Source organism: Micromonospora sp. D93 (genome assembly GCF_018070365.1).
GTDB classification, from domain to species: Bacteria; Actinomycetota; Actinomycetes; order Mycobacteriales; family Micromonosporaceae; genus Micromonospora; species Micromonospora ureilytica.
In genome coordinates this window covers 1-56,615 of the sequence record NZ_JAGPXW010000035.1, presented here as the reverse complement: position 1 = coordinate 56,615, position 56,615 = coordinate 1, and the positions used below count along the sequence as shown (strand labels likewise).

The following is a 56,615-nucleotide window of genomic DNA, read 5'->3' as shown; positions in this document are numbered from 1 at the left end:
GCGCCGTCGGTGCCGGGTGCCCGGAGCCGGTAGAAGGTTCGGCCGTCGGTCGGAGCGGTCACCGCGGCTCACCCCCGTCGGTGTCCCGGTCGAGGATGTTCAGCAGCGAGTCGGGCAACAGTGGTCCGCGACGCTGCCGGGGCAGAGGCGGCCGGGCCGGTTCGGTGGCGGTTTCCCGGCCGACCTGGGCGAGGATGTCCGCCGCGTCGGCCGGGGCCGGATATTCGGCGGCCAGCTCCCGGATGTGGTCATCGGAGATGTAGGAGAAGCGGACCCGGGCCGGTTCCGGAGTGCCGTCGAGGATCACGTAGCCGACGCCCTTGGCCCAGCGCGGCATCTGGTCGGCGAGGGCACCCCGGTTGCGGGCACCGTCACCCAACACGAGGTCGACCTGAGCGGCCTCGGTCAGACCGAGAGCGATCCGGGTCGGGAACAGGTCCCGGAACGGCAGCACCTCCTTGCGGGGGTCCTGCAACGCGGCCACCACCAGCACGCCGACCCCGGCACCCTGCGACAGCAGCAACCCGAGCGACCCGGCGATGCGCTTGCGCAGGTCAACATCTTGGAGGTACGCGGTCAGTGCCGCCATCTCGTCGATGACGACCACGACCAGGGGGTCAGCCAGGGTCGGCGTGTGCACCCGCACCGCGCCGGCAAGGCGGGTCTGCCGCTCCCGCATCACCGTCACGGCCTCGTCGAGCAGGTCAGCCATGGCCTCGAACGACTTGCAGGCGAACCGGGCGAACAGCGGCCGACCCATCGCGAACTCCATGCCGCCCTTGGGATCAATCACCCAGAGCCGGACCAGCCCGGACGAGATCCCCCCGGCAAGGACCCGGACCAGGGACCACAGCACCGAGCCCTTACCCGAGCGGGTGGCGCCGCCGATGAGGACGTGCGTGGCGAGCAGGTGCAGGCACCAGTGCCGCAGATCTTCCCGCCGCGCCAGAGGCAGAGCGCTGAAGTCGGGTACCGACGGGACGTCGAACGGGTCGACCAGGGTGCGCAGCGCATCCGTGCGGACCACCACCAGGTAGACCACCGACGGTCGGTCCCGGAACCGCAGCCGGTCCATCGCGCCGAGGACCAGCGCCCAGTAGCCGGACCGGATCGGCGGGTCATCGGGACGCTCGGAGTAGACCCGGGCGTGCCGCCGGCCGAAGGCGTACGCCAGGTTTGCCGTTGCCTTCTGGATTTCCTCCGGTGTCTGGCCGCGGACCATGCGGATGGTCAGCACGTCGAGCGCCTGATCCGATCGGACCCGCAGCAGCTCCGGCAGGACCGTGCGGTGGTCGTACACCTTGGCCAGGCCGCAGAGGGTCATCGCCTCGCGCCAGGCCCGCCGGTAGACGAACAGCTGACGGAACCGGCCGAGGATCGGGCCTGCGCACCAGGTCCACCAGGACGACTCGTGCCGCCACCGCCACAACGCCGAAACGGCAGCGGCCAGGACCACGGGCACGATCACGCCGGTCCGGCCGAACTCGTGGTAGAGGCTCACCCCGGCCACGACCAGACCGACGGCGACCGGGTGGCGAAGGCACCACCACAGGCCCCGCCACAGCCACCGCAGCACCAGGCCGAGCGCGATCAGCCAGACCGGCAGCTCCAGCCGGCGCGGGCGGATCACCATCAGGTCCCCGGCGGTGGTCATCACGACCTCGCCACGCGGCCGGCGCATCATCGCGCACCCGCCACTGTGGGCCGCCGCAGGACGGCAGGCATACCCTTGGACATGTCACTACCTCTCTCGACAGAGCAGGGGAAAGAGACAGAGGGCGGGGCTGCCGTCCGCCAAGACCTGACAGCCCCGCCCCCACCAGATGCGGCTACTGCGCCGCCTTCGACGCCACGCCCGCCGGGGCACGCATCCCGGTCGCCCGCAGCGAATACGCCATCCGACCGTTGTTGCCCACGTACGGCGTGACGGTCATGCCGTCGAACTCCACCGCCTCGAACAGGCCACCCGTCGGCGGCACAGGCTGGTAGTCCGCCGAGATCTTCACCGTCGTCTCCCGCGACCGCTTCCCCAGCTCCGGATCCAGGTCCATAACCCGGACCTGCCACACCCGCTGGCCGGTCAGCTTGTCCTTCGCCGGACTACGCCGGCCGGTCTTCTCGTCGTAGTCCTCGACCTCGCCCAGAGACTCGGGCACCAACGCGCACCCCGCCGGGAACACGTCCTCACACCGCACCGCGAACCTCGTGCCGCCTCGCAGAGCCATCGCTCAACCTCCAGCTTGTTAACTTGTCTGCCAAGTTGCGTCCAAGGTAGACGGCACTTGGCAGACAAGTCAACAAGTCTGCCGTGGCAAGCCGAGAGCCCTGCTGTCGCCGGAGCCGCAGCCGTCTGCGCAAGCCGTCAAGTCGGGCGTGATAGGGAAGCGAAGCCCCTATGGCAAGTCTGCAAAGATGTTTGCGAACCAGCACTGCAGCTGATCCACCCGTGCGGCGTTCGTATCGGTGGTCCGCTACTGCAGATGCCGAAGCGAAGTAGCTACAACACGGATGACGTTGTAAGGTGTAGCAGCACTTCTAAATTACTTAGATTGAAAGTTGAGAAGCGTTGAACGTTCAACGCGTTAGGCACTCAACTGCAGACGTGTTGGTCAAGATTCGACGATCCTGCACCAACACGGGAAACGGACCGCCACCCGTGCCCCGGTCAGAGCGAAGGGTGACGGCCCGTGAGGAGGGTCGGCTCGCCTAATTGGCGGGCCGACCAACCTCCCCGCCTCTGAGCCAGTCCATGATCAACCAGGTCAAGGTAGGTGCGATGAGCTTGAAGTACCAGCTCAGGCGCTCCATCTCAGGCCGAGGATGCTAGGCACGGCTCTTCGGGGCCCCACCTCTCAGCTTGCGAGGCTTTGAGCCCTTTTTGGCGTTGGCCATACTTCACCTTCCTTATGCGGGCATGAGTTCGCCGCCCTCAACGCTGATAGTTGAAGGCGGGTCCCCGGTTCGTGCGCGCACGGTCGGTTGAGTTTGACCTCGCCGAGATCATAGGCATACCTCTAGGGCCAATTGCAAGCGAAGTTTGACAGATCCCGTGAACCAAAAATAATTGCAGGGATTCGCGCAATAAGGACCGCGTCCTTGCTTGACCTTGATTGCCATTCGATGTAGCGCCTCGACGGTCGAGCAGTTACTGATGCGGGAAGCGTCAAAGCTGACCAGCTGGGTATGAGCGCGCCATGACGCACAAGCAGGCGGGTCAGGCTGTCGATCAAGAGCACTCGCGCCCCGCGGGTGTGGACGACAAGACGGTCGAGGCTCTGGGTGAGTTGAGCAAGGCTCTCGAGACGATCCACCGGGTACGAGGCCACCTGTACTCGGCGCACCAACTAGTAGGCGGGGCAGATCTCACCCTTGACCGGGTGGTGAAGCTGCTTCGCGAGGCCGGCCACGACGAGATGGCCGACCGGGTCGCGCAGGAGCTGTTGGGGCGCAACGTGCTACCCGGTCGGTGGACGTTCCAGATCGTGGAGGAGTTCGACGACGGCTACTACGCCGCGTTCCAGGAGATCGAGCGGGACGCGCGGGAGAAGCTGGCCGGCGGTCGGCGGCACATCTTCGAGGCGGAAATGAAGGAGCGGCGGCGTACCCACGGCATGCCGGGGCACGAGGCTACGCCGTAGCGCTGGCGTCGAAGCCGTCCGGGATCATCGAGGCCAGGGCGTTGGCTCTGGCCTCGATGATTCTCATCCGTCCCTGGTACTCAGCCGGTTCCCGGTGTGCAGCCTGGCTGGTCACCTGGCCGGGCCACTTGCGGTAGAGCAGGCCGTATTCGCGGGTGAAGTAGCCCGCAGTGATCGCGTTGGCGGCGAGCAGGAGGCCGGTGTCCTCGGAGGCTGGCAGCGCCATCCAGCCGCCCAAGGCGAAGACGAGATCTCGCCGCAGGCACAGGGTCGCCGGGTGCACCGATGCCCGGTAGTCGTTGGCCTGCCAGAACGACAGGACAGAACCGCGGTCGATGACGCCGCCGGCCGGGTCCTTGTCCCATCCAGCGGTCGACCCGTCGGGCAGCAGGTCGAGTACCCGCGAGGCGGTCCAGCCGATCTGCGGGTGCGCGTCGAACGCAGCGATGTCCCGGGCGAGTGCGCCGGGGGTCAGCTGGTCGTCCGCGTCTAGCACCTTGATGAGTTGCCCGGAGACTCGGGAAAGCGCGAGGGTGCGGGCAACACCAGGCCCACCGGGACGGCCGGTGCCGAGACTGATCCGGGGATCGCCGGGCAGCGCGTCGACCAGGGCGCCGGTCTGCCCGTCCTCCTGGACGAGCCATTCCCAGTCCCAGCCGTCAGGCATCTCCTGCTTGGCCAACGACTCGTACGCGCCAGGCAGGTGCTCGATGCTGGGCGCGTGGACCGGGGTGATGACCGAGACGAGCTGCGTCAAGTTTTCCACCGCTGGAGTTTGTGGGAGTAGACAAGCTCGGTGCGGTCGCCCGGCATCACCACGTCGGCGACCTCGACGATTCGGCCGGTGGTGTCGGTCGAGGTCTTCCGTACGGTGAGCACGGAGACGCCCGGGTCGATGTCCAGCAACTCGGCCTCATCGGGCGACGGCGGGCGGGCGCGGATCTCGTCGTCGATCCGGTCCAACTCAATGCCGAGCGTGTGGAGCTGGTGTTGCGTCCCGCCCGGCCACGGCTCCTTGCCTGCGTCGAGCAGGTCCGGGTTCGCGGCCACCAGGTCATAAGGCAGGTAGGAGTACGACACGGTCAGCGGCGCGTTCTCATGCCGGGAGGACGTCCAGTAGACCCGACGCAGCAGCGGCGTACCCGGCTCGACCTGCAGGGCCGCCGCCATCTCCGTATCAGCCTCCACCCGCGAATACTCGGCGTGGAACTTCAGGTCATCGACGGTCAGTCCGGTGTCGTGCTCGGTGGCGCCAGTCTTCAGCCGCTCATCCTCGTCGAGCAGGACGCGATCCTTCTCCCACTGGTACCGCTCGGTGTTGCGACGCCGTACCCGTTGGCGGGGTGCCCGCACGTAGGTGCCGCGCCCCTGCTCCGCGCGGACCAGGCCCCATTCGCGGAGCTGCCGGATGGCGTTACGGACGCTCGTGCGCGACAGGCCCGAGGTGTCGGCCAGCTCGGTCTCGCTGGGCATGAGAGTGCCGGGGGCCAGTTCGCCGCTCACGATCTTTGCCCGCAACTCTTCGGCGAGTTGCAGGTAGCGAGGGCGCCAGTCCCGGCCTTGCACACCGGTCACCGTACCCCCTAGACGTTCCAACGTCTGCCAGGTGGTCCCGCCGGCGGGCCGCTCAGGAACCGCCGGTACGGCTACCGCTGTTCGCGGTGGCCGCGCAGGGCGCAGGCCAGGAGTACGAGGAACGGCTGATCCCCGACGGGTGTTGGCGTTCACCGCGTCTCTCCGGCACCCTCGCCGCCATCTCCCGGTGTCAGCATCTCCAGCTGCGCGTAGACCAACTCGTCAATGAGCCGGTCTACCTGCGCGGGCGACAGTAGTACGGTCTGCGTCGCGCCGTACCGGGTCGCGTCGAGCTTCACGGCCAGGTCCCGGCGGGCGAACCGGTCGACGACCAGTTGGACGGTGACCCAGCCGGTCCGCTCCCGTCCAATCGTGCTGAGAAGCCCGCGGTGCATCGGGTCATTCGGTCCACAGCCTCGACACCACACCGGGCACACGATCGGCGCGATCGACGACGGCGACGACCTCCCTGGGATGGCAGCACCCTCACTCATCGCCGGCCCCCTGCTGCCCGGCGGCCTGGGCCAGCGATCCGCTAAGTTGCTCAACCAGTTGGGCCGCCTGCGGCAAGGACAGCTCCGCCCAGGCGTTCCCGGCGCGGCACGTCACATGAACACCGACCATGGGACCGCCCAGAGCCTCACTGCTAATGAGGTACGTGACGACAAGGCCCCCCGCCCGACTGTCGCCGGCCCGCTGCATGGGGCCGCGATGACGGCGGGCCATATGCGTCATCACCGGCGGCACCAGGTAGCCGCAGCGATCCGGGGCGCACCAGTCCGGATGGCCGGTGACGGCAGCCGGCTTGTTCGTACGACTCATCGCCGCCACCGCCCGCCGTTGCCACGGTAGAGCTGGGCCCGCGTCATCAAGGGCGCACGCCGGAGCGAAGGCAATTTACGGGTGGCGCCCGTCGACCACCGCGGCGAGGAGGTCGTAGAAGCCGGGCGCGGACTCGACGGAACGTTGCTGCTGGCGCTCCGGGCAGATGGGCGTCTCCGAGACCACCAGGACGAGAGCCAATGGTGTCGACGATGGGAGCCGGACATCGCACCTCCACAGGTAGGCGGGGACCGGTGGCCAGCCGCGGGGGAATGCGGCCGGCCACCGGCCCGGATGAAGGCACGGCGCACCGTCCGACGCCGGACGGGTCGGGTATCGCCGAGCCAACTTGTACGCGCGGCTACCGCAACCGGTCCGACAGGACGCCGCGCATCAGGTGCGACCAGAGCCGGCGCGAGACCGCGCCTGACACGATTAGTCATCGCAGCCGCACACCAGGAAACGTATCTACAACTGAACGAGTTGTCTAGACGTCGAATTGGGTCACTTGGTTGGCAGTTGGTAAGACAAGTGCCAGGTACGGTGAGCAGGTGCCCACCCCGCACCACGGACAGCCCCGATATCGCGTCATCGCCGAAGATCTGAGACGGCAAATCGAGAGCGGAGCCATCGCGCCAGGCAGCCTCTTGCCGGCGGAGAGCGCGCTTACCGCCGAGTTTCGGGCAAGTCGCGGAACAATCCGCCAGGCCATCGCCGTCTTGCGGGATGAGCGCTTGGTCGCGACCGAGCACGGCCGCGGCACATACGCCAACCCATACCGCTACAAGGACGGGCCAGCCGACGGCCCCGATGTCGAGACAACCGAGCGCCAGGTAGCGGCCGATCCAGAGCTTGCGGCGCTCTTCGCTGTTGAGGTAGGTGCAGCCCTGATCGAACAACAGAACGTCACGCTGATGAATGGAGCCGTCGGAGCCGTGGTCAGGATCTATCGGCTACCTGGAGCGATGCATTAGGCCACTGCGCACCTTCGATACCCCTTCAAAGCGCTTGACGGGCCGCGTGCGCCGCCGTCTGGGGGCGCGACAGCCGCTGTCGCTAGGCGGCCATCACGCCTGATGCCCGTCGGCTGGCGGCTGGCGCGGATATGCGGGGGTCCCGGAGGGTCGCCGCAGAACGACCGTGACCTTGACCGATAGGGTGATGGACCGGCAGCCGGCCGGGCCGAGCGGCCATGAGCCCGTGCGGCGCAGGGGAGGGCAGGCCGGCCATCGACCAGGGCGAGCCGAGCAGAACACCGCCCGACCCACCAGCTTCCAAACGGACCCGTCAAGGTCCGGTTGGCGTCGCGGGCCGGGCGGCGGACCGCTCCCCAGGAGGGGGCCATGGCAGACATGATGGCGAGCGGTCCGGGGTGATCGATTTCAACTATCAGGCGAACGGGATCTTCAATATCTACTCTGACGTTGTTAGAGTTCCTATATGTCCAAAGAATCCGAGAGGGTGACCCGTACCGGGCGGATCGACCCTAGGATCGCGACCGCCGGTTGGTCGGTAATGCCAAGCGCCGGAGTCGACATCAGCCGTTCGACCGATCCGGCAGCCCTAACGGAGTTCAGGACATCGGACGGCACTGCGGATTATGCACTTTGCCATCTGGGCCAGGTGCGCGCCGTCGTTGAAGCCAAAAAGCTCACTGTTGGTCCTCACGGCGTACTTGCACAGGCCGAGCGCTATTCACGCGGCATCCGACAGATCCCAATGTACCAGAAAAGGTTTGGCGTACCCTTCCTCTATTCTACCAATGGTGAACAGGTCTGGTTCCACGACATACGCCACGAACTCAACCGATCGCGGCAAGTCGCTGGCTTCCATACACCCGGCGCCCTTGAAGAACTACTGGCGAGAGATGTCGAGGCCGAATCAGCATCGCTAACGGCGGCTCCGCAGAACGCTGTCTTGCGGCAGTATCAGCTGGAAGCGAACGTGGCTGTCGAACAAGCTATCCGCGAGCGCAAGCGTAAGATGCTGGTGACCATGGCGACCGGCACTGGCAAGACCCTAACTATGGTCAATCAAGCCTACCGCCTAATGAAGGCCGGCGTCGCGCGGCGAGTGCTATTTCTTGTAGACCGGCGGGTATTGGCCGCCCAAGCGGTCCGCGCCTTCTCTTCATTTGAGGCCGAGCCGGGGCTTAAGTTCGACAAGATCTACCCCGTGTATTCGCAGCGCTTCCAGCAAGCCGACTTGGACGAGGGCGGGACGTGGAGCCCAAACGTCATGCCAAACTCGCTACTTACCAATCCAAAGCTTGGCGATGCGTTCGTCTACATAAGCACTATCCAGCGCATGACCACAAACCTATTCGGTGCGGAACACGCCCTGAGGCAGGACGACGAGACGGCAGATGTCGATGCCGAGAAATTAAACGTCCCGATCCATGCCTTCGACCTCATAATTGCTGACGAATGCCACCGCGGCTACTCCGCGAAGGAGATGTCTGCCTGGCGCGCTACGCTCGACCACTTCGACGCAATCAAGGTTGGCCTGACGGCGACGCCGGCCGCTCACACCATGGCCTACTTCGAGAACCTCGTCTTCCGCTATGAATACGACCGCGCCGTGCACGAAGGGCATTTGGTCGACTATGACGTGGTCCGAGTGCGATCCAACGTGCGCATGAATGGCGTCTTTCTTCGACAAGGCGAGCAGGTCGACCAAGTAGACACTGAGTCCGGCACTCGACAGCTCGATTACTTGGAGGACGAACGCGCCTTCGACGCGCCAGAGGTGGAGCGAAAGATCACCGCGCCCGACGCGAACCGCAAGATCCTCCAGGAGCTAAGCCGCTACGCCCAGCAGCATGAACGTGAGCACGGCCGCTTCCCGAAGACGCTAATCTTCGCTGCAAATGATCTACCGCATACTTCCCACGCCGACCAGTTGGTAGGCATGGCCCGTGAGATCTTCGGCCGCGGAGAGTCTTTCGTAGCAAAGGTGACTGGCCGAGTCGACCAGCCCTTGCAGCGTATCCGGGAGTTCCGCAACCGGCCGAACCCCGGGATCGTCGTGACGGTGGACCTCCTGACGACGGGCGTTGACATACCAGATTTGGAATACCTCGTACTTTTGCGTCCGATGAAATCTCGCATCTTGTTCGAACAGGTACTCGGGAGAGGTACTCGGAAGGGTGACCGCTATCCAGACAAGTCGCACTTCACAGTGTTTGACTGTTTCGATGGCACTCTTATCGCATACTTCCAAGGCACTACCGGCATAACAGTCGATCCGCCCGAGGGTGACGGCAAGACCATCGCTGAAATAATTGAGGATATCTGGCAGAACAAGGACCGTGACTACAACGTGCGGCGCTTGGTTAAACGGCTGAACCGAATAAGCAAGAAGATGACAGGTGGAGCTTATGATCTCTTCGCGAGGTTCATCGAAGACGGTGACTTGTCAGCCTTCGCCGGTCGGCTGCCATCACTATTGCGCCGCTCGTTCAGCCACACGATGAAAATTCTGCGAGACGAAGAATTCCAGCGACTGCTACGTGAATTTCCCCGTGGGCAACGTACGTTTATTGTAGCTCCGGGTGTCGTCGACTACGTATCCAGCGAGTGGATGATTAAGGGTGGCACTGGCCAGAAGTACAAGCCAGCAGACTATTTACGCGCATTCGAGTCCTTCCTACGCGGCAAAGTAGACGAGATCCAAGCGCTCACTATCTTGTTGTCTCGTCCACAAGAGTGGGGTGCCGAACCCCTGACCGAGCTGCGGCAGGCATTGACCGGAGCACCCGAACACTTCACCGAGGCCAACCTTCAGCGAGCCTTCCAAGTCACTCACCACAAGGCACTCGTCGACATCATCTCCATGGTCAAGCGTGCTGTGCTGGAGGGGTCACCGCTGCTAACAGCCGAGGAGCGGGTTGATGCTACGGTTGCCCGCGTCATGGCTCGCACGACTCTGACCGATGAACAGCGCCGTTGGATGGACTACATCCGGCAGCACCTGATTCAGAATCTGTCTATTGAGAGTGATGACTTTGACGCAATCCCCGTGCTGTCCGACCGTGGCGGTTGGCGGCGTGCAAATCGGGTTTTTGGCGGGCGTTTAGCGGAGCTGCTCGCAGACCTTAATAAGGAGCTTGTTGCCGCGTGAGCATGGACGTTGTAGGCAAACTGTGGGGTTTCTGTCATACCATGAGGCATGACGGAATCGACTACGGCGACTATATTGAGCAGCTGACGTATCTGTTGTTCCTAAAGATGGCGGACGAGCGCGATATCGAGTTGCCGAGCTATAGCGAGATTGAAGAATCCTCCGGCTCGATTGTTGCAGTGCCTTGCGAGTGGCAATACCTCCGCAAACAATCAGGTACGCAACTCTTGGTTCACTACAGCAAAGCACTCACCGAGTTGGGCCGGCATCCAGGAATCCTTGGCAACATCTTCGCCGGTGCCCAAAGTAAGTTCACCAATCCCGTCAACCTTGCTCGCCTAGTTCAGTTGGTCGACGAGACCGACTGGACGGCTTTGGACACGGACATCAAGGCCGCCGCGTTCGAGGGCCTCCTAGAGAAAGCTGCGGCCGAGGGTAAGAAGGGTGCGGGTCAGTTCTTCACCCCGCGGGTGCTCATAGACTTGATGGTGCGCTGTATCAAGCCGGACCCCAGGGCGAAGCGAGACTTTTCAATCAGCGACCCCGCGTGTGGAACGGGGGGTTTCCTCGTCGCTGCCTACGAGTGGTTGAAGGGCGAGACGCAGGGCGCCTTGGACCGCAGTCTTGCTAAGCGAGTCCGGACAAGCACCTACTATGGTCAGGAACTCGTGCAACGTCCGCGTCGCTTGGCCCTTATGAACATGTACCTGCACCAGGTCGAGCCGCAAATCACGCTCGGCGACTCGATCTATGACGAGCCCACTAAGAAGCAGTTTGACGTTATCCTGACTAACCCACCCTTTGGCACGAAGGGTGCCAACCAGGCGCCCAGCCGTGACGACTTCGTGGTCCAGACTAGTAACAAGCAACTTAACTTTGTGCAGCACATCATGACGTTGCTTGCGCCGGGTGGACGTGCAGCCGTCGTTGTTCCGGATAACGTGCTTTTCGCTATTCAGGCAGGCGATGTGTTTGAGATCCTGATGGAAGACTGCGACTTGCACACTGTCTTGCGTTGCCCTCGTGGCACCTTTTCGCCATACACGGAGGGAACGCAGACTAATGTAATCTTTTTAACGAAAGGCCGGCCCACGGAAAGGGTCTGGATCTATGATGCGCGGGCGAACGTACCTAAAATCACCAAGAAAAGCAGGCCGCTTACGCCTTCGCATTTCGCAGAGTTTGAGCGCTGTTTCGGCGATGATCCCTTCGGAGCGAGCAGGCGCCGTGAGAGCGACTCGTCCGAAGGGCGCTGGCGATCGTTTACCCTAGACGAAATAAAGGAACGGCACTATAAGCTCGCCGGCTTCAGGTGGCTTCGAGACGAGGAGTTCGGTAACGTTGACGAGCTTCCCGAGCCGGAGGAGCTGATAACAGAAGCGATGGCCGAACTCCAGCTCGCGCTCGACGACTTGGCCGACATCCAGGCTCTCGTGGAAAACACTGGAAACGGGGGCATTGCGTGACGCCGGACCCTGACGAGCAAGCGCTTCCCGAAGGATGGGCGGAGGCGCGGCTTATGGATATCACAATTGACGTAGCTAGTGCTGATCCTGGGTCCGACCCGGACTTACCGTTGCTGTATGTTGACATTTCAGCAATTGATAACGAGAACCTTCGAATCCGCGATCCAAAACGACTTTTGGGCCGTGAAGCGCCGTCCCGAGCCCGCCGCCCCGTAAGGGACGGAGATGTTCTTTTCTCCAATGTGAGGACGTATCTAAAGAACATCGCAAGGGTGGAAGGGCTCGGCGAGCGTTCGTTCGCCTCGACGGGGTTCACGGTCTTGCGCCCCAGAGATGGAATTGACTCCTCGTACCTGTTCCGACTGGTGGCGTCCGATGCCTTCGTTGACGCGGTGACGCCCGAACAGACGGGAAGTCAGTATCCAGCGACATCAGATCGGGTAGTCAGGGGCCAGGTTGTACCAGTTGCGCCAGCCGCTGAGCAGTCGAGGATCGCGCAGAGGATAGATCAGATCGAGGCCAGGAAAGAGAGCACGGAGGGCCACCTCGACGCCGCAAGAACATCGTTGGACCGCTTTCGGAAATCTGTTCTCGCGTCTGCCTTCTCCGGCCGGCTCACTGCGGATTGGCGGGCTGAGTTCCCGAATCTTCGTCGTCCCTCTCTTCGCCGGACTGCTGAAGCGGAGAGCCGAGCATCGCGCCGTAAGGCTAAGGTGCATGGAGATGGCCCGGTTGATGTTTCGGGCTTGCCGGAGTTGCCCACCTCTTGGGGCTACGAACGGGCGGAAGAAATCGTCGAGCTCGGAACAGCAATTACCTATGGCATCGTCCTTCCGGGCCCAGAAATCGCGGATGGTGTGCCTTATGTAAGGCAGCAGGACGTTGCTAACGGAACCGTCCTCGTTGAACAGCTTCGGCGAACGTCCCACGAAATCGCTGACAAACATCATCGTTCTGCCTTGCTAGAAGGCGATGTTCTTCTATGCATAATCCGAAACCTTCGGGTTGCAATTGTGCCGCCGGGAATTGATGGGGCAAACATCACCCAAGGCATGGTCCGGCTTCGGCCAGCGGAAGTGGTGCACCCCCCGTATCTGGCCGCCTATCTCGAGAACCCTTACATCCAACAGTGGATGATGGCTCGATATGTCGGCTTGGCTATGCCTCGAATCAATGTTGCCGACGCTCGCGCCATTCCAGTCGCCTTGCCCTCCATAGAGGAGCAGCGGGAGATCGTGCGACGCGTCTCGGCGATGCTGTCCCTGGCTGAAGAAGTAGCAAAGCGAGTGGATTCTGCCAGCCGCTCCCTGCTGCGGTGTTCGCAGGCCGTTTCGGTTAAAGCGTTCCGCGGGCAACTTGTTCAGACGGAGGCCGAACTGGCTCACCATCAGGGCCGGGAATATGAATCAGCGATGGCCTTGCTAAAACGCGCATCTGCGGGTGCGCGGACTCGGGGGCCTGTGAGCCAAAGAGCTCATCGGAGCCGGGTGGTGTAGAAAGAGTTGTTGGAAACTGGACTACTTGTCGGGTGATGTATCGCGTGATCGGTGAGCATCAGCACCGGCCGAAGGGCGAGCAGCTAGATGCCCAGCCGAGCCAGCGATCGTTGGCGGGCGGTTGCGGACCGGGACACCAGGTTGGGCAAGAGGACCATGCGGTGGTCCAGGGCGAGGCGGGACGCCTGGCATCAGCCGGTGACGTCAACGGCGGCGACCGAGGCCTGGCCACTGTGGACTGGCCGGAGGGAGTCTAGTTGTTCCAGGTAGATCTTCAGGACAGCGTGAATCGGCTAGCCCGCTCGCTGGAAGTGCCCAAGCGGTTGGTCAGCCTGCATCCTCGCCAGCCGGGTAACGCAGGCAACTATTCGGCCTTGCCGCCAGCGGTGGTTCTTGGCGTGATATCGGCGTTTGAGGGCTTTGTTGAGGACTTCATGGCCACCGCTCTGTATCGCCGAGGTTATGGCATGGGCCAGATAGCCAGGCGCGTTTCTATGAATAATCCGACGCTATCTGAATTTCAGAAGCGCTCTGAGAGCGAATTTCCCGGGATTGTGCCGAGACTGATGAAGGTTCCTCCTTTGCAGGTATGGAACATCCCGTCCGTCAGTGGCCGCCCAGCCACCGAAACGATTAGCTGGAAAGAAATATGCAAGCGGGCCGATGGGTGGATGGAGGTCCGGCACTGCTTGACTCACGGCCTTGCATCCGGCTGGCGTAGCGAGGTATGGCCAGGCCCCCTAAAAGGAAGTATGACGGCCAGCAGCGTGCTTCGTGCGAAGTCGGGCGGCAAACACTCCATTGGGCTCATAGGTGCGATTTCGTGTGCTCGAATCTATCTCTACGGTGCAAAACGAATCGCTACCGAGGTGGCTACGGAACTAGGTGAGACGTTGGTGTGGGAGATCCCCGAGTTTCCCCTTAAGGCTGCAGCCCGGCAGAGACTTGATAGCTAGGGTCGGAGGCCTTAAGGGGATCTTTGATCGACCAGCGGATAGGTTCCTGCCCGCGATATCGGGAGCAAAGCGCGATCAAGACAAGACTGACGACGTGACGCGACCAAGATTCGTCAGGCAGAGCCAGCAGGGCGTCCGCGGAGAGGCTGCCGGCCGGCAATGACCCGTTGGAACCAGCGACACAGCCGCCGATGCGTGAGCCCGCTGGACGAAGCCTGGCGTACCGAGCGGGCCCTGGACCTGGTCGACAGCGGCGCCGTACGCGCCGTTGGTGCTGGCGGTTAGGGCAACCAGGTGCCCCGAGCGGGGCCCGGCTAGGGCCGGCGGCTGTCGACAGCAACCGCGCCGAACGGCGCAACCCCTGACGAGGGCTGGTATGGACGAGGTTTCGAGCGTGCGGCCGTTCCTGAACGTGCTCGGACGCTGTGCGCAGAGCTTGTAAGCGAGACGTCTCCGCTCCCGTCTCCCTCAGGTGCCTCCATCGCGTGCCTTACATTGCTGCCGATTTCCTCTGTTCTGGATCAAGGCGCCGCGCTCCGCGCGGCGCGGGCGGTGAGCCGGCCGGCGGCAAGCCGCCCCGGCCGCCTCCGGCGCCGGGGCGGGGAGCCACCGACTGCCGCCGGACCGCCGCCCCGAACTTCACTGATCCAGACGCAGCACGACCACGGCCAGGCGGCACGGAAGCCGGCAGGTCAACCTGAGCGCGGGCCAGGGCTTCCGACTGCCGCGCCAGTCCAACCCCGGGACTGGCTTGCCCCCGGCCTAGCCGCCGTCAGCGAAGCCCACAAGCAGCCCTCAGCCGGTCACTACAGGCGTGTTCGCACTCCCCCGAGCACGGGCGTTCGCAGCCCCAGAGAAGCCCTGACAGGCAAGATCGACCTGCCCACCATCTGCCCACAACCAGTCGTCAACGCCTGGACTCAGCCGGACTCCCTTGGACAAACGACAACGGCCCCCGATCAGCATCTCTGCTGGTCAGGGGCCGTGTCTGCACCTGGTGGCGGGTAGAGGATTCGAACCTCTGAAGCTTTCGCGACGGATTTACAGTCCGCTCCCATTGGCCGCTCGGGCAACCCGCCAGGGCACCCCACCGCGTCGCAACGCGGCGGCGGAAGCAAGAATAGCGGCTCCCCCCGGTACCGACGCAACCGGGTACGGTCAGGGGGTCGTGCCGCTGGTCGGCGGCCGACGGCAGGCCCAGACCGCCGGACAGCAGGAGCAGATACATGGCAACGAACCCGTCGTTCGACATCGTGAGCAAGGTTGACCGGCAGGAGGTCGACAACGCCCTTCGGCAGGCGGAGAAGGAGCTTGCGACGCGGTTCGACTTCCGTGGCACCGGCGCTGAGATCTCCTGGTCCGGCGAGGAGGCGATCGGCCTCCAGGCGGAGACCGAGGAGCGCGTCCGCGCCGCACTGGACGTGTTCAAGGAGAAGCTCGTCAAGCGGAACATCTCGCTGAAGTCGCTGGATGCTGGGGAGCCGCGCCCGTCGGGCAAGATCTTCAAGATCGACTGCAAGGTGATCCAGGGCATCGAGACGGACAAGGCCAAGGCCATCAGCAAGAAGATCCGCGACGAGGGCCCCAAGGGCGTGCAGGCTCAGATCCAGGGCGACCAGCTGCGCGTGACCGGCAAGAAGCGCGACGACCTGCAGGCCGTCATCTCGCTGCTCAAGGGCGAGGACTTCGGCGTCGCCCTCCAGTTCAACAACTACCGCTGACGGCTGCCCGCCCCGACCCGTCACCGATCTCCGGACGCACATTGTCCGGCTGAGATCGACTCGAGTTCCTGAAAGTCGGGGCATCCGGGCGACTGGGACACCGCGACTTTCAGGAAACCGAGTCGATCAAGCACGGGACCGAGCCGGGCGCACGCCGAGCCGGGCGCAGGCGGTCAGACGGGGACGGGCTGTTCGGCGCGTATGGCCGTGTTTTCCGCGCGAGCGATGGGCCCGGCGGGCAGTGCGGCTACCGCGGCCCCGACGGCGACGGCCGCCCCGGCGAACAGGAACGCCAAGCGCACGCCGCCCGCGTGGTCCACGATCAGGCCGGCTACCGAGCCGCCGGCGGCGCTGGACGCCACCGCGACGGTGACCACCCAGGTGTACGCCTCGTTCAGCATGCCGGTCGGGGCGATCCGGCCGACCAGGGTGTTCTCCAGGGTCAGGGCGGGTGCGATGGTGGCCCCGCCGGCGACCAGCGCGACACCCAACGCCAGTGGGGTGGGCATCACGGCGAACACGGCGAAGGTGGCGGCCAGCGCGGCGAGCAGCAGGGCGAACTGCCGGGTCATGTTCGGTGCTGGCCTGCGGACGCCGAACCAGAGCCCGCCGATGGCGCTGCCGACTCCCCAGACGGCGAGCAGGACGCCGGCGAGGCTCTCCGGGTCGTCGGTGGTGTGGTCGCTGGCGAACGCCGGCACGATCACCCCGGCGGCCCCGAACGCGATGCCCAGGCCGGCCACGCAGATCAGCAGGGCCGGGAAGCCGGGGACCCGCAGCGGGCCTAGCCCACGGGCGTGGTGCTCCTGTGGGTGCGGACGCCAGCCGCGCATGACCCGACCGAGGGCCACTGCGGTCGTGCCGACCAGGGTGACCACTGCCGCTCCGATCAGCGCGGCTGCCGCGTCGGCGACGAGGATGAAGCCGGCGACGAGCAGCGGGCCGAGGACGAAGACGATTTCGAACAGGGTGGTCTCGGCGGCCAGCGCGGTGTTGCGGAGGGGGGATCGGCCGGAGTTGGGGCCGGTCAGGTCGTTCCAGGCGCCGCGGATGGCGGCGGTGAGTGGCGGGTAGGTGGCGCCGGCCACGCCTGAGGCGAGGTAGATGACGGGGAGGGCGTCGTCGCCGGAGCGGCTGGCCAGCAGCAATCCGATGAGCGCCAGCGGGTGGGCCACGGCGGTGAGCAGCAGGACGGGGCTGGGGCCGACCCGGTCGGCGATCCGTCCGGCGACCGGGCTGAGCGCGGCACCGGCGAGGGCGTAGACGCCTCCCGCGATGGCGGCCAGCGAGTAGCGCCCGGTCACCTGCTCGACAACCAGGAGCAGCGCCAGCGGGGTCATGCCGATTCCGAGCCGCCCGATGATGCCGGTGATCAGCAGCATGGGCGCGCCGGGGATCCGCCAGACACCCAGGTACTGACGCAGCGCGGTCACCGTGAACCTCCCGAGGGTGTAATGAGCGTAAGCCGTTATGACCCTAACGCCGCTGCCTGACGGGAAGACAGCGGAATGGTTCTCCGACACAGCGATCCGCCCGTACCCGGCGCGGCCGGGTACGGGCGGAGGCGGTGGATCAGTGGATCAGTGGATCGGTGGATCAGCGCTGGAACTGCACGGGCCCCGAGTTGCGGGCCATCTGCTCCAGCCGGGCGACGCGGTCCTCCATCTTCGGGTGCGTGGAGAACAGGGCCGCCATGCCGCCGCCCCGGAACGGGTTGGCGATCATGAGGTGGGCGGTGCTGGTGAGCTGGCCCTGGGCCGGCAACGGCCGACGTCGGGCCACCGCGTCGATCTTGCGGAGCGCGCTGGCCAGGGCCAGCGGGTCACGGCTCAACTCGGCGCCCGAGGCGTCCGCCTGGAACTCGCGGCTCCGGCTGATCGCCAACTGGATCACCGTGGCCGCGATCGGGCCCAGGATCAGGGTGAGCAACAGCACGGCCGGGTTGGGTCGGTCCTCGTCGTCCCCGCCGCCCAGCGGGATGAAGAAGGCGAGGTTCGCCAGCAGGGTGATGATGCTGGCCAGGCCGGCCGCCACGCTGGAGATCAGGATGTCCCGGTTGTAGACGTGGGACAGCTCGTGCCCGATCACGCCGCGCAGCTCACGGTAGTCGAGGATCTCGGTGATGCCCTGGGTCACGCAGACGGCAGCGTGCTGCGGATTGCGACCGGTGGCGAATGCGTTGGGCTGCGCGGTCGGGCTGACATAGAGCCGCGGCATCGGCTGCTTGGCGTCGGTGGCCAACTCCCGGACCATTCGGTACAGCTCGGGGAACTGCGCCTCGGTGACCGGTTGCGCCCCCATCGAGCGCAGTGCGAGCTTGTCGGAGTAGAAGTAGGTGACGCCGTTCATGACCAGAGACACGAGGACGGCGATGACCAGGCCGCCGCTGCCGCCGAACCAGTAGCCCACCGCCAGGATCAGGGCGCTGAGCAGGCCGAGCAGCGCTGCGGTCTTCAGACGGTTGTGGTGCACGATGTCTCCTTCGGTGCACGGATCGCCGGGATCCGCTGACCGGTGTAACAACCCGGTACCCGTCAACCATCCGTCTCAACGCTGAGAGTTGACTGAGACCGGGGCCGGGCTGGTCAGCGGCCGGCCAGGTCGAGCACCAACTGCGGCGCGACGCCGAGCACCACGGCGGCCACCGTCGCCACCGCCAGCACCACCGCCACCACACCCACCACGGGTACGCCCGACGCTCCGCCACCGGCGAGCGCCGCTGCCGGGCCGGGCGTCGTCGTCGGCGCCCAGAGGGCGGCGGTCACCCGCAGGTAGTAGGCGAGGCCGATCACGGCGTTCAGCGCCACCACCAGCGCCAACCAGGCCGCACCACCGTCCAGCAGCGCCCGGACCACTGTCACCTTGGCGAACAGGCCGGCCAACCCCGGCGGCAGACCAGCCAGACCCACGAGCGCGAGACCGAACGCCGCAGCCCGCCAGGGGTGCCGCCGAGCCGCCCCGCGCAGGTCGTCCAGGGTGCCACCGTCCGCGCCGGCCGGGCGCAGTGCGGTCAGCCCGGCGAACGCCGCCAGCTCCAACACCACGAAGAAGACGGCGTACGCCACGGCGGCCGCGTACGCGGCGGAACGCGCCTCGTCCGTGCGCCCGGCGGCCAGCGCCAACGCACCCAGCGGGGCGAGGATGTACCCGGCCTGCGCGACGGACGACCAGGCGAGCAGCCGGACGGTCCGCCGTTGACGCAGGGCGACCAGGTTGCCGACGGTCATGGTGAGCACGGCGAGCAGAGCGAGCACCGGACCGGTCTGGTCCGCCGGCAGCGCCTGCTGCACCACGGCGAGCAGCGCGACGAGGCCGCCCAGCTTCGACGCGGTGGACAGGTAGGCGGCCACCGGCAGCGGCGCGCCGTCGTAGGTGGCCGGCGCCCAGGCGTGGAACGGCACCGCCGCCACCTTGAAGGCAAGACCGACCAGCAGCACCGCCACCGCCGCGGTGGTCAGCGGCAGGTCCCGCACCTCCGGCTGCTCGGCGAGCAACGCGCCGAGCCGGTCCAGGTGCAGGCCACCGGTCACCGCGTACAGCAACGCCGCGCCGAGCAGGGTCAGCGTGGTCGCCACCACGCTGACCACGAAGAAGGTCAACGCCGCCTCGGCGCTCGCGAGGCTGCCCCGGCGCAGGCCGACCAGCACGTACAGCGGCAGGGTCAGCGTCTCCAGGGCGACGATCAGCGTGATCAGGTCACCGGCCGCACCGAGCACCACGCCGCCGGTCATCGAGCAGGCCAGCAGGAAGGCGTACTCCCCGACCGGTGACCGCCCGGCCCGCAGCGCGGGCACCGACAGCCCGAGCACGCCCACTGTGAGCAGCGCGACCACCACGCCGACCAGTGCCGCGCGACCACCGAAGATCCAGGAGCAGTCGGCGCCCACACAGAACGTCCGCCGCTCCGCACCCGCCCCGACCAGCGCGGAGCCGACGGCGGTGCCGAGCGCACCGAGCGCGGCCACCGCGATCGTGGCCCGTGGCCGAGCCACCAGCAGATCGGTGATGAGCACGAGTACGGCCGTGCCGGCGGCCAGGTAGGCCGGCAGCAGCGCGACGCTGTCCACGCTCTGCACGACGTTCATGGTTTGACCACTCCGATCAGGGCGTCGACGGGGGCCTCGGCGACGCCGAGGACCAGTGTCGGCGCCAGCCCGATGGCCAACGCGAGCAGCACCAGCGGCACCCACGCGGTCAACTCCGTACCGGCCAGGCCGGGGCCGACCTGCCCGACGGCGGGGCTCGGCCGGTTGTGGGTGACCTGGCGCAACAGCCGCAGGAAGTACGCGGCGGTGAGCGCCCCGCCGACCGCCGCCAGCACCCCGAGGGTGGTCCAGAGCGGGCCGCCCACCTGAACGGCGGCGATCACCGCGAACGCCTCACCCCAGAAGCCGGCCAACCCGGGCAGACCCAGCGACGCGATCGCCGCGAACGCGAGCAGACCCGCCAACCGGGGCGCGGTCTCCCGCAGCCCGGACAACTCGGCGAGGGTGCCCGTGCCGGTACGGTCCTTCACCGCCCCGGCCAGGAAGAACAGCAGGCCGGTGATCACCCCGTGCGCGACGTTGCCGATCAACGCCGCCTGCATGCCGACGGTGGTCAGCGTGGCGACGCCCAGCAGCACGAAACCCATGTGCCCCACACTGGAGTACGCGATCAGCCGCTTCACGTCCGACTGGGCCAGACAGACCAGCGAACCGACCAGGATCGCGGCGACGGCCAGCACGCCGAGCACGGGCGCCGCCCAGCGGGCTCCCTCCGGCGCCACCCCCACAGCGACCCGGATCAGACCGTAGGTGCCCATCTTCAGCAGCACCCCGGCCAACACGACACTGCCCACCGTGGGGGCCTGGGTGTGCGCGTCGGGCAGCCAGGAGTGCAGCGGCCACAGCGGGCTCTTCACCGCGAACGCCAACGCCAGCAGTGTGAACGCGGCCAACTGGGCGCCCCGGGACATCCCCGCGCCGCCGGTGAGCGTCACCAGGTCGGCGGTGCCGGCGGCGGCGACCACGACGTACACGCCGACCAGCAGCAGCACCGACCCGAACAGCGTGTAGAGCGCGAACTTCCGGGCCGCCCGACGCCGGTCCGCGCCACCCCAGCCGGCGATGATCGCGTACATCGGCAGCAGGACGACCTCGAAGAAGAGGAAGAACAGCACCAGGTCCAGGGCGAGGAAGGTGCCCAGGATGCCCACCTCGACCACCAACAGCAGCGCGACGAGCGCCCGGCCACTGCCGCCGTCCGGGACCCGCCACATCGTGTACGCGCAGCAGAGCAACGTGAGCAGCGCGGTCAACACCACGAGCGGCCAGGAGATGCCGTCTACGCCGAGGTGGAAGCGCAACTCCAGGCCGGGCACCCAGGGCAGATCCAGTTGGTGCCACGGGCGCACCGCCGGCGCACCGGCCGACCAGGCGACCCAACCCTGACCGCCGAACACCAGCGGCACCGCGGCCAGCAGGGTCAGCGCCGCCGCGACCGTGCCGACCAGCCGGGCCGTCCGGTCCCGGGGCGTAGCCGCCACCGCGACCGCACCCAGCGCCGGCAGCGCCAGAACAGCAACCAGCAACACCTGGCCGACGCTCATCGGGCTCCTCCAAGCAAGGCGGCGGCCAGGCCGATCAGCAGCGCGCCGGCCAGGACGCCGGCGGCGGCTCGGGGCAGCGCCGCGCGGTGCAGCGCGGCCAGCCCCGCACCCAGACCGGACGCGGCTCGCCCGCTGCCCTCGACCGCGCCGTCCACCACCACCTCGTCACCGGTGCGCGCGGCGCGGGCCAGCGCGCGGACGGGGCGTACCACAACTGTGTTCTGGACGTCGTCGAGCCGGAACGCGCGGGCGAAGACCGGCCGCAGCGGACCCAGCGCCGTCGCCGGGTCGGCGGCCCTGTCGCGCCGCCAGCCCAGCGTCACCAGCGTGGCGCCGACCAGCAGAAACGCGAGCGGCAGCAGCACCCCCGGCCCCAGGTGGACCAGGCCGTCCTCGGAGCCCGCCACCGGGACGGTGGGGAACCGCAGGCGGTCGGTGAACGCCCCGACGAACCCGACCAGACCGAGCAGCGCGGCCGGTACGGCCAGCAGCAACACCGGCCAGCGCAGCACCGCCGGCGGGTCGTGTGGCCGAACCAGGGGCAGGCGCGGAGCGCCGAAGAAGGCGCGCAGCAGCAGCCGACCGGCGTACCAGGCGGTGACCGCCACGCCGATCAGCCCGGCGACCCAGACGATCCAACCCACCCAGGACGGGGCCGCGCCGGTGCCCTCCAACGCGGCCGACTCGGCGACAGTCAGTACGCCGTCCTTGCTCCAGAAGCCGGCCAGCGGCGGCACCCCGGCCAGCGCGCCCAGGCCCACCACAGTGCACCAGAACGTCACAGGCATGCTCCGCCGCAGCCCGCCCATCTCCGACATCAGTGTGGTGCCGACAGCGTGGATCACCGCGCCGGCGGCGAGGAACAGCAGCGCCTTGAAGGCGGCGTGGGTGAGCAGGTGGAACAGTGCGGCCGACGGTGAACCGACCGCCAGCGCGCCGGTCATGTAACCCAGTTGGGACACCGTCGACCAGGCCAGCACCCGTTTGATGTCGTCCTGGGCGGTGGCGGCGAGCGCGCCGAGCAGCAGCGTGACCGCGCCGAGCACCCCCAGCACGGTCAACGTCACAGGCGCGGCCGTGAACAGCGGGTAGAGCCGGGCCACGGCGTACACCCCGGCGGCGACCATCGTCGCGGCGTGGATCAACGCGGAGATCGGGGTCGGGCCGGCCATCGCATCCGGCAGCCAGGTGTGCAGCGGGAACTGCGCGCTCTTGCCGGCCACACCGGCGAGCAGCAGCAGGCCGGCGGCGGTCAACGTCGCGCCGGAGTGGTCGTGGGCGAGCACGTCGGCGATCCGGAAGCTGCCCGTCGACACGCCCAGCAGCGCGATGCCGAGCAGGAACCCGACGTCACCGACCCGGGTCACCAGGAACGCCTTCATGGCGGCGGCGGGGGCGCCGGCCAGTCGGCGGTCGTGGGCGATCAGGAGATACGAACAGAGGCCCATCACCTCCCAGCCGACCAACAGCATGATCAGGTCGCCGGCGACCACCACCAGCAGCATGGCGCCCGTGAAGAGGCTGATCTGGGCGGCGTAGGGCGGGTAGCGGTGGTCCACGTCGACGTCGTCGTGGGGACCACGCCGCAGGTAGCCGATCGAGTAGACCTGCACGGCGAGGGCGACCGCCGTGACCGCGACCGCGACCAGCGCGGCGGCGCCGTCCAGTCGTACGCCGAGGGTCACCACCAGCCCGCCGATGTCGACCCAGGTGCTCGACGTCTCCGTCGGCACGTCGACAGTGAACAGCAGCGCGACGGCCAGCGCCAACGCGCCGGCCGCACCGGCGACACCGAGCGTCACCGCGGTCGTCCGGGCCCGGTCGCCGCCGGACGCGCTGTCGCGCCGGGGGGCCGGTGGCAGCAGCAGACCGAGCAGACCGGCGACCAGGGGTACGGCGGGCAGCAGCGCCCCGAGCAGCCCGGTCACCGGCCCACCTCCGAGTCCAGGACGGCCGGCTCGCGCCCGCCGACGGGATCCGACGGCTCGGTCAACGGCACGTCATCCACGGCGACTGTCGCCCGCAGCCGGTAGAGCTGAAGGACGATCGCCAGCCCCACCCCGATCTCGGCGGCGGCCAGAACGATGACGAAGAGGGCGAAGACCTGCCCCGAGTGCGGAAGCACGGCGCGGGCGGTGGTGTCCGCGGTGACCAGGATCAGGTTGACCGCGTTGAGCATCAACTCGACCGACATCAGCACCAGCACCGCGTTGCGGCGGCGCAGTACGCCGTACACGCCGAGGCCGAACAGCAGCGCGGCGGTGACGTACGGGATGACCGGCCTCACCGGCGCCCCCCGGGCTCGCTGTCGACCAGGTCGCCTGCCGTGCCGTCGCGTTGCGGGGCGGCTCGGCCGATGTCCGGCCGGGACAACACGATCGCGCCCACCAGGGCGGAGAGCAGCAGCACCGAGAGCACCTCGAACGGCAGCACCCAGGTTTGGAAGATCTGCTCCCCCAGCCGCTCGGCGGTGCCCGCGGCGGGCAGTGCGACGGTGCTCCAGCGGTACGCGTCGACAAGAAGGGCGGTCAGCCCCAGCCCGGCGCCGCCACCGATCAGAGCCGCCGGCCAACCGGGCCGGTCCAGGTCGTCGGAGGCGCCGATCGGAGCCCGGGTCAGCATCACCGCGAACAGCAACAGGACCACCACCGCGCCCACGTAGATCAGCACCTGCACCCAGGCCACCAACTCGGCGCTGAGCACCAGGAAGTCACCTGCCAAGGCGCCCAGGCACACCACCAGGTAGAGCCCGGCCCGGACCAGGTGTTTCGTGGTCACCACCAGGACGCCGGCGCCGACCGCCACCGCGCCGAGGGCGAGCAGCAGCACATCCGCCCCGGTCACCGGGCCGCCCTGCCGGCTCGGGCGCTCACGACGCCGGGTCCTGGTCGGCGTCGGGAGGTACCGCCGACGGAGCGGGACGTGCGGCGGCCGCCTTGCGCGCGGCAGACGTCTCCTCCTTGGCCGGCTCGCCGTTCGGGTCGTGCGCGGGCGGCGGCGGAACGGTGGCCATCCACTGACCGAGGTGGTCCTTGTCGTGCAGCAGGTCCTTGATGTCGTACTCGGCGTACTCGAACTCCGGCGACCAGTAGAGCGCGTCGAACGGGCAGACCTCGATGCAGATGCCGCAGTACATGCAGAGCGAGAAGTCGATGTCGAACTTGTCGAGCACGTTGCGCTGGCGGGGGCGGGCGGCGCCGGGCACCACCACCTCCTCCTTGTGCGAGTCGATGTAGATGCACCAGTCCGGACATTCACGGGCGCAGAGCATGCAGACCGTGCAGTTCTCCTCCGACAGGGCGATCACGCCACGCGAGCGGGGCGGCAGGTCGGGGGCCACGTCCGGGTACTGCTGGGTGGTCGAACGGCTGGTCATCGTCTTGAGGGTGACCGCCAGCCCTTTCACCAGGCCCGCGCCGGGTAGGCCGCGGTCGCTGGTGTCGCCGCGCTCGCTGGGGTCGCTCATGTCGACCATCCTGCCCTGTGGCCACGGCGCGCGCGACCACCACCCACAGGTCGACGACCCTAGGGTGTACCCGGGAAGCACGAACCGCCCGGAGGATCGATGACGACCGAACTGGAAACGTTTTGCACTCCGGAGGGCGGCTGGACTACCGGGGATCTCGACAGACTCCCCGACGACAATCGCCGACGCGAACTGCTCGACGGCATTTTGCTCATGCCGCCGCCTCCTCGAACCTCGCACCAGCAGGTCACGGCGCGTCTCACGGCAGCGCTCGATGACATGTCATCCGACGGGTACGTCGCCGTCCACGGTGTGGAGGTGCGGGTGAGCAACAGCCGGACGTTCGTGCCCGACGGCGTGGTCCTCCGAGTCACCGGCGACGACGATGGGCACCGGCACTGGTTCGCCCCGAGCGAGGTCGTGATTGCCGTCGAGGTTGTCGGCAAGGGCACCGAGACGATCGACCGGGTGTTGAAGCCGGCGCTGTACGCCCAGCCGGCATCCCCTACTACTGGCGGATCGAGACCGAAGGCGCGCTGGAGGTCGTGACCTACCGGATCGACGCGGTGAACGAGGTCTACACCGAGACCGGGCGGTGGACGAAGTTCGTCGACACCGGTGAGCCCTTTCCGATCAATCTGCCGATCAGCCGCATCACGCCCCGGGTCCGCTGACGACGGCCGGTGGGAGCATCTCGACGCCGAGTTGTTGCAGCAACTGGAACAGCTCGTTGCAGCTCCACACCTCGACGATCCGGCCCGCCGTGTCGAAGCGCAGGAACGTCGCCCCCGAGTAGCTGACCACCTGCCCGGTCGGCGGTACCGGCCCGAACTGCCCGACGTGGGTGCCGGCGGCCCGCCAGTGCACGGCCACCCGCTCGCCGGCCGCGACCACGTCGACGATCTTGTAACGCAGGTCCGGGAAGGCCGCCCGGCGCTCGCGGTGCCAGGCCAACGTCGCCTCCGGCCCGGTGCCGCCCAGCCCCGGGCACTCCTCGGCGACCAGCTCGTACGCCGACTCCTCCCGGCGGGCATTCCACACATCGGCGATGAACCGCCGGGCCGCCGCCTCCACATCCGTCATGCCGGCAGGGTATCCGGGGCCACTGTGCGCCGTAGATCCGCGAGGATTGGGTAGAGACACAGACCAGACCGGGGAGGGCGACGTGGGCGAGGAAAAAGGCGGCAAGTACGTCGAGCCGGGCGGCGAGTTCACCCGCGACCAGCGGTACATCGCCACCCGGATCACCGAGGACGGGCGCGACGGATATCCGGTCGAGCCCGGCCGGTACCGGCTGGCGGTCAGCCGCGCCTGCCCCTGGGCCAACCGACTGATCATCGTGCGACGGTTACTCGGTCTGGAGGACGCCACCTCGATGGCGGTGGCCGGCCCGACCCACGACGCCCGGAGCTGGACCTTCGACCTCGACCCGGACGGCCGGGACCCGGTGCTCGGCATCGAGCGCATCCAGGAGGCGTACTTCAAGCGCTTCCCCGGCTACGAGCGCGGCATCACAGTGCCGGCGATCGTGGACGTGCCGACCGGGCAGGTGGTGACCAACGACTACGCGCAGATGAGCCTGGACCTGTCCACCCAGTGGGGGGCGTACCACCGCGAGGGCGCCCCGAAGCTCTACCCCGACCACCTGCGGGAGCAGATCGACGAAGTCAACGCCGTGGTGTTCCGGGACGTGAACAACGGCGTCTACCGCTGCGGGTTCGCTGGCAACCAGGAGGCGTACGACAAGGCGTACCACCAGCTCTTCGACCGGCTGGACTGGCTCACCGAGCGGTTGACCGACCAGCGTTACCTGGTCGGCGACACCATCACCGAGGCCGACGTGCGGCTGTTCACCACGCTGGTCCGCTTCGACCCGGTCTACCACGGCCACTTCAAGTGCAACCGGCAGAAGCTGAGCGAGATGCCGGTGCTGTGGGCGTACGCCCGGGACCTGTTCCAGACCCCCGGTTTCGGCGACACCATCGACTTCGACCACATCAAGCGGCACTACTACGAGGTGCACCGCGACATCAACCCGACCGGGATCGTTCCGCTCGGCCCCGACCTTTCCAACTGGCTCACCCCGCACGGCCGGGAAGCGTTGGGTGGCCGCCCCTTCGGCGACGGCACCCCACCCCCACCCCCGAAAGAGCCGGTAGACCCGGCACACACCCCGCTGCGCTAACCGCCCCGCACCCCGCCCTCAACACGCGCCGATCTTGCACTTTCTGCTGCCGAAGTGCCCCATACAGTCGCATTTGCCGGGACAGAAAATGCAAGATCGGCGCGGGAGAGGCGGGGCGCGGGGCGCGGGGCGCGGGGCGCGGGGCGCGGGGCGCGGGGCGCGGGTTACAGGGCTATGCGGACTGCTGCTGTTAGGACCAGTTGTGCCAGGGAGGCTGGCACCAGCACGAGCCAGCAGAGGCGTTGCAGCTGGTCCTCGCGTAGCCGGGGGTAGGACACCCGGAGCCAGATGATCACGAAGGAGACCGCGAAGATCTTGAGCAGCGTCCAGAGCCAGCCCAGCTGGTCGTCGGCGAACGGGCCCTGCCAACCGCCCAGGAACAACACAGTGGTCAACGCGGCGATCACCACGATGCCGACGTACTCGGCGAGCAGGAAGAACGCGAACCGCAGACCGGTGTACTCGGTCATGTAGCCGAAGACCAGCTCCGAGTCGGCCACCGGCATGTCGAACGGTGGCCGACGGATCTCGGCCAGCCCGGCGACGAAGAAAATGATCATCGCGGGCGCCTGCCAGAGCAGCCACCACGGCTGCCACGCCTCGACGATGCCCGACAGGCTGAGCGTGCCGGCCGCCATCGCCACCGACGCGGCGGCCAGCACCAGCGGCAACTCGTAACCGAGCAACTGGGCAGCCCCGCGTAGCCCGCCCAGCAGGCTGTACTTGTTGGCCGACGCCCACGCCGACATCAGCACCGCCACCACGCCGACGCCGACCACGGCCAGCACGAAGAAGAGGCCGATATCCAACGGTTGCCCGACCAGGTCGTTCGGACCGAGCGGGATGACCAGCAACACCAGCAGGTAGGGCACCAGGGCCACCGCCGGCGCCAGCCGGAACACCGCCCGGTCCGCCTCGCGCGGCGTGATGTCCTCCTTCTGCACGAACTTGACCCCGTCGGCGACGAGCTGCGCCCAACCGTGGAAGCCACCCGCGTACATCGGGCCGAGCCGGCCCTGCATGTGCGCCATCACCTTGTGCTCGGCCTGGCCGACAAGCAACGGCAGGGTGAGGAACGCGACCACCACGCCGCCGACCCGGAGCACCAGTTCCACCCAGAGCGGCATCAGGCCGTACCCCCGTCGTGGTCGCCCCGGCCATCGCGGCCCGGCGGGTCCGCGATCGGCTCGCCACCCGATGTGGCCGGGCCGACGTCGGGCTTGTCAGGTGCGGCCGCGCCGGGCGCGGGCTGGTTGGCCGGGCGAACGCCGGGCGCGGTCTCGGAGGCCGGGCCCGCGCCAGGTTGGTCAGGTGCGGCCGAGCCAGCGTCGGGCGCGGGCTGGTCGGCGGGGGCCGGGTCGTCGGCGGTGCCGGCAGGCCGGGGAGTACGCGCCGGACGGGCCCCCGGGGCGGGCCGCGCCGGACGCTCACGGGCCGGTCTGGCCGGGGTGCCGCCACGCGGGCCCTCCCCCACGCCACCTGCGCCAGCCGGGGTGGGCGTGGGCCCCCACTCGCCGGGAGCGGGGACGCCGGGCGGGCGGATCGGTCGACGCCCGCCGCCGGCCTCGGACTCGCCCGGCTCCTTCGCACCCGGCCAGGGCTTCGCCACCCGGGATGCGAGCACGAACTCCTTACGCAGCGGGTGGCCCTCGAACTCCGGGGGCAGCAGCAGCGGCAGCAGCTCCCCGTGCCCGGCGAAGTCGATGCCGAACATCTCGTGCGTCTCCCGCTCGTGCCAGGCGGCGCCGGGGTAGATGTCGACGACCGAGGCGACAGTGGGCGCGCCGCGCGGCAACCGGGTACGCAGCAGCAGGCCGTGCCGCAGTCGCGTCGACCAGAGGTGCGCCACCACGTCGAAGCCCTCGGCCAACTCGTCGACGGCGGAGAGCCAGTCGAAGAAGTCGCAGGCCAGCTCGGCGTCGTCACGGGCGGCGGAAACCGCTGTCAGCCAACTCGCGGGCGGGACGTCGACTGTGGCCCGGGCGAAACGTTGCCCGCCGGAGACCGACGGGGTCGCCTCGACCGGCGCGAGCAGCGCGACCAGTCGAGCGCCGACCTCTTCGGGAGTCATGCCGCTGATCCTAGGTGTTCTGCCCAGAGAGGTTGGCGATGCGCCTGGCCGCCGTCGATCCCCGGCGATCTGCCGGCTTTGGGCGCGGCGCACGTCTCGGCGGGGAAAGATGAGGGGCGTGCGCGCTGTGACGGTGAAACCCGGGGTCGCCAATTCGCTGAGCCTTGTCGAGGATCAGCCGGAGCCGGCTGCCGAGGAGGGTTCTGTCCTGGTCGAGGCGCTGGCGGTGGGGATCTGCGGCACCGACCACGAGATCATCGCCGGAGAGTACGGCGAGGCGCCGCCGGGTGCGGACCGCCTGGTCATCGGGCACGAGTCACTGGGTCGGGTGATCGAGGATTCCAGCGGCACCCTGCGACCCGGTGACCTGGTGGCCGGGATCGTCAGGTATCCCGATCCGGTGCCCTGCTCGAACTGCGCGGTAGGCGAGTGGGACATGTGCCGCAACGGTCAGTACACCGAACACGGCATCAAGGGACTTCCCGGGTTCGCCCGGGACCGCTGGCGGGTCGAGCCGCGGTTCGCGGTCGGGCTCGACCCGGCGCTGGCCCAGGTCGGTGTGCTGTTGGAGCCGACAAGTGTGGTGGCGAAGGCGTGGGACCACATCGAACGGATCGGGCACCGGGCCGAGTGGCAGCCGCAGACCGTCCTGGTGACCGGGGCCGGGCCGATAGGGCTGCTGGCCGCGTTGCTCGGCACCCAGCGTGGGCTCACCGTCCACGTGCTGGACCGGGCCACCGATGGGCCCAAGCCGGAGCTGGTCGCCGGGCTCGGCGCCACCTACCACACGGTGCCGGTCAACGACCTGCCCTTCGAGCCGGACGTGGTGATCGAGTGCACGGGTGCGCCCACTGTGGTCCTCGACGTCATGTGCAAGGCGGCCCCGACCGGGATCGTCTGCCTGGCCGGGGTGTCCAGCGGTGGCCGGAGCATCGACTTCGACGCCGGCGCTCTCAACCGGGCGCTGGTGCTGGAGAACAACGTGGTGTTCGGCTCGGTGAACGCCAACCGTCGGCACTGGAACATGGCCGCGCAGGCACTCGCCCGCGCCGACCAGGTCTGGCTCGAGTCGCTGATCACCCGGCGGGTGCCGGTGAACCGGTACGCCGACGCGTACACCCCCGGGCCGGACGACATCAAGGTGGTGCTGGAGTTCGCGTCCTGAGCGACGCCGCGCCCGATCAGAGGCCCGGCAGTCGACCATTGCGGAACAGGTCGACGAAGAGCTGATGGTCCTGGCGGGCGCGCACCCCGTACGCGTGCGCGAAGTCCACCAGGTGGGCGACGAAACCCGGATCGTCGGTGTCCACCGCCGCGACGATCGCCTCCTCGGTGGAGTAGTCCACCAGGTCGTGACTGGATTCGTCGTCGGCCACCGAGTGCATCCGGGCCACCGCCCGGCCAAGGTCGACGAGAACCCCGGTCAGCTCCTCCGGCTCGTTCACGTCCGACCAGTCCAGGTCGGCGGCGTACGGGGAGACCTCGGCGACGAGCTGACCGGTCCCGTTCAGCTCGGTGAAGCCCAGCCACGGGTCGGCGTGCGCCTGCAACGCCCGCTGCGACTCGGCGGACCGGTGCCCCTGGTGCTGGAAGTAGCCACGGACCGACTCGTCGGTGACGTACCGCGCCACGGCCGGCACCTGCGCCTGCTTCATGTAGATGACGACGTCGTTCTCCAGTGCCTGGGTGTGCCCCTCCAGCAGCAGGTTGTACGACGGTAGCCCGGCGGAGCCGATGCCCACCCCCTTGCGCAGCACCACGTCCTTGATCCGCGCCGCCACCGGGCGGAGCTGCGTCGAGGCGGTTGGCAGGGTGCCCAGGTAGTCCAGGAAGGCGGCGCTGACCAGGCCCCGGGTGGCGTCGTCGATCTCGAAGACGCCGTCGCCGACGGAGAAGCGTCGCTCGTAGTTGTCGATGGTGGTCTGCGCGGCGAGCAGGTCGACGCGGGTGTTGAGCCGGGCCCGCTGGAGCACCCGGCGCAGCACCCCGTCGGCGTTGTCCAGGGTGATCGAGCCGATCGCGTCGTCACCGCCGGCCGCGATGGCCCGCAGTTCGGTCAGGTACGACCGGGCGAACCCGGCCACCAGTTCCCCGATCGCCGTGTCGGAGAGCGCCTTGCCGTAGCCGAGCAGCGCCACGCTGGCCGCGAGCCGGCGCAGGTCCCAGGTGAACGGCCCGACGTACGCCTCATCGAAGTCGTTGACGTTGAACACCAGCTGCCCGGAGGCGTTCATGTAGGTGCCGAAGTTCTCCGCGTGCAGGTCACCGTGGATCCACACCCGGCTGGTCTGCTCGTTCAGGAACCGGTCGTCGGCGAAGTCGCCGAGCTGGTCCGCGTAGAACAGCGCGGCGCTGCCCCGGTAGAAGGCGAACGGGGAAGCCGCCATCTTGCGGAACTTGCGGCGGAAGGCGGCCGGGTCGATCGCCATCGACGCGCCGAACTCCTCGGTGAGCACGTCGACGATGTGGGCGGACCGCTGGTCCGCTGAGCTGCTCATAGTCCGCAGGCTAGTGCGGCCGGTCCACAACCGGGCGGCGGCCCACCGCCGTCAGTTCGCGGCGGGTGGGCGTACCGGTGGGGCGGTGAGCGAGTCCACCGAGCGTGGGGCGGCGGCCTCGCGGGGCGGGGCGTCCAGCGGCGCGGCCAGCACGTCCCGTTGTGGCACACCGCCGATGCCGGACTGCTCGGCGGCGATCTTCTCCTGAAGACGCAGGATGCCGTGCAGCAGCGCCTCCGGCCGGGGCGGGCAGCCGGGCACGTACACGTCGACCGGGATGAGCTGGTCGACGCCCTTGGTCACCGAGTACGAGTCCCAGTAGGGGCCGCCGCAGTTGGAGCAGGCGCCGAACGAGATGACGTACTTCGGCTCGGGCATCTGGTCGTAGAGCCGCTTGATCGCCGGGGCCATCTTGTCGGTCACCGTGCCGGAGACCACCATCAGGTCGGCCTGGCGGGGGCCGTGGGCGAACGGGATCACGCCGAGTCGGATGAAGTCGTGCCGACCCATGCTGGTGGCGATGAACTCGATGGCACAGCAGGCCAGGCCGAAGTTGAACACCCAGAGCGAGTAGCGACGGCCCCAGTTCAGCACGAACCGGATCGGCTCACCGAGCACTGCCGGCATCTGCACGACCGCCCCCTCTCCTCAGCGACAGTGAATCACAGCCGGCGTCCGTACGGTCCGGCGGTGAGCGGCCTGAGCGCCCCACCATCTGTCCCCGAGCCGACAGAATTCGGCGGCGACTGACGCGCAACCTACCGGCGCGCTCGCTTGTGTGACCGGTGCTGGCGAACACACCGCCAGCAGCCGCCACGGGGAGGACGAGTGCTTGTGACACGAGACGTGCGGGTGGGTGGACGCCCGCCGGACCCCCCGGGAACCGCAACCTCCGCGTCGGCAGAGCTGGTCTTCGACGACTTCTACCACGCCCACTTCCGTGGCCTGGTGGTGCAGCTGACCGCGTACACGGGTGACCGCGGGCAGGCGCAGGAACTGGTTCAGGAGGCGTTCTGTCGGGCGTACGCCCGCTGGGACCGGCTCGCCGGATACGAGGACCCCCTGGCCTGGGTCCGTCGGGTCGCCTGGAACCTCGGCCACAACCGCTGGCGGCGGCTGCGGACCGCCCAGCAGTGGCTGCTGCGGCAACGGGAGACACACGTCGCGGAGCCGAGCCCCGACCGGATCGTCGTCGACGCCGCGTTGGCGAAGTTGCCGCCGAAGCAGCGGCGGGCCGTAGTACTGCACTACCTCGCTGACCTGACGGTCGCCGAGATCGCCGCCCAGGAACAGGTAGCGGAAGGGACTGTCAAGTCCTGGCTGCATCGGGGCCGGACTGCGCTCGCCACACACCTGCGCGACACCAGAGAGGAGGTGCGGGATGTCTGAGCAGGAGATTCTTGACCTCTCCGAGGAGTTTGCCCGATACCGCCGTACCGCGCTGGCGGAGGTCGAGGCGCCGGGACCTGCCGCCGTCCGACGGACGGTACGAGGCCGCGGCCGACGCCGGCTGGCTGCCAGTGCCACGACGGCGCTCGCCCTGGTCGGCGGATCGGCCGTCGGATACGCGGCGATGAGCGGCCCGGACCACCGACCCGGTCCGGTCGAGCCGACGCCGAGCGTGTCGGCGTCGCCGACGCCGATGCCGACGAGTCCAACCCCCAGCCCTACCGGGACCAGTGCCAGCCCGACCACCCCCGTGCCGGACGGCCGGTTCAGCCGGGCCCAACTCCTGGGGGTGCCGGTGGCGCTGCCGGCATGGCGGGCCGGACCAGGCTGCCCGACGTCGCAGACGCGGCTCACCGCCGACGCCCGGGAGGGCGCGAACTGGCTCTTGGCGCTCGACCACGGCGACATCGACGGCGACGGCGCGGTGGAGACCGTGGCGCTCGTGCAGTGCGTGCTCGGCACCCGCGGGCCGATGCAGGTGGTCGCCTTCGACAGGGACAAGGAAGGGAAGGCGACGACTGTCGGCCGGGTGGTCGCGACCACCATCGACAAGCCGGAGTGGCTGTTCGCTCTGGATGTCGTGGGCGACGGCACGGTTCGCGTTCAGGTCGGTGACATCGCTCCCGGGGGTGGCTGGAACGCCAGGTGGTCACAACGGCAGTGGCGGAGCTACCGCTGGAAGGGTGACGCCTTCAGCCAGGTCTCCGGGCCGACGAGCTTCGGTCCGAACCCGAACCTGGCGGACGTCGCCGTCACCACCGGCGACCTCGTGCTGAGAATTGCGGACGACGGCTCCCGGACGGGTACGGCCACGGTGCGGATTCGTAACCGGGGCACGGGCCCGGTCGCCCACGTGGTGCTGCGGTTGGGCGTGCCCGCTGTGGTGCGCGCGGACGTCGACGGGTGGAATACGTGCGCGGGCGTCCACGAGAACGTTGAACCGATCACCTGCCGCCTGGGTCAGCTGGCCGCCGGGGCGGAGATGCGGCTGGACCTGGACTTCCGGGTGCTCGAAGGGATCACGCTGAGCACGGACAAGGCGGACGTGGACGTCCAGCCGATGGACAGCGAACGTGACGTCCTGCCGGACGTCAACAGAACCGACAACCTGGTTCAGATGACGATGACCTACGGCTGACGGTCGCTCGCCATTCAGTCCCCGACACGACAGTCGAACCACAGCGTCGGCTGCAACCCCGAGACCCGTTCGGGACTTCTAACGGGGTACGGCACGTCGAGCAGCAGCGCCGACAACGGGGAGCACGGGAACGACCCCGACGAGCGAGCGGTACGACCGCCCTCGGGTACGGGCCCGACGGCGAACGGGGAGGGAAAGTGACACTGATGACGGGAGCCCGTGCCAACGAGCCGCCGGGGGCGATTGCCTCGATGGTCGGGGAGCGCACCGCGACGGTGAGCTTCGACGACTTCTACCACGCGCACTTTCGCAACGTGACCAGCCAACTGGGCGCCTACATGGGCGACTTCGCGCAGGCCCAGGACCTCGCGCAGGAGGCATTCTGCCGGGCCCTGGCCCGGTGGGACCGGCTGGCCCGGTACGACGACCCGGTCGCCTGGGTCCGGCAGGTCGCCTGGAACCTCGCCCGGAGCCGTTGGCGGCGGCTCCGGACCGCACGAAACCACCTGCTCCGACAGCGACGGACCGAGGCCACGATGGCCGGGCCGACGCCCGATCGGGTGGCGATCGACGCCGCACTGGCCCAACTGCCCGCCAACCACCGGCGGGCCGTCATCCTGCACTATCTCGCCGACATGTCGGTCAACGAGATCGCGAGTCAGGAGGGGGTGGCCGAGGGCACCGTCAAGTCCTGGCTGCACCGCGGCCGGTTGGCGCTTGCAGGACTGCTCGACGAGAGCACCGAGGGGATAGGCAATGTCTGACATCGACCCGCGGCTACGGGACCGGTTCGCTGCGTACCGCGCCGAGACGATCTCCCAGATCGCCGGTCCGGGACCTGACCAGGCCCGGCGTACCCTTCGTCGACGCCGGCAGGCGAGGGCTGTGGCGGTGGCTGTGACCGCGATTGCCCTGGCTGTCGCACCGATCGTCGCCAACGCCGCCCTGCGTGATGACGGATCGGTGCCCGTGCCGGCGCAGACCGGCGTGCCGACCACACCGCCGACGAGCGCTCCCGCACCGACACCGTCCACCCCGCTCACGCCCAGCACCACCCGGACCACGAGTCCAGCCGCGCCGGACGGCCGGATCAGCCGGGCACAACTGCTCGGCACACCGGTGACCCTGCCCGTGTGGCGGGCCGGACCGGGCTGCCCGACGTCGAAGGTCCGGATCACCGCCGACTATCGCGAGGAGGCCAACTGGCTCCTGGCACTCGACCACGGCGACGTCGACGGGGATGGCGCGGTGGAGACTGTCGCGCTCGTGCAGTGCGTGCTCGGCACCCGCGGGCCGATGCAGGTGGTCGCCTTCGACCGGGACGAGGAGGGGAAGGTGGTCACGCTCGGCCGCGTGGTGGCGACCACGATCGACAAGCCGCAGTGGCTGTTCGCACTCGACGTGGTCGACGACGGGACGGTCCGGGTGCAGGTCGGCGACATCGCGCCCGGCGGCGGCTGGTCGAGCGAATGGTCACAGCGGCAGTGGCGGGGCTACCGCTGGAAGGGCGAGGCCTTCACGCAGGTCTCCGGTCCGACGACCTTCGGTACCAACAAGCACGACGTCAATTTGGTCGTCACCTCCAGTGATCTGGCGCTGACCACGGCACCGGACGGCTCCCGGACGGGCACGGTGACCGTACGCATCCGCAACGGGGCCACAGGTCCGGCCGCTTATGTGGCGCTCCGGCTCGGCCTTCCGGAAGCGATCCGCCCGGACGGCGACGGATGGGCGGCCTGCCGTAACGACCCACAAACCACCAGAGAGCCGGTTACCTGCGATCTGAATCGGCTCGAAGGCGGTAAGGAGGTCCGGCTCACACTGGGCTTTCGGGTGGCAGCGGATGCCACCGTCGGGACCGGAAAGGCCGACGTGGACGCCCGACCGATGGACGCCGCCTTCGACCTCGTCGAGGAGGTCTACGGCGTGGACAACAAGGTGGTGATCACGTACCGCTGAGCGGTCAGGTCCCCGTCGCCGGACGGGGACCTGACCTGCGGGTCGGATCAGCCGGTTCACCAGGTGGGGCGCTGGAGCAGGCTGACGAATTCCACGAGCAACCGCTCGCGCAGCGCCGATGGCGCGGCGTCGAGCAGCGTGTTCACAAGCGCCATCCGTTCCGGGAGTGGCCCCGCGTCCGACCCCGGCTCGCCGCCCAGCCCGAGCCCGGCGGCCAGGCCGACGACCAGGTCCGGGGTGAGCGCCTCGGGGGTCAGGGCGCCGACCAGGGCTGTCAGCTCGGCGGGCAGCCGCACCGGGCCGGCGGACCTGGCCGCGGCCACCGCGTCGGTGAGGTCCGGCCCGAACTCGGCGACCCGGGGCGCGACCGCGGCGGTCACCGTGAGGTGCACGCTGGCGGGCAGACCGGCGTACGAGAGCTGGGGTTGGGTGTGCCAGCCCCGGGCGGTCAGCTCGTCGACCAGGACGAACAGGTCGGGGCCACCCTCGGTGGCGGTGAAGCAGACCACCGTCGACTCGGGCTCGGCCATCAGCCGCAACCCGTCGACGGCACGGACCGCGTCGGCCAGGCCGGCGACCGCGTCACGGGTGACGGCGGCCAGCCGCAGGTAACCGGCGTCGCCGAGGTGCCGCACGGTGGCGTACGCGGCGGCGATCGGCCCGCCCGAGCGGGTGGACGCGATCACCGGGTTGATCATCGTGTAGCCGGGCCAGTCGGCGTACGCGAAGTACTGCGGGGCGCGCAGGGTGGCGTCGCGGTGCAGCAGCACCGACACTCCCTTCGGCGCGTACGCGTACTTGTGCAGGTCGACCGAGATGGAGGTGACCCCGGCCACCGTGAAGTCGAACGCCGGCACCGGCTCCCCGAGGCGGCGCAGGTACGGCAGCGTCCAACCGCCGAAGCAGGCGTCCACGTGGCAGCGCACCCCGGCCTCGGCCGCGGCGGCCGCGATCTGCGCGACCGGGTCCACCACGCCGTGCGCGTACGACGGCGCGGAGCAGGCGACCAGCACCGTCTCCGGGCGGATCGCGGCGGCCATCGCGGCCGGGTCGGGACGCAGCGTGTCCGGGGAGACCGGCACGACGTCCAGCGCCACCCGCAGGTAGTGCGCCGCCTTGGCGAATGCCGCGTGCGCGCTCGACGGCACCAGGATCCGGGGTTCGGCGATCTCCGGGTGGGCGTCGCGGGCCGCCTTGACGGCGAGGATCAGCGACTCGGTGCCGCCGCTGGTGACGCTGCCGACGACGTCCGGGGCGGTGGTGCCGGGGCCGGCGCCCAGCAACCGGCCGGCGGCGCCGACGAGCGCGTTCTCCATGGCCAGCAGGGACGGGAACGCGGTCGGGTCCAACCCGTTGACGTGCGCGCTCTCCCGGTGGGCGGTGGCGGCCAGCTCGTCCAGCCCCGGCACCGCCGGGTCGTAGACGTACGCGAACAGCCGTCCCCCGTGGGTGGGCCGGTCCGCGCCCCGCAACTGCCGAACCTCCTCAAGAACCCGTTCGGCGGGAACCCCGGCGGCGGAAAGCGCCCCAGCCTCAACCCTGTTCTCGTCGATCATGGAGTCATGGTGCCCTTCTCGTGACGGTCAACGGCTTTCGTCCCCCAGCACAACTCCATGATCGACCCGGTCGCTGTGGGCGGTGAGGGTGTACTGGCGGAGCAGGAGGATCGGAGGGGCGATCAGCAGGGCCGGGATCAGCGTGAAGCCGAGGAGGACGCCCAGCCTCGCCGTGTCGGACTGGGCCGCCGCCGAGCCGGTGTCGGAGGACACGTAGCCGGACAGCTGGAGCACAAGTCCGTAGATGCCCGGGCCGAGCGCCAGGCCGAAGGTCTCCCCGGCGGTCCACACCCCGGTGAAGACGCCCGCCTGCCGTCGACCGGTGCGCGCCGTCTCGTCCGCGATGCAGTCCGGCAACATCGCCAGCGCGAAGACCTGCTGGCCGGCGTACCCCACACCGATCAGCGCGACCACGAGGTAGACGGCGACCGGCGGCAGCACCGGCGCGGCGACCAGTGCGAACGCACCGACGGCGAGGATCAGCGAGGCGACGACCAGCGCTGTCCGCTTGCCCAGCCGGGCGCCGATCCGGCTCCAGATCGGCATCACCAGCAGCGCCGGTCCGACGAAGCAGACGAAGAGCAGGGTCGGCCCGCTCTCCTCGTCGCGCAGGATCTGCCCCGCGAAGTAGTTGACCCCGGCCAGGATCGTCGCCACCCCGGCGGACTGCACCACGAAGCAGATCAGCAGCGCCCGGAACGGACGGTTGGCGCCGGCCACGGCGAGCTGGGCGCGCAGGGTCGGCTCGCTCTCGCCCACCGTGCCGGTCGGCGCGGAACGGGTGCCGAGGAACGCGCCGAGGGCGCCGAGGGTGATCAGCACGGCCACGAACAGGCCCATCCAGCGGTGCCCGGCCACGCCGTCACCACCGGCGCTCACCACCAGCGGTGCGACCGCGCCGGAGACCAGGATGGCCAGCGCCAGCACCGCGATCCGCCAGGTCATCAACCGGGTGCGCTCGGCGTAGTCGCCGGTCAGCTCCGCCGGCATCGCCACGTACGGCACCTGGAAGAAGGCGAACGCGGTGGCGGTGGCGAGGAAGGCGAACGCCACGTACGCCACGGCGGCCGGACCGTTACCGAAGGGCGCCGCGAAGATCGACGCGAACAGGACGGCGAGCGCGAGGCCGGCGACGAGCAGGTACGGCCGGCGGGCGCCCCACCGCGACCGGGTGCGGTCGGAGATCCGCCCCGCGACCGGGTTGACCAACACGTCCCATGCCTTGGGCAGCAGCACCAGCAGTGCGGCCAGCCCGGCGGCCACGCCCAGGGTGTCGGTCAGGTACGGCAACAGCAGCAGACCGGGCACGGTGCCGAACGCTCCGGTCGCCAGCGACCCGAGCGCGTAGCCGGCGTGCACCGACCGGGGCAGCGAGCCGGTGGCTGACGAGCCGGCGCCCGGCGGCGTTTTCATGGGGCCGAATGTTACTCACGTTAGGACGGCGGTCACATCCCCTCATCAGGCGACCAGCCCGCCGTCGTGATGTCCACACCCTCACCGCGCAGCGGCACTCCCTCGGCCCGCAGTCGAGCCCGCGCCTCCCGCTCGTGCCCCGGCGGCAGTCGACCACTCGCCGTCACCACCCGATGCCACGGCACCGAGCCTCCGTGCCGGGCCATGATGTTGCCGACCAACCGGGCCGAGGCACGCCCCGAGCGCTCGGACAGCGCGTCGGCCACCCCGCCGTACGACATGACCCGGCCCTCCGGGATCCGCTCGACCAGGTCGAGCACCGCCTCGACGTACTCGTCAGGAGTCACAATCCGCCACCATATGGGAACGCCGCCGGGAGGTGCTGCCGTGACCACGCAGAATGGTCGGGTGCGCGACGCAGTCACGACGGCCCGACGGGTCGTCGTCAAGATCGGGTCCTCCTCGTTGACCACCGCCACCGGCGGGCTGGCCGACGAGCGCGTCGACACGCTTGTCGACACCCTCGGTCGGCTCACCGCCGAAGGGCGCGAGGTCGTGCTGGTGTCCTCCGGCGCCATCGCCGCCGGGCTCGCCCCGCTCGGGCTGCCCCGACGCCCGCGCGACCTGGCCACCCAGCAGGCCGCCGCCAGCGTCGGGCAGGGGCTACTGATCGGCAGGTACGCGTCCAGCTTCGCCCGGCACGGCCGCACCGTCGGGCAGGTGCTGCTCACCGTCGACGACGTGACCCGGCGAGTGCACTACCGCAACGCGTACCGGACGCTGCGCAAGCTGCTCGACCTGCGGGCGGTGCCGATCGTCAACGAGAACGACACGGTGGCCACCCAGGAGATCCGCTTCGGCGACAACGATCGGCTGGCCGCCCTGGTGGCCGCGCTGGTGCACGCCGACCTGCTGGTGCTCCTCTCCGACGTGGACGCGCTCTGGACCGGCGACCCCACCAATCCGCACTCGACCCGGATCGCCGAGGTTCGCGACGACGCCGACCTCGCCGGCATCACCATCGGCAGGGCCGGCCGGTCCGGCGTCGGCACCGGCGGCATGGTCACCAAGGTCGAGGCCGCCCGGATCGCCACCGGCTTCGGGATCCCGGTGGTGCTCACCGCCGCCGACCTGGCCGGGCCGGCGCTGGCCGGCGAACCGGTCGGCACGCTCTTCCACCCGCAACGGCAACGCCCGACGGCCCGGCTGTTCTGGCTGGCCCACGCCACCTCGCCCCGGGGGCGGCTGCACCTCGACCCGGGCGCGGTCGCCGCAGTCGTCGGGCGGCGCAAGTCACTGCTCCCGGCCGGCATCACCGCCGTGGACGGCTCGTTCACCGCAGGCGACCCGGTGGACCTGGTGGACACCGCCGGCGCATCGGTCGCCCGGGGGCTGGTCAACTACGACGCTGTGGAGCTGCCCGGGCTGCTCGGCCGCTCCACGTCCGAACTCGCCGCGGCGCTCGGCCCGGCGTACGAACGAGAGGTCGTCCACCGCGACGACCTGGTGCTGCTGTGAGGAGTGTTGGCATGAGCGAGCTTCAGCGAGCGAATCATCGACTCAGGGCGGTGGTGCCTCAGGGTGGCACGCAGCGCAGCGGAGTGCCGGCATGAGCGTGACTGAGCAGGCGCGACGGGCGCGGGACGCCGCCGCGGAGTTGGCAGTGGCCACGCGTACGGTCAAGGACGCCGCGCTGGTGGCGATGGCCGACGCGCTGGTGACGCGTACCCCGGAGATCCTGACCGCGAACGAGACGGACCTGGCGGCCGGCCGCGAGGCCGGGCTGAGCGCGGCCGTGCTGGACCGGCTCGCGCTCGACGCGGGCCGGGTGGCCGGCATCGCCGACGCGCTGCGCGAGATGGCCGCGTTGCCCGACCCGGTGGGCGAGGTGGTCCGCGGGTCCACCCTGCCCAACGGCCTGGAGCTGCGCCAGATCCGGGTGCCGTTCGGGGTGGTCGGCATCATCTACGAGGCGCGGCCCAACGTGACGGTGGACGCGGCCGGGATCTGCCTCAAGTCCGGCAACGCGGCGCTGCTGCGCGGTTCGTCGTCAGCCGCGCACTCGAACGCCGCGCTGGTCGCGGTGCTGCGCGACGCGGTCGCCGGCACCGGTCTGCCCGCCGACGCGGTGCAGTTGCTCGACGCCAGCTCCCGTGACTCGGTCAAGGAGCTGATGCGCGCCCGAGGGCTCGTCGACGTGCTGATTCCGCGCGGCGGCGCGTCGCTGATCCGCACCGTGGTCGAGGAGTCGACAGTGCCGGTGATCGAGACCGGGGTGGGCAACTGCCACGTGTACGTCGACGCCGCCGCCGATCTGGCGAAGGCCGTCGCGGTGACGCTGAACGCCAAGACGCAACGCCTGTCCACCTGCAACACGGCCGAGTCGCTGCTGGTGCACGCGGGCATCGCCGACGCGTTCCTGCCGCCGGTGCTGGCCGCGTTCGCCGAGGCGGGGGTGACAGTGCACGGCTCACCCGAGGTGGCCGCCCACTCCACCGCCGTGGTTCCGGCCACCGAGGAGGACTACGCCACCGAATATCTGTCGGCCGACATCTCGGTGGCGGTGGTCGACTCGCTGGACGCGGCGATCGCGCACATCCGCCGCTTCGGCACCGGGCACACCGAGGCGATCCTCACCGACTCGCAGAGCGCGGCCCGCGAGTTCGTGGCGCGGGTGGACGCGGCTGCGGTGATGGTGAACGCTTCGACCCGGTTCACCGACGGGGGCGAGTTCGGCTTCGGCGCGGAGATCGGCATCTCCACCCAGAAGCTGCACGCGCGCGGCCCGATGGGCCTACCCGAGCTGACCAGCACCAAGTACGTAGTAACCGGCAACGGCCATACGCGCTAACGCCCTGGCTCCTCGCGCCGATCTTGCACTTCCTGTCCCGACATAAGGGGCATTTACGTGTGATTCGACAACAGAAACTGCAAGATCGGCGTGGGGTAGCTCAGCTCAGTTCAGCTCAGCGCGGTGGGGTGGGGCGCGCCGCGCGGATCGCGGCCAGCGTGGCGTGCACATCGAACTGGTGGCCGTCGTCGCTCTCCCAGCCGCCGTCGCTGCGCTGGGTCTCGGTCAACCGACGCAGAGCCCGCACCATGATCCAGTCCTGCGGGTCGACACCGGCGCGGCGCAGCGTGGCCGCCAGCCACGCCACGTCCCCCGGGGACATCTTCGGCATCCGCTCGGCGAGCACCACCTGGATCCGCGCCGACTCCTGGAACATCTCCTGCCGGTGCAGCACGGCCGCGCTCAGCCAGCCCGCGGCGAGGAACGACGGCCAGCCACCGTCCGGGCGCAGCCGCCCTGCGAGCGAGTGGGCCGCCGCCTGCACCACCCCGGCGTACGCCCCACCGACGCGATGGTCGAGCGGACCCGAGGCCCGAGCGTCCAGGCCGGCGACTGTGAGCCAGAAAGCGGCGTTGGCCGACACGAGGAACGCCGCCTCCGAGTCGCCGGGCCGGGCCCACTCCGGTGCCGACTCGGCAAGCGACGCGTCCTCTTCCCAACCGCCGTCGGCCTGCTGCCGGGACGCCAGCCAGTCCAGTGCGCGGCGTGCGGCGGGACGGCCGAGCGCGCCCAGGTCGTCCAGCTCGACGAGCCGGAAGCAGGTGGCGTCGATCGAGGCGACCTCGCCGCCCCAGGTGGCCGGCCAACCGCCGTCGGGTGACTCGCCGACCTCGGCTGTCTCCAGCAACTCCGCGGGCACGGGGGTGCCGTTGCGGAGCCAGGAGAGGCGGGCGCGTTCCACCGCATCCCCATGCGCCACGACGAACCCGATCGCGGCTTCCAAGTCGACCACGGCGGAGACGCTACCTGCGCAGACGCGATGCCGCCTCGGAGAATCGGCCAGCCCGCAATGGCTGCGTCGCTCCGACCGGAGGGCCGCTCGGCGTGATCTGCGTCGATTTGCCGGGGCGGCCGTGTGGGCCACCCCGGCGCGATCGCTCAGTACGCGGGCAATGACGGGTTGATCTGCTTGATCCAGGACAGCACGCCGCCCTGCACGTGCACGGCGTCCTTGAATCCGGCCGCCTTGAGCGCGGCGAGCGCCTCCGCCGAGCGGACGCCGGACTTGCAGTGCAGCACGATCTGCCGGTCCTGCGGCAGCTTCGCGAGGGCCTCGCCGGAGATGATGTCGCCCTTGGGGATCAGGGTGGCGCCGGGGATCCGGACGATCTCGTACTCGGCCGGCTCGCGCACGTCGACGAGGAAGATGTCCTTGCCGGCGTCCTGCCACTCCTTGAGTTCCAGGGCGGTGATGGTCGAGTCGAGTGTCGCCTCCAGGGCCTCCTCGGAGACCGCGCCGCAGAAGTCCTCGTAGTCTTCCAGCAGGTCGGTGACCGTCGGGTTGTCGCCGCAGAGCGCGCAGTTCGGGTCCTTACGGACCTTGATCTTGCGGTATTCCATCTCCAGGGCGTCGTAGACCATCAGACGGCCGACCAGCGGCTCCCCGATGCCGGTGAGCAGCTTGATCGCCTCGTTCACCTGGATCGAGCCGATCGACGCGCAGAGAACCCCGAGCACGCCACCCTCGGCGCAGGAGGGGACCATGCCGGGCGGCGGCGGCTCCGGGTAGAGGCAGCGGTAGCAGGGGCCGTGCTCGGCCCAGAACACCGACGCCTGGCCGTCGAAGCGGTAGATCGAGCCCCAGACGTACGGCTTGCCCAGCAGCACCGCCGCGTCGTTGACCATGTAGCGGGTGGCGAAGTTGTCGGTGCCGTCGACGATCAGGTCGTACTGGGCGAAGATCTCGCGGACGTTCTCCCGGTCCAGCGCGGTGTTGTGGATCTCCACGTTGACCAGGGGGTTGATCTCGCGGATCGACGCGGCGGCGGACTCGGCCTTGGACCGGCCGATGTCGGACACGCCGTGGATGATCTGGCGCTGGAGGTTGGACTCGTCGACGGTGTCGAAGTCGATGATGCCGAGCGTGCCGACCCCCGCCGCGGCGAGGTACATCAGGGCTGGCGACCCGAGGCCACCGGCGCCGACACAGAGCACCCGGGCGTTCTTCAGCCGCTTCTGGCCGGTCACCCCGACGTCCGGAATGATCAGGTGACGTGAGTAGCGGCGGATCTCGTCTACGGTCAGCTCGGCGGCGGGCTCGACGAGCGGGGGCAACGACACGGTGGACTCCCCGGGATCGGCGGTGTGAACCGCGCCATTGTTGCTCGCGGGAGCCCCGCTCGGCCATGAGGGATGACACGTGGTCCGGTATGCGGGAGCGGGAATAACCGACGACCTGGCCGATCAGGGGACGATGCCCCCCGCGTAGCGACGGCCGTCGAGGTAGGGCCAGGCGTTGGCGACGCAGCCGTGCAGGCCGTACGTCTGCTGCTGCATCACCGGGGCGGGCTCCCCCGGGCCGGGGCACGCCTCGTGTTCCTCGCCGAACTCGTGGCCCACCTCGTGGTTGATGACGTAGGTCCGGTAGGTGTCCAGCGGAGCGCCGTAGTCGGGGACCGCCTCCATCCAGCGGGCCAGGTTGATGATGACCTGACCGGGCAGGCGACAGGAGGTGTAGCGCTCGGTGGTCAACCCGCCCTCGGCGCACATCCGCTCGGAGGTGACCGGGGTGGCCAGGTAGATGGTGAAGTCGGCGGCCCCGGCGTCGGCCACCCGTTGCACCCGCAGCTCATCTGACGCGATCCAACTGCGCGGGTCGGCCAGCACCTCGTCCACCCTGGCGGCGAACACGTCGGGGTCCTGGCCGGCGCCGCGTTCGACGACGACCCGGTAACGGCGCAGTGGCCCGTCCGTGCCGTGCACGGGTGTCTCGCCGTCGGCCACGGTGAAGCGTCCCGCGCCGACCGACGGGTAGGTGCTGGGCGCCGGGTGCGCGGCCACCCCACCGCCGTGGCCCATTCCGCCCTGGGTGGCGGCCGGCGGCTCGTCCGGCGGCTCGCCGCCCCGGCTCACCGTCACGCCGATGGCGGCGGCGAGCACGAGTAGGCCGAGCAGCATGCTGCGGCGACGACGCCTGTGCATCCGAACGAGCGCGGGACGCACACCCCGGAAGGCCGACCGGGGGCCGGGCGGCCGGGGCGGGCCGTAAGGGGACGACGGCGTCATGACATCAAGCGTGCCAGATTATTCGGGCATTTCTCCATTTTTATCGCTATTGCCGCAAGACGCCTGATGGAGGGGTCAATGATCGGCGTGTCGAGCCGATCGGCTCAGAGGGCGGGGCCGGCATAACGACGCCCGCCGACGTACGGCCACGGGTTGACCCGACACCCGTCGAGGAAGAGCGTCTGCTGCATCATCACCGGCGCCGGCCGGCCCCGACCGGGGCAGCGCTCGTGCCGATGCCCGAGCTGGTGACCCACCTCGTGATTGACCACGTACGTCCGGTAGACCGACAACTGCACACCGGCCGACACGAAGTGCGGCACCGACAACCGCCACCGATCCAGGTTGATGATCACCTTGCCGGGCGCCCGACAGGACGTGTACGGCCGGCCACCCACCCGAATGTCCACCCCACCCTCGGCGCACATCCGACCCGCCGTGCGGGCGGTGGCCAGGTAGACGGTGAAATCGCGAGGTGCGGCCCCGGGCACCTGCTGCAGCCGCAGGCGGCCGCTGTCGACCCAACTGCCCGGCCCGGCGAGCGCCACCTGAACCGCCTGGGCGAACCCGGCGGCGTCCTCGTCACTGCCCGACTCCACAGCGACCCGGTAACGCCGCAGCTCACCCGCCCGACCCAGCACCGGGCCGGAGCGAACGTCATAGCCGAACCTGCCCGTGCCGGCGCTCGGAACCGCGCCGGGCACCCGCAACACCGGGGGAAGACTGGACGGGACCACGTCGGAGGGCGGGGGGTCGGCCGACGGCGGCAGCGGCCCGGCGACCAGCGGCGGCGGCGCGCCGATCTGCTCCACAGCCAACCGGTCGGCGCCGGGGTGCCCACCCGGCCCCTCGGCGATCACGGTCACCGCCGCGCCGACGGCCACCACCACCGCCACCAGTTGGGCGAGCAGCGCAAAACGTCGCCGACGGCGAACAGGATGGCGCGCTGAGCTGGGCATCCAGGTCAGCCTGCCAGATCAGACCGCCCCGTGGCGTCCTCCGTTTCGGCGAGTAGACCGACCACCGCGCGAGCAACCAGCCGGGGAACCTCCAACTGCGCCACATGGCCGACACCGTCGAGCATCATCAATCGGCTGTCCGGAATGACCCGGGCGGTCTGCGGCGCGACCCGCACGTCGACCAGGCGGTCCTGTCGGCCGCCCACCACCAGGGTCGGTGCGCGTACCGCCCGGGCGAGGCGCCACAGCGACCCCGGCCCCGGCAGGTACGCCCGCAGGAAGCTGGACACCAGCCCCCGGAACGTCCGGACGTACGCGGCGGCGTAGTGCTCGGCCTCGTACCGCACCCGGATCTCCTCCAGCGCCTCGGCCCGGCGCTGATCGCAGATCCGGCTGAGGTCGGCGACGCACGCCTCCAACACCTGCTGGGCCATCACCTCGGGAGCGAGCTGCGTGAGGTGCCGGGCGACCAGGCGTTCACCACGTGGAATGGCGAGCACCGGCAGCATCCGCCCCTGCAACGAGCGCCGGAAATCCAGGAACGGCAGCGCCGGGGAGATCAGGGTGAGGGTACGGACCAGGTCCGGCCGGAGCCCGGCGACCTGCACCGCGACCGCGCCGCCCAGCGAGTTGCCGAACAGGTGCACCGGACCCCGACCGGAATGCTCGATCCAGCGGACGACCAGATCGGCGAAGGCCGGAATCGTGTAGCGCGGGCCCGGCTCGCTCCGGCCGAAGCCGGGCAGGTCGATGGCCTGACCGTCCAGTCGGTCGGCGAGCAGCCCGGCCAGGTCCGTCCAGTTCTGCGACGACCCGCCGAGCCCGTGCACGTACAGCGCCGGCTCCGCGCCGGCGGCGGTCGCCGGGGTGTCCCGCACGTACGTGACCCGGCCGTCGAGGCGGACCTCCCGACCGGGCCACGGTGGCGGGACGCGGTCGTCGGGGAGCAGGTGGTCCGGCCAGAGGGTGGCGCGTCTCATTGCTCCAGTCTGCCTTGGACCACTCAGGACAGCAGCGCCTCCAGCCGGCGGTTGACCGCCGCCAGCGTCGCCCGGACCACCGCCTGACGCGGATCACCCGCGACCAGGGCCGACCCGGCGAGCTGCTCGACCCAGCCCTCACAGACCAGCAGCGCCACCACTGTCGCCACTTCGCAGTTGCCGAACGGCACCACCGCCGCGTGTTCGACGAAGCAGCGCCCCCGCTCGGCGTTCTCGGCGCCGCGCAGCAACTCGTCCACCGCGGCGGCCGCCGCCACCGCGCAGAGCCGCAGCACGTAACCGTCCACCGCCGGCCCGGTGGCGTACCCGGAGGCGCTGTCTTCCCCGGCCAGCAGCCGGACCTCCACGTTCGCGTCCAGGCCGAAGGTGCTGACCTGCACGTGGTCGATCACCACCCGGGGCCCCGGGTCGCCGCCGGTCTCCAGCGGCCGGGACGGCGCCGACTCCGTCGTGGTCACCTGACCACCCGAGTACGACGTGCCCAGCGTCGCCGGGCTACCGGTCGCGGCGCCGGCCGGCGCGGCCGGCGCGGCCGGCGCGGCCGGCGCGGCCGGCGCGGCCGAGACCGACCCGGGTTCCTCCACGGTGGCGCGACCCCGGTGCGGAGCGTTCGACCGGCGGCGGCGCGTCGGGTCCGTGCCGGTCCGCTGCTCCGGGCCCGGCGGCGCAGCCTCGACCCGACCGCCGGGCGGACGGACGACCGTCGGCGATTCGGCCGCCCGAACCTCGCCGGGATCGCGCGAAGCCGCGTTTCGAGTCTCCGGGGTACGCCGCTCGGCGGGCTCGGCCGCGCGACGGCGAACCGGCGGAGGTGGCGTGGTGGGCAGGCCGGGCACGTTCTGCGGGGCCGCGGCCAACCCCATCCGCTCCTGGAGAAGCCGGGCGACCTGCCGGCTCACCTCGGCCGGGTCGGCGCCGTCGGCCAGGTCCAGTCGCAGGCTGTGCGCCCCGGCCGGCGTACGGCGCAGGGCCGCGTCGCGGACACCGGCCACCTCCCGGACGGCGTCCAGGATGGCGTTGACGTCGAACCCCTCGGGGCGTTCCCGCAGTGGAGCTGGTTCGTCGTCCCGACGCAGGTGGGTGGCGATGCGGGCGAGTTCCGGGGTTTCGGCGGGTGGCTCCACGGCTGGCGGCTCCGGCACGACGGGCACGTCCGGTTCCGCGGGGACGCGCTGCGGCAGCACCACCGCGCTCGGGGCCGGCTGCTGCCCATCGCCGGGCGGCGACGTCAGGTCGGGTGCGGATCGGCGCGCCGCGTAGGGAGAGGCGGACGCCGGTGCGGGCTGATCGCGGCGGCCGGGACCGTTCAGGGCGGCGGGCGGGGTGGCGTCAGCCGATGGCGGGGCGTTGGCCGGCGTGGCCGATTGCGGCGACTCGACGGGCGACGGACCGGGCTCGGGTGTCGCCGGCCGGAGCCGGAACGGTGCGGTCGGCCGGATCTCGGGCCGGGACCGGCCGGGAGTCTCGCCACCGTCGCCCCCACCGGCGCTGGCCGATCGACTGGTCGGCCAGGACGGTCGCTCGACCGGGGTCGCGGGGAGCCGGCCCTCGGACCAGTCCGGCCGGTCGGCCCGGGAACTGCTCGCTGTCGGCGAACCGCTGGTCCAGGACGAACGCTCCGCCACCAGCGGCGGGCCCGCCGGAGCCGGCGGCGCGTCGGTCAGCGGGGGAGGTGGCCCGGCTGGCGCCGGAGGCGGTCCGGCGGGTGCCGGAGGTGACGGCTCGGCCACCGCGGGCGGTTCGGCAGGTGACGGACTGGAGGCCCAGGAGGGCCGCGTCGGCGAGGCGCTGGCCGGTATCGGATCGGCCCCGCCGGCCCAGGACGGCCGCGCGGATGGCGCGCTGGTCGCGGGCGGTTCGGACCCGCCGGCCCAGGACGGTCGTACCGGCGGCACGCTTGTCGCTGCCTCGGACCCGCCTGCCCAGGACGGCCGTACCGGCGGCACGCTTGTCGGCGTCGGATCGGACCCCCCAGCCCAGGGCGGCAGCGCCGGTGGCGCGCTCGTGGGGTCGGGTTCGGCCCCGCCAGCCCAGGACGGACGGTCGGCCCGGGGTCCGCCGGGCGCCCCCGACCCCGCCCAGGACGGACGGTCGGCGGCTGGCGCGCTGGTCGGTTCCGCCGGGCGCTCCGGCGCGGACTCGGATTCAACCCGGCCGGGTTCGTACGCACGGGGCTGATCGGCGCGCACCGGCTCGTACGGGCGAGGCACCTCGGCGCGCACCGGCTCGTACGGCTGGTTGGGCTCGGCGACCCAGCCCGGCGCCGACTCGTCAGGTGCTGCCGGGCTGACCGGCTCGTCGTCCTGGCGGGACCAGGGCGGGGCCCACCCGCCGCCCCAACTCGGACGGTTCCAGCTCGGGCCCGACCAGTCGGGCTCGATGGCCGACGACTCCCCGGCGCGGTGTGTCTCCGCGGGCCGGGGACTCTCGGCAGCGCGACCGGGCTCGCCCTCGTCGGAGTGCCCGGCCGGGCCCGGGGTGCGTCCCGAGGTCGCCGCGTGTTCCGGTGCGAGCGGCTCCCGCCAGTCGCGTGGCGCGGTCGGATGCTCGTCGGCGGCCAACCGCTCGCCGGTCGGCGCGTGGAAGCCGGGCGGCACCTCGAAACCCGAGGCGGCGGTGCCGACGGGCGGCACCTGGACGGCCGGTGGGGCCGAGGTGGGCAACCCGGGCTCGGCCCAGCGGGCACGGTGCGCGGCAGCCGGATCGACGGTGGAGTGTGGGGCGGGGCCCGTGTCGGGCTTGGCGGCACCCTGTTCCGTTGGCGGTGCGGGACGTTGGGCGGGCACCACGAGCCGGTCGCTGGCCGCCCCGGGGCGACCCTCGGCGGGCAGCCCGGGTGGGGCGCTCACCGGTGTGGGGCGTCCCGCCTGCGGTTCGAGACCGGGGTGGTGGACGCCGTTGACGTCGTCCGGGGGGTGCGCGCCGTTGACGCGGTGGCCGTTGGTGCGGGCGGGCGGCTCCGGATCGCCCGACCGCCCGACCAGCGGCGATGGCAGGTCGCCGTGTCGTGTCGAGGAGGTCCGCCAGCCCGACGCGGGGTCGGGCTGCCAGCGCGGCGCCTCGTCCCGGGCGTCCTCGCGGTCGGCGGCTCGGGGCCACCCCCCCGCCGGAGGCGCCCACCCGCTGACGGAACGGCTCGGGTCGTCGTGCTGACCCGCTCCGTCACCGTGATCTCCCGGGGTGGCGGCTCCGGGTTGCCCTGTTTCACTCACCGCGCGCTCCTTGGTCGCCCCCGCTGAGGCTACCGTGTGCCGAGAGTGGCGATAAGTTACAGCGGCGGGCCATTTCCACGACCGAGGTCACGGGCCTCGCCCGGTCTGGGGGGAAAATGCCGGCTCGTACTGAGAACTCGGAGGATCCCATGACCGCTGCGGGGAACGGTGCACAGACCGCTGGCCGGCCAACCCGCCTGCCCCGCTCCGCGCGTCGTAAGCAGCTTCTCGCTGCGGCGCAGGAGGTGTTCGTCGCGCAGGGCTACCACGCCGCCGCGATGGACGACATCGCCGAGCGGGCCGGGGTGTCGAAGCCGGTGCTCTACCAACACTTTCCCGGAAAGATGGATCTCTACCTGGCGCTTCTCGACACGCACTGTGACGCCATCGTCGCTCAGGTGCAAGATGCGATGCGCGGCACCAGCGACAACAAGGAGCGGGTCGGCGCGTCGGTACGGGCGTACTTCGACTTCGTGGACCACGAGAGCGAGGCGTTCCGTCTCGTCTTCGAGTCGGATCTGCGCAACGACCCGGCGGTACGGCAGCGGGTGGAGCGGGTCGAGCAGGGCTGCATCGCGGCGATCACCGACACCATCATCTCCGACACCGGTGTGAGCCGGGCACACGCCGAGTTGCTCGCCTCCGGGCTGGTCGGCGCGGCGGAGACGGCCGCGCAGTTCTGGCTGGCCGGTGGCCGGCAGGTGCCGAAGGCGGAGGCCGAGGCGTTGGTGGCCGCGCTGTCGTGGCGGGGCATTGCGAGCTTCCCGCTGCAAGGTGAGTCAGCCTGACCGCCGACCCCGTGATCGGATAGCCTTCGCCTGGCGGTTCTTTCGCCCCAGTTGAGGAGGCACAGTGGAGGTCAAGATCGGCGTGCAGTACGCGCCGCGCGAGCTGGTAGTGGACAGCGCGCAGTCGCCGGCCGAGATCGAGCAGATCGTGACCGACGCCTTCGCCGGCAACGGCGGCACGCTCTCCCTGACCGACGAGAAGGGCCGGCGGGTCATCGTTCCGATCGAGAAGGTCGCCTACGTCGAGATCGCCGAGGCGTCGTCCCGGGCGGTCGGGTTCACCGTCCGCTGACCGTTCCGGCCATCGCGGCAGGTCGGCACTCGGCCCACCTGCCGCAGGCCGGCACCGGCCCCGACCAGCCGGCGGTCAGTTGTTCAGCCCGGCGGCTGCCATCCGCTCGGTGTGCGCGGTGGTGAGCCTGCCGAACAACCCAGGCACGTCGATCCGGCCGTCCCGCGCGATCAGCGCGGTGAGTGTGGCCCGCTCGGCGGCGACGCGCCCTGCCTGCGACAACGCCTCTCCAACCAGCCGCCGGGCCCACATCGAGAGTCGGGAAGCCACCCGGGGGTCGTCGGCGACGGCCACCCGGATCTCCGCCGCGGCGAAGTCCGCGTACCGGGAGTCGTGCAGGACGTCCAGCACCAGCGCCCGGTCCGGTTCCTCCAGCGCGTCGGCGATCTCGCGAACGAAGTCGTCGGTGATCGCGTCGCCGACGTACGCCTTGGTGACCACTTCCGCCCAGTCCCGCGGCTCGGTCGAGTCGTGGTACGCCTGCACCGGCCCGACGTAGGGCGCCATCGCATCCTCCGGTGACACGCCCAGCGCGGTGAGCCGGTCGGCGAGGCGCCGATAGTTGGCGATCTCGGCTGCGGCCATCTCGCTCAGCGCGGCACGGCGGCGCAGGTCGGGAGCGAGCCGGGCGTCGCCGGCCATCCGCTCGAAGGCGAGCAGCTCACCGAAGGCGACGAGACCCAAAAGGTCAGCGACGGCGAAAGCAGACACGAGCGGCAGGCTACCGCGTGCGGGGCGGACCCGGCATGTGTGGCGTAGGTCACATTTACTTGCCCCGCGTGGCTGGTGGCCGATTGGGAATCGGGACGGGGGTGTGCCTGTTCAGGTAACATGGAGCAGTTGCCGTGGGCGCCGATCTGATCGAAGCTCAGCCCGCGGCGCGCGTGCGGCCCGGTCCGGCTCGGCAATCTGCCGCCGACCGTGTGGCCCGCGTCATACCGAACGCGCCCTGAGGACATGACGGGCGCACCCACGAGAGGGCACCCCCACATCCACATGAGCGACCTGACTCAAGATTTGCTGGACGGCCAGGAACTGGCCCCCACCGCCCCGGTTCGACCGGAGGCCCCCACGTTCGCCGCACTCGGCGCCCGCGCCGAGACCGTCGAGGCCCTGGCCTCGGCCGGCATCACCCGCGCGTTCGCCATCCAGGAGTACGCGATCCCGATCGCGCTGCGCGGCGTCGACCTGATCGGTCAGGCGCCCACCGGCACCGGCAAGACCCTCGGCTTCGGCGTACCTCTGCTGGATCGCGTCTTCGCCCCGGGCGAGGGCAGCGACGGCGTCCCCCAGGCGCTGGTCGTCGTCCCCACCCGTGAGCTGGGCATCCAGGTCGCCAAGGATCTGGCCGCCGCCGGCCGGACGCGTGGTGTCCGGGTGCTGCCGATCTACGGTGGCGTGGCGTACGAGCCGCAGATCGACGCGCTGCGCAAGGGCGTCGAGATCCTGGTCGGCACCCCTGGTCGACTGATGGACCTGCAGAAGCAGAAGCACCTCCGTCTGGACCGGGTGCACGCACTCGTCCTCGACGAGGCCGACCGGATGCTCGACCTGGGCTTCCTCGACGACGTCGAGAAGATCCTGGCGATGCTTCCGGAAGACCGGCAGACGATGCTCTTCTCGGCCACCATGCCGGACCCGATCGTCACCCTGTCGCGGCGCTTCCTGCGTCAGCCGATGACGATCCACGCCGGGCACACCGCCGAGACCGGCCCGTCGCCGCAGACCCAGCAACTGGTCTACCGCACCCACTCGATGAACAAGGTCGAGGTGGTGGCGCGCATCCTCCAGGCGGAGGGGCGTGGGCTGACCATGATCTTCACACGCACCAAGCGGGCCGCCGACCGGGTCGCCGAGGACCTCGACTTCCGCGGGTTCGCGGTCGCCGCGGTGCACGGTGACCTTGGTCAGGGTGCCCGCGAGCGGGCCCTGCGAGCCTTCCGGGCCGGCAAGATCGACATCCTGGTCGCCACCGACGTGGCGGCTCGTGGGCTCGACGTCACGGGCGTCACCCACGTCATCAACTACGACTGCCCGGAAGACCAGGACACCTACACCCACCGGATCGGTCGTACCGGCCGGGCCGGCGCGACGGGTGTCGCGGTGACCTTCGTCGACTGGGACGACATGCCGCGCTGGCGGATCATCGACAAGACCCTCGGTCTGGACATGCCGGAGCCGCCGGAGACGTACCACACGTCGCCGCACCTCTACACCGAGCTGCACATCCCGACCGACGTCAGCGGCACCCTGCCGACGGCCGAGCGCACCCGGGCCGGGCTGTCCGCCGAGATCGAAGAGGATCTGGGTGGGACGACCCGCTCCCGTCGGGGCGACAGCGGTAGTCGGGGTCCCCGACGCGGTGAGAGCCGCGGCGAGGGTCGCGGCGAGCGCCGTGGTCGGGGCGATGGCCGCCGTGACCGCTCCGACGCCGGCACGCCAGCCGTCGCCGAGGCACCCGTGACCGACGCCGCCGACGCCGCCGACGCCGCCGACGACAGCAGCCGTACCCCCCGCCGCCGGCGTCGCCGCCGGGCCGGCGAGGTGGTCGCGGCCGAGGCGACCGCAGTGATCTCCGCCGACGCCGGCCCCGCCGAGCCGGCCACCGCGTCCGACGGCGAGGCGTCCAAGCCGCGCCGCCGCCGGCGCCGCCGTGGTGGCGGTTCCGGCGCGGGTACGCCGGCCGAGGCGACCGCGGACTGACCACCAGCCACACCTGACATCCCCCGCACCGCCTCGCGCGGTGCGGGGGATGTTCCCTTCTCCCACCCCACCTGCCGAAAATGGAACGATGCCGCAACCACTGGACGCCGCCCTGACCGAGGTTCGGGCGCTGCTGCTCGACCCCGCGCTGACCCGGGCGGTCGCCGCCGGACGCCGCCGCGGTCGCCGCCCCACAGTTGAGCGGGCCGAGCTGCGGCCGGTGCGACTCAAGGCCGGGCCCCGGATGCAGATCACCACGTCCGACGGTGCTCGCCCCTACACCCGCAACCTCGCCTCCGGTCCAGAGGCCGCTGCGGCGATCGACGAGCTGCTCGCCGAGCCGTTCGGCAACTGGCACGTCGAGACGGCCGACGCGACTCTCCAACTGCGGGTGACCAAGTCCGGCGAGGCGCAGGTGCACCGGGCCGCGACGTCCCGACCGGCGGCGACGCCGAGCGGAAATGACCGGACGAAGGAATACCTGCTCGACCCCGGCGACCCGATCTTCGCCGAGATCGGCGGCTCGGCGGCCAAGCGCCGCCAGGTGGACGCGTTCCTGCGTGCCCTGGCCGCGACCCTGCCGGACGACCTGACCGGTTCGCTACGGGTGGTCGACCTGGGCTGCGGCAACGCCTACCTGACGTTCGCCGCGTACCGCTATCTGACGAGCCGAGGGCTCGACGTCCAGTTGGTCGGCGTGGACGTCCGGGAGGACCAGCGGCGGCGCAACACCGAGCTGGCGCAGCGGCTGGGTTGGGCCGACCAGATCAGCTTCGTGGCCGGGACGATCGCCGACGCCGTCGTCGATCCCGCCCCCGACCTGGTGTTGGCGCTGCACGCCTGCGACACCGCCAGCGACGAGGCGCTGGCGCGCGCGGTGCGCTGGGAGGCCCGGTGGGTGCTGGCGGCGCCGTGTTGCCACCACGATCTGGCGAAGCAGCTCCGCGCCCACCCCGCCCCGGCCCCCTACGAGCTGCTGACCCGACAGGGCATTCTGCGCGAGCGCTTCGCCGACGTGCTCACCGACGCCCTGCGCGCCGGGCTGCTGCGGGTGCATGGGTACCGGGCCGAGGTGGTGGAGTTCGTGGACTCACAGCACACGCCACGTAACCTGCTGATCCGCGCACGTCGTACCGGCGCTGAGGCGACCGAGCCGCAGCGCGCGGAATACCGCGAACTCGTGGACCAGTGGCAGGTCACCCCCCGGCTGGAGGCCCTGCTGGCCGCCGGAGAGACGCCCGGCGCCTAGCTCCTGGATGCCTAGCGCCGGCGGTCTCGACCACCGTTGCGCTCGCTGGCGCCGAAGTCGAGGACGGACACCCGATCGGCACCGGGACGCTGGGCGGGCCATTCACCGTCGCCGGGGGCGATCGGGAACGGTACGACCTTGCCACCGTTCTCGGCGTTGCCCGCTGCCGCGAAGGCGTTCCAGGAGATGTCCACCAGCAGCTTCTTGACCTCGGCGTGCCGGATGGCGGCGTTGTGTTGCAACGCCATCCGGGCACCGAGAAGGACCGCGACAAGCGTGGTGGTGATGGTGCCGGTGGCGGCCAGCACGTGGAGACCGGTCGCGGAGTCGGTGCGGAGCACCAGGACCAGCAACCAGATCCAGAACGCGGCGGCGAAGACGCCGGCCTTGGCGACGAAGAAGAGGCTCACCGCACCGGGCTGGTACGGCTGGGGGCGGCTCGATTCGGCCATGGTGCTCCTCGGCGGTGGTCCGGTCGGGCGCGGCAGGCGAGAGACGCCATGTCGGGACGGGCACCGAGCCTAATCGAAGAACGACGATGATCGCCCGATGCAATTTTCGTTCTGCACAAACGCTTCCAGAGAAAAGTCTCGTCCACGGGACAGTTTGTGCGGTCAGTCAATTGTTTCCGGCTCCAGGAGTACTACCCTCGGAAGGCGCATCGTCCCGGTGCTCCGGCAGGAGGGGAAGACACACAGGGATGGGATCAGCCGACGTATCACCGCAGATGGCCTTCGCCCGCTTCGTCCGGCGCGCCATCGATGACGCTCGCGACGAACGTGGCTGGACCGTGACTGATCTTGCCTCACACACGGGCGTTGGTCGCTCCACCGTTTTCCGCTGGCTGGCCGGTGACTGGCAGGATTATCCCGAGTTGGCCAAGGTGCGCGGCTTCTGCGCCGCACTGGATCTGCCGGTAGCCGCCGCGTTCCGCGCGCTCGGGTTGCCCGACGCCGGCCCCACACCCCGCCGACGCCACGACGACGGCCCCGTCGAGGCCGACGTCCGGGCCATCCTGGACCGGCTGGCCGACCCCGCGGTCCCCGCCGAGGAGAAGCACCACATCCGCGACCTCCTCCGCTACCTGGCCCGCCGCCCCATCCGCCGAGCCGGCTAAACCCACCCCACCCCCCCCCCCACCCGTAGCGCCGTTGATCATGAAGTTATTGCCATGACACGCCGAGGCGAGGGGCAATAACTTCATGATCAACGGG

General features: G+C 69.8%; 53 protein-coding genes, 1 tRNA gene and 1 pseudogene (1 of these 55 running past the window's edge). 22 read left to right on the top strand and 33 right to left on the bottom strand.

Annotation, left to right across the window (positions count from 1 at the left end):
* The 3 genes from KBX71_RS29010 to KBX71_RS29000 form a co-directional block, all read right to left on the bottom strand.
* Positions 1–62, bottom strand: partial view of a hypothetical protein gene (locus KBX71_RS29010; protein WP_210820974.1) — the 5' portion only. It extends 205 nt beyond the left edge of the window; the window shows 62 of its 267 coding nt (coding positions 1–62); it begins with the start codon at positions 60–62; the stop codon falls past the left edge of the window.
* Entirely contained in the window at positions 59–1,654 is a 1,596-nt protein-coding gene (locus KBX71_RS29005; protein ID WP_210820973.1) for an FtsK/SpoIIIE domain-containing protein, read from the bottom strand. Before KBX71_RS29005 ends, KBX71_RS29010 begins: the two co-directional genes overlap by 4 nt.
* A 175-nt stretch (positions 1,655–1,829) precedes the next feature.
* Positions 1,830–2,225: a hypothetical protein gene (locus KBX71_RS29000; protein ID WP_030329838.1), complete on the bottom strand. Its 396-nt coding sequence runs from the start codon at positions 2,223–2,225 to the stop codon at positions 1,830–1,832.
* 969 nt (positions 2,226–3,194) lie between these two features.
* On the opposite strand from KBX71_RS29000, the gene KBX71_RS28995 reads away from it, so the two are divergent.
* A complete protein-coding gene (locus tag KBX71_RS28995) occupies positions 3,195–3,638 on the top strand; it encodes a hypothetical protein (RefSeq protein ID WP_210820972.1) in 444 nt (147 codons plus the stop codon).
* Here KBX71_RS28995 and KBX71_RS28990 read toward each other — a convergent pair.
* From KBX71_RS28990 to KBX71_RS34350, 5 genes are all read right to left on the bottom strand, one after another.
* Positions 3,628–4,404, bottom strand: coding sequence for a glycosyltransferase (locus KBX71_RS28990; protein ID WP_307847366.1), 777 nt, complete (start codon positions 4,402–4,404; stop codon positions 3,628–3,630). The two genes, KBX71_RS28995 and KBX71_RS28990, sit on opposite strands and share 11 nt — an antisense overlap.
* Positions 4,392–5,213 (bottom strand): GntR family transcriptional regulator, encoded by an 822-nt coding sequence (locus KBX71_RS28985; protein WP_210820971.1) that lies wholly within the window; start codon positions 5,211–5,213, stop codon positions 4,392–4,394. Before KBX71_RS28985 ends, KBX71_RS28990 begins: the two co-directional genes overlap by 13 nt.
* 149 nt (positions 5,214–5,362) lie before the next feature.
* Positions 5,363–5,608 carry a precorrin-4 C11-methyltransferase gene (locus tag KBX71_RS28980; protein WP_247684293.1) on the bottom strand — a complete coding sequence of 82 codons (246 nt, stop codon included), beginning with the start codon at positions 5,606–5,608 and terminating at the stop codon, positions 5,363–5,365.
* A 91-nt stretch (positions 5,609–5,699) separates the two neighbouring features.
* Positions 5,700–6,035, bottom strand: a complete 336-nt coding sequence (locus KBX71_RS34065; protein WP_247684292.1) for a hypothetical protein — start codon at positions 6,033–6,035, stop codon at positions 5,700–5,702.
* A 75-nt stretch (positions 6,036–6,110) separates the two neighbouring features.
* Complete coding sequence (locus KBX71_RS34350) at positions 6,111–6,236, bottom strand: hypothetical protein (protein WP_256442183.1); 126 nt, start codon at positions 6,234–6,236, stop codon at positions 6,111–6,113.
* 350 nt (positions 6,237–6,586) lie between these two features.
* Between KBX71_RS34350 and KBX71_RS28970 the strand changes: the two genes are divergently transcribed.
* The 5 genes from KBX71_RS28970 to KBX71_RS28950 all read left to right on the top strand — a co-directional run bounded on the left by KBX71_RS28970 (position 6,587) and on the right by KBX71_RS28950 (position 14,075).
* Complete coding sequence (locus KBX71_RS28970) at positions 6,587–7,009, top strand: GntR family transcriptional regulator (RefSeq protein WP_210820970.1); 423 nt, start codon at positions 6,587–6,589, stop codon at positions 7,007–7,009.
* Between the two features lie 466 nt (positions 7,010–7,475).
* On the top strand, positions 7,476–10,157 hold the full coding sequence (locus KBX71_RS28965) for a type I restriction-modification enzyme R subunit C-terminal domain-containing protein (protein ID WP_210820969.1): 2,682 nt from the start codon (positions 7,476–7,478) through the stop codon (positions 10,155–10,157).
* A gap of 2 nt (positions 10,158–10,159) precedes the next feature.
* On the top strand, positions 10,160–11,623 hold the full coding sequence (locus tag KBX71_RS28960; protein WP_247684302.1) for a class I SAM-dependent DNA methyltransferase: 1,464 nt from the start codon (positions 10,160–10,162) through the stop codon (positions 11,621–11,623).
* A gap of 53 nt (positions 11,624–11,676) precedes the next feature.
* Positions 11,677–13,119, top strand: coding sequence for a restriction endonuclease subunit S (locus KBX71_RS28955; RefSeq protein ID WP_210820967.1), 1,443 nt, complete (start codon positions 11,677–11,679; stop codon positions 13,117–13,119).
* A gap of 257 nt (positions 13,120–13,376) precedes the next feature.
* The gene (locus KBX71_RS28950; RefSeq protein ID WP_210820966.1) at positions 13,377–14,075 is read left to right on the top strand and encodes a hypothetical protein; all 699 of its coding nucleotides are present in this window, start codon (positions 13,377–13,379) and stop codon (positions 14,073–14,075) included.
* A 995-nt stretch (positions 14,076–15,070) separates the two neighbouring features.
* Here the strand turns inward: KBX71_RS28950 and KBX71_RS28945 are convergent.
* Positions 15,071–15,154, bottom strand: a tRNA-Tyr gene (locus KBX71_RS28945).
* 147 nt (positions 15,155–15,301) lie between these two features.
* On the opposite strand from KBX71_RS28945, the gene KBX71_RS28940 reads away from it, so the two are divergent.
* Positions 15,302–15,796, top strand: a complete 495-nt coding sequence (locus tag KBX71_RS28940; protein ID WP_124820931.1) for a YajQ family cyclic di-GMP-binding protein — start codon at positions 15,302–15,304, stop codon at positions 15,794–15,796.
* A 173-nt stretch (positions 15,797–15,969) separates the two neighbouring features.
* On the opposite strand, the gene KBX71_RS28935 is transcribed toward KBX71_RS28940, so the two are convergent.
* The 8 genes from KBX71_RS28935 to KBX71_RS28900 form a co-directional block, all read right to left on the bottom strand.
* Positions 15,970–17,229 carry an MFS transporter gene (locus KBX71_RS28935; protein ID WP_210820965.1) on the bottom strand — a complete coding sequence of 420 codons (1,260 nt, stop codon included), beginning with the start codon at positions 17,227–17,229 and terminating at the stop codon, positions 15,970–15,972.
* Positions 17,230–17,392: 163 nt separating this feature from the next.
* On the bottom strand, positions 17,393–18,268 hold the full coding sequence (htpX, locus tag KBX71_RS28930) for a zinc metalloprotease HtpX (RefSeq protein WP_196929448.1): 876 nt from the start codon (positions 18,266–18,268) through the stop codon (positions 17,393–17,395).
* A 113-nt stretch (positions 18,269–18,381) separates the two neighbouring features.
* Positions 18,382–19,881 carry an NADH-quinone oxidoreductase subunit N gene (locus KBX71_RS28925; RefSeq protein WP_210820964.1) on the bottom strand — a complete coding sequence of 500 codons (1,500 nt, stop codon included), beginning with the start codon at positions 19,879–19,881 and terminating at the stop codon, positions 18,382–18,384.
* Positions 19,878–21,386, bottom strand: a complete 1,509-nt coding sequence (locus KBX71_RS28920; RefSeq protein WP_210820963.1) for a NuoM family protein — start codon at positions 21,384–21,386, stop codon at positions 19,878–19,880. The genes KBX71_RS28925 and KBX71_RS28920 overlap by 4 nt, the downstream gene beginning before the upstream one ends.
* On the bottom strand, positions 21,383–23,314 hold the full coding sequence (locus KBX71_RS28915; RefSeq protein WP_210820962.1) for an NADH-quinone oxidoreductase subunit L: 1,932 nt from the start codon (positions 23,312–23,314) through the stop codon (positions 21,383–21,385). The genes KBX71_RS28920 and KBX71_RS28915 overlap by 4 nt, the downstream gene beginning before the upstream one ends.
* Positions 23,311–23,673: an NADH-quinone oxidoreductase subunit NuoK gene (gene nuoK / locus KBX71_RS28910; protein WP_124820926.1), complete on the bottom strand. Its 363-nt coding sequence runs from the start codon at positions 23,671–23,673 to the stop codon at positions 23,311–23,313. The genes KBX71_RS28915 and nuoK overlap by 4 nt, the downstream gene beginning before the upstream one ends.
* Positions 23,670–24,230 (bottom strand): NADH-quinone oxidoreductase subunit J, encoded by a 561-nt coding sequence (locus KBX71_RS28905; protein ID WP_210820961.1) that lies wholly within the window; start codon positions 24,228–24,230, stop codon positions 23,670–23,672. Before KBX71_RS28905 ends, nuoK begins: the two co-directional genes overlap by 4 nt.
* Before the next feature lie 25 nt (positions 24,231–24,255).
* Positions 24,256–24,852, bottom strand: coding sequence for an NADH-quinone oxidoreductase subunit I (locus KBX71_RS28900; RefSeq protein WP_210820960.1), 597 nt, complete (start codon positions 24,850–24,852; stop codon positions 24,256–24,258).
* Between the two features lie 99 nt (positions 24,853–24,951).
* Here KBX71_RS28900 and KBX71_RS28895 point away from each other — a divergent pair, with 99 nt between their 5' ends.
* Both KBX71_RS28895 and KBX71_RS34345 read left to right on the top strand, forming a co-directional pair.
* Complete coding sequence (locus KBX71_RS28895; protein ID WP_247684290.1) at positions 24,952–25,401, top strand: Uma2 family endonuclease; 450 nt, start codon at positions 24,952–24,954, stop codon at positions 25,399–25,401.
* Entirely contained in the window at positions 25,398–25,526 is a 129-nt protein-coding gene (locus KBX71_RS34345) for a hypothetical protein (protein ID WP_256442179.1), read from the top strand. The genes KBX71_RS28895 and KBX71_RS34345 overlap by 4 nt, the downstream gene beginning before the upstream one ends.
* On the opposite strand, the gene KBX71_RS28890 is transcribed toward KBX71_RS34345, so the two are convergent.
* The gene (locus tag KBX71_RS28890) at positions 25,507–25,935 is read right to left on the bottom strand and encodes an ester cyclase (RefSeq protein WP_210820959.1); all 429 of its coding nucleotides are present in this window, start codon (positions 25,933–25,935) and stop codon (positions 25,507–25,509) included. The two genes, KBX71_RS34345 and KBX71_RS28890, sit on opposite strands and share 20 nt — an antisense overlap.
* 82 nt (positions 25,936–26,017) lie before the next feature.
* Here KBX71_RS28890 and KBX71_RS28885 point away from each other — a divergent pair, with 82 nt between their 5' ends.
* Positions 26,018–27,037 (top strand): glutathione S-transferase C-terminal domain-containing protein, encoded by a 1,020-nt coding sequence (locus KBX71_RS28885; protein WP_307847364.1) that lies wholly within the window; start codon positions 26,018–26,020, stop codon positions 27,035–27,037.
* A gap of 164 nt (positions 27,038–27,201) precedes the next feature.
* On the opposite strand, the gene KBX71_RS28880 is transcribed toward KBX71_RS28885, so the two are convergent.
* Together KBX71_RS28880 and KBX71_RS34060 are read right to left on the bottom strand one after the other, a co-directional pair.
* On the bottom strand, positions 27,202–28,164 hold the full coding sequence (locus KBX71_RS28880) for a complex I subunit 1 family protein (RefSeq protein WP_210820957.1): 963 nt from the start codon (positions 28,162–28,164) through the stop codon (positions 27,202–27,204).
* A 347-nt stretch (positions 28,165–28,511) separates the two neighbouring features.
* A pseudogene (locus KBX71_RS34060) lies at positions 28,512–29,108 on the bottom strand (NADH-quinone oxidoreductase subunit C); the annotation flags it as partial.
* A 118-nt stretch (positions 29,109–29,226) separates the two neighbouring features.
* Here KBX71_RS34060 and KBX71_RS28870 point away from each other — a divergent pair.
* Entirely contained in the window at positions 29,227–30,273 is a 1,047-nt protein-coding gene (locus tag KBX71_RS28870) for a glucose 1-dehydrogenase (protein WP_210820955.1), read from the top strand.
* Positions 30,274–30,289: 16 nt separating this feature from the next.
* On the opposite strand, the gene KBX71_RS28865 is transcribed toward KBX71_RS28870, so the two are convergent.
* Together KBX71_RS28865 and KBX71_RS28860 are read right to left on the bottom strand one after the other, a co-directional pair.
* Positions 30,290–31,606, bottom strand: coding sequence for a DUF2252 domain-containing protein (locus tag KBX71_RS28865; protein WP_210820954.1), 1,317 nt, complete (start codon positions 31,604–31,606; stop codon positions 30,290–30,292).
* Positions 31,607–31,657: 51 nt separating this feature from the next.
* Positions 31,658–32,239, bottom strand: coding sequence for an NADH-quinone oxidoreductase subunit B (locus KBX71_RS28860; protein WP_210820953.1), 582 nt, complete (start codon positions 32,237–32,239; stop codon positions 31,658–31,660).
* 195 nt (positions 32,240–32,434) lie between these two features.
* Between KBX71_RS28860 and KBX71_RS28855 the strand changes: the two genes are divergently transcribed.
* The 4 genes from KBX71_RS28855 (at position 32,435) to KBX71_RS28840 (ending at position 36,152) form a co-directional block, all read left to right on the top strand.
* A complete protein-coding gene (locus KBX71_RS28855) occupies positions 32,435–32,995 on the top strand; it encodes an RNA polymerase sigma factor (RefSeq protein WP_210820952.1) in 561 nt (186 codons plus the stop codon).
* The gene (locus KBX71_RS28850) at positions 32,988–34,193 is read left to right on the top strand and encodes a hypothetical protein (protein ID WP_210820951.1); all 1,206 of its coding nucleotides are present in this window, start codon (positions 32,988–32,990) and stop codon (positions 34,191–34,193) included. The genes KBX71_RS28855 and KBX71_RS28850 overlap by 8 nt, the downstream gene beginning before the upstream one ends.
* 197 nt (positions 34,194–34,390) lie before the next feature.
* A complete protein-coding gene (locus tag KBX71_RS28845; RefSeq protein WP_374102658.1) occupies positions 34,391–34,957 on the top strand; it encodes an RNA polymerase sigma factor in 567 nt (188 codons plus the stop codon).
* Positions 34,950–36,152 carry a hypothetical protein gene (locus tag KBX71_RS28840; RefSeq protein WP_210820949.1) on the top strand — a complete coding sequence of 401 codons (1,203 nt, stop codon included), beginning with the start codon at positions 34,950–34,952 and terminating at the stop codon, positions 36,150–36,152. Before KBX71_RS28845 ends, KBX71_RS28840 begins: the two co-directional genes overlap by 8 nt.
* A 56-nt stretch (positions 36,153–36,208) precedes the next feature.
* Here KBX71_RS28840 and KBX71_RS28835 read toward each other — a convergent pair whose 3' ends face one another.
* From KBX71_RS28835 to KBX71_RS28825, 3 genes are read right to left on the bottom strand one after another with little or no spacing between them, the layout of a single operon-like run.
* Positions 36,209–37,708 (bottom strand): aminotransferase class V-fold PLP-dependent enzyme, encoded by a 1,500-nt coding sequence (locus tag KBX71_RS28835; protein WP_210820948.1) that lies wholly within the window; start codon positions 37,706–37,708, stop codon positions 36,209–36,211.
* A 27-nt stretch (positions 37,709–37,735) separates the two neighbouring features.
* Complete coding sequence (locus tag KBX71_RS28830; RefSeq protein WP_210820947.1) at positions 37,736–39,121, bottom strand: MFS transporter; 1,386 nt, start codon at positions 39,119–39,121, stop codon at positions 37,736–37,738.
* 32 nt (positions 39,122–39,153) lie between these two features.
* On the bottom strand, positions 39,154–39,468 hold the full coding sequence (locus KBX71_RS28825; protein ID WP_196929432.1) for an MGMT family protein: 315 nt from the start codon (positions 39,466–39,468) through the stop codon (positions 39,154–39,156).
* A 13-nt stretch (positions 39,469–39,481) separates the two neighbouring features.
* Between KBX71_RS28825 and proB the strand changes: the two genes are divergently transcribed.
* Together proB and KBX71_RS28815 are read left to right on the top strand one after the other, a co-directional pair.
* Positions 39,482–40,639: a glutamate 5-kinase gene (gene proB / locus KBX71_RS28820; RefSeq protein ID WP_210820946.1), complete on the top strand. Its 1,158-nt coding sequence runs from the start codon at positions 39,482–39,484 to the stop codon at positions 40,637–40,639.
* 91 nt (positions 40,640–40,730) lie between these two features.
* Entirely contained in the window at positions 40,731–41,972 is a 1,242-nt protein-coding gene (locus KBX71_RS28815) for a glutamate-5-semialdehyde dehydrogenase (RefSeq protein WP_210820945.1), read from the top strand.
* Between the two features lie 115 nt (positions 41,973–42,087).
* On the opposite strand, the gene KBX71_RS28810 is transcribed toward KBX71_RS28815, so the two are convergent.
* The 6 genes from KBX71_RS28810 to KBX71_RS34890 form a co-directional block, all read right to left on the bottom strand.
* Entirely contained in the window at positions 42,088–42,924 is an 837-nt protein-coding gene (locus KBX71_RS28810) for a prenyltransferase/squalene oxidase repeat-containing protein (protein WP_210820944.1), read from the bottom strand.
* Positions 42,925–43,070: 146 nt separating this feature from the next.
* Positions 43,071–44,252: an adenylyltransferase/sulfurtransferase MoeZ gene (moeZ, locus tag KBX71_RS28805; RefSeq protein ID WP_210820943.1), complete on the bottom strand. Its 1,182-nt coding sequence runs from the start codon at positions 44,250–44,252 to the stop codon at positions 43,071–43,073.
* A 123-nt stretch (positions 44,253–44,375) separates the two neighbouring features.
* Complete coding sequence (locus KBX71_RS28800) at positions 44,376–45,197, bottom strand: DUF3152 domain-containing protein (protein WP_210820942.1); 822 nt, start codon at positions 45,195–45,197, stop codon at positions 44,376–44,378.
* A gap of 104 nt (positions 45,198–45,301) precedes the next feature.
* Positions 45,302–46,156, bottom strand: a complete 855-nt coding sequence (locus KBX71_RS28795; protein WP_210820941.1) for a DUF3152 domain-containing protein — start codon at positions 46,154–46,156, stop codon at positions 45,302–45,304.
* Between the two features lie 5 nt (positions 46,157–46,161).
* Positions 46,162–47,136, bottom strand: coding sequence for an alpha/beta fold hydrolase (locus tag KBX71_RS28790; RefSeq protein ID WP_210820940.1), 975 nt, complete (start codon positions 47,134–47,136; stop codon positions 46,162–46,164).
* Between the two features lie 23 nt (positions 47,137–47,159).
* Positions 47,160–49,145, bottom strand: a complete 1,986-nt coding sequence (locus tag KBX71_RS34890) for a hypothetical protein (RefSeq protein ID WP_374102660.1) — start codon at positions 49,143–49,145, stop codon at positions 47,160–47,162.
* Between the two features lie 1,373 nt (positions 49,146–50,518).
* Here KBX71_RS34890 and KBX71_RS28780 point away from each other — a divergent pair.
* Entirely contained in the window at positions 50,519–51,157 is a 639-nt protein-coding gene (locus tag KBX71_RS28780) for a TetR/AcrR family transcriptional regulator (protein ID WP_110563158.1), read from the top strand.
* 64 nt (positions 51,158–51,221) lie between these two features.
* Positions 51,222–51,449 carry a DUF3107 domain-containing protein gene (locus KBX71_RS28775; RefSeq protein ID WP_124822399.1) on the top strand — a complete coding sequence of 76 codons (228 nt, stop codon included), beginning with the start codon at positions 51,222–51,224 and terminating at the stop codon, positions 51,447–51,449.
* 75 nt (positions 51,450–51,524) lie between these two features.
* On the opposite strand, the gene KBX71_RS28770 is transcribed toward KBX71_RS28775, so the two are convergent.
* A complete protein-coding gene (locus KBX71_RS28770) occupies positions 51,525–52,160 on the bottom strand; it encodes a ferritin-like fold-containing protein (RefSeq protein WP_307847361.1) in 636 nt (211 codons plus the stop codon).
* Positions 52,161–52,445: 285 nt separating this feature from the next.
* Between KBX71_RS28770 and KBX71_RS28765 the strand changes: the two genes are divergently transcribed.
* Positions 52,446–54,152 (top strand): DEAD/DEAH box helicase, encoded by a 1,707-nt coding sequence (locus KBX71_RS28765; protein WP_210820938.1) that lies wholly within the window; start codon positions 52,446–52,448, stop codon positions 54,150–54,152.
* Between the two features lie 88 nt (positions 54,153–54,240).
* Complete coding sequence (locus KBX71_RS28760) at positions 54,241–55,401, top strand: SAM-dependent methyltransferase (RefSeq protein WP_210820937.1); 1,161 nt, start codon at positions 54,241–54,243, stop codon at positions 55,399–55,401.
* Positions 55,402–55,412: 11 nt separating this feature from the next.
* On the opposite strand, the gene KBX71_RS28755 is transcribed toward KBX71_RS28760, so the two are convergent.
* The gene (locus tag KBX71_RS28755; RefSeq protein ID WP_210820936.1) at positions 55,413–55,853 is read right to left on the bottom strand and encodes a hypothetical protein; all 441 of its coding nucleotides are present in this window, start codon (positions 55,851–55,853) and stop codon (positions 55,413–55,415) included.
* Between the two features lie 248 nt (positions 55,854–56,101).
* Here KBX71_RS28755 and KBX71_RS28750 point away from each other — a divergent pair, with 248 nt between their 5' ends.
* Positions 56,102–56,518, top strand: coding sequence for a helix-turn-helix domain-containing protein (locus KBX71_RS28750; protein ID WP_196929421.1), 417 nt, complete (start codon positions 56,102–56,104; stop codon positions 56,516–56,518).
* Positions 56,519–56,615: the final 97 nt, after the last annotated feature.

Coding starts and splice junctions, on each gene's coding strand:
- KBX71_RS29005 (WP_210820973.1), bottom strand. CDS start 1,654: ATGACCACCGCCGGGGACCTGATGGTGATCCGCCCGCGCCGGCTGGAG.
- KBX71_RS29000 (WP_030329838.1), bottom strand. CDS start 2,225: ATGGCTCTGCGAGGCGGCACGAGGTTCGCGGTGCGGTGTGAGGACGTG.
- KBX71_RS28995 (WP_210820972.1), top strand. CDS start 3,195: ATGACGCACAAGCAGGCGGGTCAGGCTGTCGATCAAGAGCACTCGCGC.
- KBX71_RS28980 (WP_247684293.1), bottom strand. CDS start 5,608: ATGCACCGCGGGCTTCTCAGCACGATTGGACGGGAGCGGACCGGCTGG.
- KBX71_RS34065 (WP_247684292.1), bottom strand. CDS start 6,035: ATGAGTCGTACGAACAAGCCGGCTGCCGTCACCGGCCATCCGGACTGG.
- KBX71_RS28965 (WP_210820969.1), top strand. CDS start 7,476: ATGTCCAAAGAATCCGAGAGGGTGACCCGTACCGGGCGGATCGACCCT.
- KBX71_RS28960 (WP_247684302.1), top strand. CDS start 10,160: ATGGACGTTGTAGGCAAACTGTGGGGTTTCTGTCATACCATGAGGCAT.
- KBX71_RS28955 (WP_210820967.1), top strand. CDS start 11,677: ATGGATATCACAATTGACGTAGCTAGTGCTGATCCTGGGTCCGACCCG.
- KBX71_RS28940 (WP_124820931.1), top strand. CDS start 15,302: ATGGCAACGAACCCGTCGTTCGACATCGTGAGCAAGGTTGACCGGCAG.
- KBX71_RS28925 (WP_210820964.1), bottom strand. CDS start 19,881: ATGAACGTCGTGCAGAGCGTGGACAGCGTCGCGCTGCTGCCGGCCTAC.
- KBX71_RS28920 (WP_210820963.1), bottom strand. CDS start 21,386: ATGAGCGTCGGCCAGGTGTTGCTGGTTGCTGTTCTGGCGCTGCCGGCG.
- KBX71_RS28900 (WP_210820960.1), bottom strand. CDS start 24,852: ATGAGCGACCCCAGCGAGCGCGGCGACACCAGCGACCGCGGCCTACCC.
- KBX71_RS28895 (WP_247684290.1), top strand. CDS start 24,952: ATGACGACCGAACTGGAAACGTTTTGCACTCCGGAGGGCGGCTGGACT.
- KBX71_RS28890 (WP_210820959.1), bottom strand. CDS start 25,935: ATGACGGATGTGGAGGCGGCGGCCCGGCGGTTCATCGCCGATGTGTGG.
- KBX71_RS28880 (WP_210820957.1), bottom strand. CDS start 28,164: ATGCCGCTCTGGGTGGAACTGGTGCTCCGGGTCGGCGGCGTGGTGGTC.
- KBX71_RS28865 (WP_210820954.1), bottom strand. CDS start 31,606: ATGAGCAGCTCAGCGGACCAGCGGTCCGCCCACATCGTCGACGTGCTC.
- KBX71_RS28850 (WP_210820951.1), top strand. CDS start 32,988: ATGTCTGAGCAGGAGATTCTTGACCTCTCCGAGGAGTTTGCCCGATAC.
- KBX71_RS28840 (WP_210820949.1), top strand. CDS start 34,950: ATGTCTGACATCGACCCGCGGCTACGGGACCGGTTCGCTGCGTACCGC.
- KBX71_RS28835 (WP_210820948.1), bottom strand. CDS start 37,708: ATGATCGACGAGAACAGGGTTGAGGCTGGGGCGCTTTCCGCCGCCGGG.
- KBX71_RS28830 (WP_210820947.1), bottom strand. CDS start 39,121: ATGAAAACGCCGCCGGGCGCCGGCTCGTCAGCCACCGGCTCGCTGCCC.
- proB (WP_210820946.1), top strand. CDS start 39,482: ATGGGAACGCCGCCGGGAGGTGCTGCCGTGACCACGCAGAATGGTCGG.
- KBX71_RS28815 (WP_210820945.1), top strand. CDS start 40,731: ATGAGCGTGACTGAGCAGGCGCGACGGGCGCGGGACGCCGCCGCGGAG.
- KBX71_RS28800 (WP_210820942.1), bottom strand. CDS start 45,197: ATGACGCCGTCGTCCCCTTACGGCCCGCCCCGGCCGCCCGGCCCCCGG.
- KBX71_RS28795 (WP_210820941.1), bottom strand. CDS start 46,156: ATGCCCAGCTCAGCGCGCCATCCTGTTCGCCGTCGGCGACGTTTTGCG.
- KBX71_RS28790 (WP_210820940.1), bottom strand. CDS start 47,136: ATGAGACGCGCCACCCTCTGGCCGGACCACCTGCTCCCCGACGACCGC.
- KBX71_RS28780 (WP_110563158.1), top strand. CDS start 50,519: ATGACCGCTGCGGGGAACGGTGCACAGACCGCTGGCCGGCCAACCCGC.
- KBX71_RS28765 (WP_210820938.1), top strand. CDS start 52,446: ATGAGCGACCTGACTCAAGATTTGCTGGACGGCCAGGAACTGGCCCCC.
- KBX71_RS28760 (WP_210820937.1), top strand. CDS start 54,241: ATGCCGCAACCACTGGACGCCGCCCTGACCGAGGTTCGGGCGCTGCTG.
- KBX71_RS28755 (WP_210820936.1), bottom strand. CDS start 55,853: ATGGCCGAATCGAGCCGCCCCCAGCCGTACCAGCCCGGTGCGGTGAGC.
- KBX71_RS28750 (WP_196929421.1), top strand. CDS start 56,102: ATGGGATCAGCCGACGTATCACCGCAGATGGCCTTCGCCCGCTTCGTC.